The sequence below is a fragment of the Nocardioides sp. NPDC006303 genome, assembly GCF_040613175.1.
GTDB lineage: Bacteria > Actinomycetota > Actinomycetes > Propionibacteriales > Nocardioidaceae > Nocardioides.
Window position 1 is genome coordinate 57672 of the sequence record NZ_JBEXRR010000023.1, and the last position, 40878, is coordinate 98549.

Annotated in this window: 34 protein-coding genes (1 of these 34 cut by a window edge); 9 read left to right on the forward strand and 25 right to left on the reverse strand. The window is 69.1% G+C overall.

Annotated elements, in window-relative coordinates; all coding sequences use genetic code 11:
• Positions 1 to 319, forward strand: the end of a protein-coding gene (locus ABZY89_RS18035; protein ID WP_355229376.1) for an ABC transporter ATP-binding protein. The gene continues 1403 nt to the left of window position 1, outside the view; 319 of the gene's 1722 nt are visible here — the last part of the coding sequence; its start codon lies beyond the left edge, outside the window; it ends in the stop codon at positions 317 to 319.
• A gap of 107 nt (positions 320 to 426) precedes the next feature.
• Complete coding sequence (locus ABZY89_RS18040; RefSeq protein ID WP_355229378.1) at positions 427 to 864, forward strand: hypothetical protein; 438 nt, start codon at positions 427 to 429, stop codon at positions 862 to 864.
• A 43-nt stretch (positions 865 to 907) separates the two neighbouring features.
• Here the strand turns inward: ABZY89_RS18040 and ABZY89_RS18045 are convergent, their stop codons facing one another.
• From ABZY89_RS18045 to ABZY89_RS18095, 11 genes are all read right to left on the reverse strand, one after another.
• Positions 908 to 1990: a sulfite oxidase gene (locus ABZY89_RS18045; protein WP_355229380.1), complete on the reverse strand. Its 1083-nt coding sequence runs from the start codon at positions 1988 to 1990 to the stop codon at positions 908 to 910.
• A gap of 36 nt (positions 1991 to 2026) precedes the next feature.
• Entirely contained in the window at positions 2027 to 2887 is an 861-nt protein-coding gene (locus tag ABZY89_RS18050; protein WP_355229382.1) for an enoyl-CoA hydratase/isomerase family protein, read from the reverse strand.
• Entirely contained in the window at positions 2884 to 4245 is a 1362-nt protein-coding gene (locus ABZY89_RS18055; protein WP_355229384.1) for a Dyp-type peroxidase, read from the reverse strand. The genes ABZY89_RS18050 and ABZY89_RS18055 overlap by 4 nt, the downstream gene beginning before the upstream one ends.
• Before the next feature lies 1 nt (position 4246).
• Positions 4247 to 5395, reverse strand: coding sequence for a DUF4331 family protein (locus ABZY89_RS18060; RefSeq protein WP_355229386.1), 1149 nt, complete (start codon positions 5393 to 5395; stop codon positions 4247 to 4249).
• Between the two features lie 27 nt (positions 5396 to 5422).
• Positions 5423 to 5971: a hypothetical protein gene (locus ABZY89_RS18065; protein ID WP_355229387.1), complete on the reverse strand. Its 549-nt coding sequence runs from the start codon at positions 5969 to 5971 to the stop codon at positions 5423 to 5425.
• Positions 5972 to 6082: 111 nt separating this feature from the next.
• Positions 6083 to 8725 carry a LuxR C-terminal-related transcriptional regulator gene (locus ABZY89_RS18070; protein WP_355229389.1) on the reverse strand — a complete coding sequence of 881 codons (2643 nt, stop codon included), beginning with the start codon at positions 8723 to 8725 and terminating at the stop codon, positions 6083 to 6085.
• A gap of 143 nt (positions 8726 to 8868) precedes the next feature.
• Positions 8869 to 9399 carry a hypothetical protein gene (locus tag ABZY89_RS18075; protein WP_355229391.1) on the reverse strand — a complete coding sequence of 177 codons (531 nt, stop codon included), beginning with the start codon at positions 9397 to 9399 and terminating at the stop codon, positions 8869 to 8871.
• The gene (locus tag ABZY89_RS18080; RefSeq protein ID WP_355229393.1) at positions 9396 to 9620 is read right to left on the reverse strand and encodes a hypothetical protein; all 225 of its coding nucleotides are present in this window, start codon (positions 9618 to 9620) and stop codon (positions 9396 to 9398) included. The genes ABZY89_RS18075 and ABZY89_RS18080 overlap by 4 nt, the downstream gene beginning before the upstream one ends.
• The gene (locus ABZY89_RS18085) at positions 9617 to 9898 is read right to left on the reverse strand and encodes a hypothetical protein (protein WP_355229395.1); all 282 of its coding nucleotides are present in this window, start codon (positions 9896 to 9898) and stop codon (positions 9617 to 9619) included. The genes ABZY89_RS18080 and ABZY89_RS18085 overlap by 4 nt, the downstream gene beginning before the upstream one ends.
• A 119-nt stretch (positions 9899 to 10017) precedes the next feature.
• Positions 10018 to 10788 carry a hypothetical protein gene (locus ABZY89_RS18090; protein ID WP_355229397.1) on the reverse strand — a complete coding sequence of 257 codons (771 nt, stop codon included), beginning with the start codon at positions 10786 to 10788 and terminating at the stop codon, positions 10018 to 10020.
• A 99-nt stretch (positions 10789 to 10887) separates the two neighbouring features.
• Entirely contained in the window at positions 10888 to 11265 is a 378-nt protein-coding gene (locus tag ABZY89_RS18095) for an SHOCT domain-containing protein (RefSeq protein ID WP_355229399.1), read from the reverse strand.
• Between the two features lie 212 nt (positions 11266 to 11477).
• Between ABZY89_RS18095 and ABZY89_RS18100 the strand changes: the two genes are divergently transcribed.
• From ABZY89_RS18100 to ABZY89_RS18110, 3 genes are all read left to right on the forward strand, one after another.
• Positions 11478 to 13250, forward strand: a complete 1773-nt coding sequence (locus ABZY89_RS18100) for a SulP family inorganic anion transporter (protein WP_355229401.1) — start codon at positions 11478 to 11480, stop codon at positions 13248 to 13250.
• 79 nt (positions 13251 to 13329) lie between these two features.
• Complete coding sequence (locus ABZY89_RS18105; RefSeq protein ID WP_355229403.1) at positions 13330 to 13971, forward strand: hypothetical protein; 642 nt, start codon at positions 13330 to 13332, stop codon at positions 13969 to 13971.
• Between the two features lie 335 nt (positions 13972 to 14306).
• The gene (locus ABZY89_RS18110; RefSeq protein ID WP_355229405.1) at positions 14307 to 16838 is read left to right on the forward strand and encodes a LuxR C-terminal-related transcriptional regulator; all 2532 of its coding nucleotides are present in this window, start codon (positions 14307 to 14309) and stop codon (positions 16836 to 16838) included.
• A gap of 57 nt (positions 16839 to 16895) precedes the next feature.
• Here ABZY89_RS18110 and ABZY89_RS18115 read toward each other — a convergent pair whose 3' ends face one another.
• From ABZY89_RS18115 to ABZY89_RS18140, 6 genes are all read right to left on the reverse strand, one after another.
• On the reverse strand, positions 16896 to 17570 hold the full coding sequence (locus ABZY89_RS18115) for an HdeD family acid-resistance protein (RefSeq protein ID WP_355229406.1): 675 nt from the start codon (positions 17568 to 17570) through the stop codon (positions 16896 to 16898).
• A gap of 1 nt (position 17571) precedes the next feature.
• Positions 17572 to 18000, reverse strand: a complete 429-nt coding sequence (locus ABZY89_RS18120) for a hypothetical protein (protein WP_355229407.1) — start codon at positions 17998 to 18000, stop codon at positions 17572 to 17574.
• A 60-nt stretch (positions 18001 to 18060) separates the two neighbouring features.
• The gene (locus ABZY89_RS18125; RefSeq protein WP_355229409.1) at positions 18061 to 18606 is read right to left on the reverse strand and encodes a DUF1269 domain-containing protein; all 546 of its coding nucleotides are present in this window, start codon (positions 18604 to 18606) and stop codon (positions 18061 to 18063) included.
• A gap of 23 nt (positions 18607 to 18629) precedes the next feature.
• Positions 18630 to 18953, reverse strand: coding sequence for an SHOCT domain-containing protein (locus ABZY89_RS18130; protein ID WP_355229411.1), 324 nt, complete (start codon positions 18951 to 18953; stop codon positions 18630 to 18632).
• Positions 18954 to 18967: 14 nt separating this feature from the next.
• On the reverse strand, positions 18968 to 19387 hold the full coding sequence (locus tag ABZY89_RS18135; protein WP_355229413.1) for a DUF6325 family protein: 420 nt from the start codon (positions 19385 to 19387) through the stop codon (positions 18968 to 18970).
• Between the two features lie 103 nt (positions 19388 to 19490).
• A complete protein-coding gene (locus ABZY89_RS18140; protein WP_355229415.1) occupies positions 19491 to 21284 on the reverse strand; it encodes a SulP family inorganic anion transporter in 1794 nt (597 codons plus the stop codon).
• A 140-nt stretch (positions 21285 to 21424) separates the two neighbouring features.
• Between ABZY89_RS18140 and ABZY89_RS18145 the strand changes: the two genes are divergently transcribed.
• Complete coding sequence (locus ABZY89_RS18145; RefSeq protein WP_355229417.1) at positions 21425 to 23161, forward strand: SulP family inorganic anion transporter; 1737 nt, start codon at positions 21425 to 21427, stop codon at positions 23159 to 23161.
• On the opposite strand, the gene cls is transcribed toward ABZY89_RS18145, so the two are convergent.
• Genes cls through ABZY89_RS18160 form a run of 3 tightly spaced genes read right to left on the reverse strand, consistent with a single transcriptional unit; the run spans position 23133 to position 26154 of the window.
• A complete protein-coding gene (cls, locus tag ABZY89_RS18150; RefSeq protein WP_355229419.1) occupies positions 23133 to 24611 on the reverse strand; it encodes a cardiolipin synthase in 1479 nt (492 codons plus the stop codon). The genes ABZY89_RS18145 and cls overlap by 29 nt on opposite strands.
• Positions 24611 to 25279, reverse strand: a complete 669-nt coding sequence (locus tag ABZY89_RS18155; protein ID WP_355229421.1) for a GAP family protein — start codon at positions 25277 to 25279, stop codon at positions 24611 to 24613. The genes cls and ABZY89_RS18155 overlap by 1 nt, the downstream gene beginning before the upstream one ends.
• Before the next feature lie 35 nt (positions 25280 to 25314).
• Complete coding sequence (locus ABZY89_RS18160) at positions 25315 to 26154, reverse strand: YhjD/YihY/BrkB family envelope integrity protein (RefSeq protein WP_355229423.1); 840 nt, start codon at positions 26152 to 26154, stop codon at positions 25315 to 25317.
• Between the two features lie 150 nt (positions 26155 to 26304).
• Between ABZY89_RS18160 and ABZY89_RS18165 the strand changes: the two genes are divergently transcribed.
• Entirely contained in the window at positions 26305 to 26505 is a 201-nt protein-coding gene (locus tag ABZY89_RS18165; RefSeq protein WP_091047354.1) for a hypothetical protein, read from the forward strand.
• Here ABZY89_RS18165 and ABZY89_RS18170 read toward each other — a convergent pair.
• Complete coding sequence (locus ABZY89_RS18170) at positions 26452 to 27576, reverse strand: AI-2E family transporter (RefSeq protein ID WP_355229425.1); 1125 nt, start codon at positions 27574 to 27576, stop codon at positions 26452 to 26454. The genes ABZY89_RS18165 and ABZY89_RS18170 overlap by 54 nt on opposite strands.
• A 182-nt stretch (positions 27577 to 27758) precedes the next feature.
• Here ABZY89_RS18170 and ABZY89_RS18175 point away from each other — a divergent pair, with 182 nt between their 5' ends.
• Entirely contained in the window at positions 27759 to 30389 is a 2631-nt protein-coding gene (locus ABZY89_RS18175) for a LuxR C-terminal-related transcriptional regulator (protein ID WP_355229427.1), read from the forward strand.
• Between the two features lie 10 nt (positions 30390 to 30399).
• Here the strand turns inward: ABZY89_RS18175 and ABZY89_RS18180 are convergent, their stop codons facing one another.
• From ABZY89_RS18180 to ABZY89_RS18195, 4 genes are read right to left on the reverse strand one after another with little or no spacing between them, the layout of a single operon-like run.
• A complete protein-coding gene (locus ABZY89_RS18180) occupies positions 30400 to 39018 on the reverse strand; it encodes a DUF5979 domain-containing protein (protein WP_355229429.1) in 8619 nt (2872 codons plus the stop codon).
• Between the two features lie 12 nt (positions 39019 to 39030).
• Positions 39031 to 39492 carry a DUF6069 family protein gene (locus ABZY89_RS18185; protein WP_355229431.1) on the reverse strand — a complete coding sequence of 154 codons (462 nt, stop codon included), beginning with the start codon at positions 39490 to 39492 and terminating at the stop codon, positions 39031 to 39033.
• 2 nt (positions 39493 to 39494) lie between these two features.
• A complete protein-coding gene (locus ABZY89_RS18190) occupies positions 39495 to 40010 on the reverse strand; it encodes a DUF1269 domain-containing protein (RefSeq protein WP_355229433.1) in 516 nt (171 codons plus the stop codon).
• Between the two features lie 4 nt (positions 40011 to 40014).
• On the reverse strand, positions 40015 to 40500 hold the full coding sequence (locus ABZY89_RS18195) for a DUF1269 domain-containing protein (protein WP_355229435.1): 486 nt from the start codon (positions 40498 to 40500) through the stop codon (positions 40015 to 40017).
• 137 nt (positions 40501 to 40637) lie between these two features.
• Here ABZY89_RS18195 and ABZY89_RS18200 point away from each other — a divergent pair, with 137 nt between their 5' ends.
• Entirely contained in the window at positions 40638 to 40838 is a 201-nt protein-coding gene (locus ABZY89_RS18200; protein WP_355017092.1) for a hypothetical protein, read from the forward strand.
• Positions 40839 to 40878: the final 40 nt, after the last annotated feature.

Genomic DNA, 40878 nt, shown 5'->3' on the forward strand with positions numbered 1-40878 from the left:
CGCCCACCAGCTGACCCCCGCGCTCGTCCAGAAGCTCGCCCTGGCGCGCGTGCTCCTCTCCGACCCGGTCGCCGTCGTCCTCGACGAGGCGACCGCCGAAGCGGGCTCGAGCGGCGCGCGCGACCTCGAGCGGGCCGCCCTGGCGGTCACCTCCGGGCGTACGTCGCTGGTGATCGCCCACCGCCTCACCCAGGCCGAGTCCGCCGACCGGATCGTCGTCATGGAGCACGGCCGGATCGTCGAGACCGGCACCCACGACGAGCTCGTCGCAGGCGACGGCCGCTACGCCCAGCTGTGGTCGGCCTGGCGCGGGCTCTGAAAGCTCGACCGACAACGGCCGCAAGGGACTGGCCGGCGACGTACAATCGCGCTTTGGTGCGAGGCGCCAGGCCGAGGTTCCGGCCCCAGTGTGAGGGAGAGGTCAGGATGTTCGGTTCGAAGAAGAAATTCAACGATCTGATGGCGCAACTCAGGCCCGACCTGAGTGGGGAATCGCTCGGCGTCGGGCCCGACTTCCCGGGCGTCGCCCCGAACCCGCTCCTGAGCAGTGACGCGCGGAAGCGCAATGCGGAACTGCGTGCCGGGGCGCTTGCGCTCGGCGTTCTGGTCGACTGGCGGGAGGTCAACAGCAACCCACGCGTGGTGCTGATGTTCGACGTGGAGACCGCCGACGGCATCTCGTTCCGCGGTGTCGCAGACGAGAGCCTCACCATCACCGAGCTCACCCGACTCGCCCCAGGACAGACGTTGCCCGTGCGCTATCGACCGGCTGTCATGGACCACTACGTCGCCCTTGCCCGGGACGCGGACCCCGCCCACGTGCAGCAACTCTCTGACCAGATCACGAGCCGCAAGCGGACCTGATCAGGAAGCCATTGGCCGGATCCCAAGTGGCGCGCCCTGGAAGCTAACGCCGGTCGACGTAGATGACCTCGATGGCGTTGTTCCCGTAGCCCAGCCGGTTCCACGGCGGTACGTCGGGCTGCACGTTCCCGGCAGCGTCGGTCGCTCTGGCTCGAAGGGTGTGCCGGCCGACGCCGATCCCGTCCCAGGTGAACCTCCAGTCCTGCCAGCCGAAGTCGCCCGGGGCGGCCGGGTCCAGCTTCGCCGGCTGCCACTCGCCCTCTCCCGTGAGGCTGACCTCGACCTTGGTGACCGGACCGGTGCCTGACCAGGCCTTCCCGCGGACGACGCAGGTCTCCTGGGTGAGGACCGAGCCGGGTGTGGGCTCGGTGATCCGGGCGCGGACCCGCATGAGGGTGACGGGCTCGTGGGGCCGGTCAAGCCATTCGTAGATGTAGTGGCCGGTCTGGAACTCTCCGGTGTACGGCTCGGTGAGGACGTCGAGGCGCTCGAGCCACTTCACGGACGCAACGGCGTACCAGTGCGGGACGATCAGCCGAAACGGGGCGCCGTGGTCGCGCCCGAGGGGCTGGCCGTTCATCTCGTACGCGATGAGGATCCCCGAGTCGGGGTCGGTGGCCTGCGACAGGGGCAGCGCCCGGGTGAAGGTCAGGTTGTCCTGGTCGGTCTCGGGGAGGATCGCCTGCAGGTGGTACGGCCCGTGGTCGGCGCCGGTGGCGAGGAGCTCGACCCCGTCGGTCGCCGGCTCGACCTGCGCGAGAACATCGTGGAGCAGGGCTCCGGTCCACCGTGCGGTGGAGACGGCGAAGTCTCCCCAGGGCTCCCCGGTCGGTAGCGGCCTCATCTCCAGGCGGCCGTTGCCGGCGCACTCGAGGGTGACCGTGCGGTCGTGCGCGGGCATCGCCCGCAGGTCCTCGAGCGTCAGGGTCGTGGGCTTGCTGACCGCGCCGCCGATCTCCAGCGTGCCGTCGTGGTCGGGCACCGCGAAGTTGCTGCGTACGTAGTGGAGCTCGGTCGGAGTGACGTCGGCAGCCAGGGCGGCCGGTGGTGCTTCGGCGTTGTACGGCGCTGGGTTGATCATCACCAGGGCGGCGCGGGCTGCCTCGAGCTCATCGGCAACGGTCATGTTGGTTCAGCCTCCTTGGGGCGGATCACGTGTCGGTCAGAAGTCGGAGTCGGCGAAGGTGGGTTCGCGGCCGTCGTTGAAGGCGCCGATGCCCTCGACGCGGTCGGGGTGGACCGCGGAGCGCCAGTGGGCGTCCATCATGATCGCGACGGCCTCCTCGATCGGCTGCCCCTCCCCCAGGTGCACGGCCCGCTTCACCGCCTGGACCGCGGTCGGCGAGTTGCTGGCGATCTTGTCCGCGATCCCCAGTGCCGCTGACGAGAGGTCGCCGGGTTCGTGCAGCTCGTTGACCATGCCCAGCCGGTACGCCTCCGCCGAAGGAATCGGGTCGCCGGTCATCAGCATCTGCAGCGCCTTGCCACGCGGCAGCAGGCGGGGCAGCAGCGCCGGCGAGCCGCCGCCGGCAGCCAGGCCGAGCATCGCCTCGGGCTGACCGAACGTCGCGGCGGTCGAGGCGATGATGAAGTCGGTGCTCTGAGCCAGCTCGCAACCGCCGCCGTACGCGATCCCGTTGACGGCGGCGAAGATCGGCTTGCGCAGCTGGCGCACCGTGTACAGGGTGCGGTCGAATGCCTGGCGCTGGCGCAGCCAGTCCTCCTTGGTCATCGCCTTGCGCTGTCGCAGGTCGCTTCCGACCGAGAACGCCCGCTCCCCGGCACCCGTCAGGATGACGACTCGTACGCGGGTTCGTACCGCGATCTCCTCGACGGCCTCCGTCAGCAGCGCGCCCATCTCGGTCGAGATCGCATTGTCGGCGTGGGGGCGGTTGAGCGTGATCCGGGCGACGCTGCCGTCGGACAGGTAGTCGAGGAGGATCGACGGTTCGGTCTCCTCGACGTCGGGGGCCGGTGGGGCGAAGTCGAGTGCGGACCAGCGGTCGGTGCTCGAGGTGCTCATCTGCTTCCTCTCTGGGTGGCGGGGTCGTCGGGTTCCGGGTCCGCGAGCCAGCGCAGCGCGCTCAGGCTCGGGGCGAAGCAGTACTCGCCACCGCGGGTGACCACGAACGGCGGCAGGTCCTGGAGTCGGCGCCGGATCGGTCGTTGCGGGATCGTGAACGTGCCGGCCTCGCCGTGGGGGCCGACGAGCGGGTCGGACTCGTCTGGGGCGCCGATGAAGATGCCGTCGTTGAGCCACTGGGTCTTCACGAACTCGAACTGCCGTTTGAGGTGCGCGCCGGCGAACACGAACATGATGCCGCGCTCGGCCCCGTCGTCCTCGAGCACGCCGTCGGGCAGGGCCGGGCCGTAGCTGGTGCCGCGCCGGATCATTCGGTGCAACCGCACGTCGACGCTTCCTTCGTGGTCCAGGGCGTCGCGAGGGTTGGCGCGGCGCGCGTGGGCACCGACGGGGCACTTGAAGCCGCGCGGGTCGTCACCGTAGGCGAAGTCGTTGTTGCGGACCGGGTCGCTCCCGAGCTCCGGGTCGTCGCGTTCCGGCGCGAGCGCGAGCGGGGCGCCGCTCTGCCAGCGGCCGACCATCTTCGCCCCGAGAAGCTCCTCCTCAGCGCGCGACTTCGCCCTCGCCCGCAGATAGGACCGGTACGCCGCCACCTTGGTGTGCAGCTTGCGGAACACGACGTACGTGCCGTTGCGCCCCAGCACTTCAGGGGACGGCATCGGAGCGAGCTCGCCCGTCTCGTCCGGGTAGCCGAGGATGATCTCCCCGGCTTTGAGCGGGGGTTCGCGCGAGTCGGTGGCAGGTCGGCCGCTTCCTGCGACAGCCGGTTGGCCGATGCCGTCCTTGAAGCCGAACGACGTCCGTCCCGTCGCGAGCTGGTAGCAGTCCTGGCGCCAGATGAGCTCGATCCCGGGCAGCTCGGCATGGGCTCGGCGGGCCTGGTCGGCGACAGCACGGAGCCGGCCCTCGTCCGGGGCGAGCACCGAGATGGCGACGTGAACGTCGGTGCTGCCCAGGGGCTTCTCCCAATGGTCGGGACCACTCTCGCCGACGTCCCCCAGGATCTCGGCCCGAGCCGCCATGCCCTCCCGAAACTCGGGGGCGAAGCTGTCGAGGGACGCCTGCGGCACGCCGAGCGCCGTCAACCCCTGGTAGGTAAACGCGACCGTCAGCGAGGTCTCGCCGGCCTCGCTGGCCTCGCCGGCGGTGGTGAGGAGCCGGTGCAGCCGCCGGACCAGCTCGCGGCCGTCGCGGCGATCGCGGATGGTGAGCAGCAGGTAGACACCCACGTACGGCGAGGGGCGCTCGAACAGCGCACCGGACTGGATGTCGTCCAGCTCGAGGGTCACGTCGTCCATGTCAGTGATGCTCCGGAGGTTCAGGTGGGTCCGGGTTCGCCGCGACCAGATACGGGAACGTGCTGGTGGCCGGGCGGCTGGCGGAGTCGACGCCGTCGCGGATCGTGGGGCCGTGACCTGCGTTGACGAGCTGGGTGAAGAGCGCGTCCATCACGTCGTCGTTCAGGGCCCGGCCTCCGCAGGTCTGATGCGGCTCGCCACGCCGGGCGGCGAGCTCGATCTCGAGGAAGGACCCCTGCTCGGCGTACGGGAGGGTGGGGTCGACGACCAGGTAGTCGGCGAGGACGAGGTCGGTGAGCGGGTGGCTCCCGTCCTCTCCAAGAGGCCAGTCCCGCTTGCCGTCGAGGCAGTCCCAGAACGCGAGGTTGGCATCCAGGCGTGCCCGGAATGCCCCGTAGTACGACTCCCCGAGGTGGAACGCGTCCTCCATGTTGTAGAGGTCGCGGATCTCCAGATCGCGGTTGACCTGGTCGAAGTCCTTCGGGGCCAGCATCATGTTCTTCACCTCGGGCCGGCCGACCCGTTCGATGCGGACGTTGAACTCGCCCCGGGTCAAGGTCTCGGCGACCACACCCACGAGCATCCCGCCTGGCAGAAGACCGGAGTCGATCTCGACCACGATGCTCAGCACGTTCTTGCCGTCCAGGAAGATCGACCCGTCCTCGGTGAACGCGAGCTTCCGCGTGGCGATCGTGGCCAGCGCGGCGCGGGCATCCATGATGAACGGGTCCCACCGCGCTCCGGCGAAGACACGTACTCCCCCGCCGGCGCCTCCGGACTCGTCGTTGACGCGGAAGGTGACCTCCTCGCCGCCCGGCGCCATGCAGCTGCCGTGCTGCTCGTGGTCCGGCCGACCAGCGGCTGGATCCGTCACATGCTCAGGTGATTCGAAGACGCAGTCGATGACCGTTTCGTCGTCCCCAGGGACGAACACCCCGCTGGTCGAGCCGGCGACAGGCGCGCTCAGCGGCCGCAGCCGGAAGCGGTAGAGCAACCCTGCCGAGAACAGGTCGGTGGGGTTGGCCATCGGCAGGGTGTTCATCACGAGAACGAGGCGCCCCGGGGAGTCGGGGCTCGGGAACGCGTAGAAGTCGGTGATGTCCGCGATCGGATCGGCCAGGGCGCGCGGTCCTGAGATGTGATCAGACACTGCTGCTCCTCGCCCCGCTCGCGCGGGCTAGTCGCCGGCCTCGTCGAGCAAGGGCCGCATCGCGGGATGCTCGAGGATCTCGGCGGCCTGCGGGTGGTCGAGGACCTGCTGGAAGGCGCTGTTCACACGCTGCGCCTTGCGGATCTCCTTGACCGTCCCGCCGTAGTTGCGGGCGTACGCCGCGGCGCTCTGCTCGGCTCCCAGGACGAACGAGCGCACGGCCGCCACGTCCGGCAGCCCGTCGTACCCCTCGACGTGTCTGAAGATCACGTCGAAGAGGGCCAGCGTCGGACCCGAGGTGAAGAAGTCCTCCATGTAGGCGTCCCACGGACCGTCGAAGCTGGTGATGAACGCCAGCCGGGTGTCATCGTCGAACAGCACGAACCGCGCCTCGTGAATGGTCTGGATCGCCATCCCGTAGTCGCCCGGCCGGTAGCCGGGGGTGTCCTGGAGCGCCAACAGTGCACTGCGCAGGGACGCCGCCTCACCGGGTTTGACCCGGAAGAACAGGCTGAACTCGCTCGTCGGCCCGACACTCAGCCCGGGCTGTGGGGCGCTCACGTCTGGTGCGGTCACGGCTTCCTCCGGGTGTCCGGCTGGCGGGACTCCAGCCGTCTGACCGTAGAACGATGTCCGCGCCGATGACTTCATCCCCTGCGGATGAACCGAAGCGGCTCGAAGCATTGCTCACTGCGGTAGGAGCCCCAGCTCGCGCGCACGCCTGACGGCAGCGTTGCGGCGACCCACACCCAGCTTTCGAAGGATGTTGCGCACGTGGGTGCGGATCGTGTTGACGGAGATGTACATGACGCCTGCGATCTCCTCGGTGGTGAGGAGGTTCGCCAGGTGACCCAGGACCTCCATCTCCTTCTCCGTGAGCTCCTCGAACACGGGCGCGGGAGGGCCCGCCGGGGGCGAAGTCAGCGCACCCTTCTGAGCGGACAACCTCCGTGAAGGCGCCGTCGAGATCTCGAAGAGCCATTCGTGCTCAGCGCTCAGCTGCTTGTCCCGCACGAGCAGCTGGCGCACCACCGAGGGCGCCTCGTGGAAGGGACGTCGCACTCGTTCCGGCGAGGCCAGTGTGAGGGCCCGTTGGAGCGCCGCGTGTGCCCGCACTGATGGTCCGTCGTGAAGCCGACGCGCACACTCCACCAGCCAGCCGGAGACCTGGATCGGCACAGCAGCCCGCTTGGAAAGGACCGTTGACATCGCGGCGTCGGCGGCATCCGGATCACCCAGCTGCAGCTGTGCAAGCCCGACGACGAGGGCACCCTCGGGCTGGCCGTCAAGGAACTCGACGTCGGCCACGGCTGCCGCCGGCTCACCAGCAGCGACTCGAACGTGGGCGAGCTCGATGCGTAGCTGCTGACCGAGCCAACCCTGCTCGTCTTTCACTCCGGCGGCCGCCTGCTCGAGCCTGCTGGCTGCGCCCAGCCGGTCACCGTGCGCCACCTGGAGGCGCGCCCTGATCAGGGCCAGGAAGGCATGCGGAATCGGATCACGCAACGGCAGGTCCAGTCGCTCGACCGACAGAACGTGATCGGCTGCCGCACGCAGGTCGTACCGCTCCATCTCCACCCAACCACGTGCTATCCGGGCGGCAGCCGACCGGTCTGCTGCGCTGACACCGATGCGCTCGGCCTCCCCGATCGCTCGATCCCCGAGCCTCGCGGCCCTGGAGAGCTTGCCCCGGCAGCAGGCGATGACGGCCTGGTAGCCCAGACACTCGACGAGTACGGCCTCGGATCCGGCACTCACGGCCGCGGCGACGCCCGACTTGAACATCGCATCAGCCGTCGCCAGCCTTCCCTGGCGCAGGGTCGCGATGCCCTTGCTGACAAGGACGAGAGAGATCAGCTCGGGGCGTGAGTTCCCCTTCGGGCCGCGGCCTGGCGCCTCCAGAACCTGTTCGGCCGCCGTCGCGAGGGACATCGCTTCGCTCGGGTCCTCTGACGCCTGCGCGCCCACGGCTTCCAGCACCCGGACCGCGACGTTCGTGGCCCAGGGATGAGACCCTGATGGCTCCCCGGGCTCCGTCCGCACCTGAGCCAGTTCGTTCGTGAACCCGGTGGTGTCCCCTGCGCCCAACGCGAGCGTCGCTCTCACGACAGTGGACGCGGGGTCCTCCAGCTCGGACGGGATAGACCGCAGCGACCGGGTCAAGGCGCTCGTGCTGTCGTCGAGCAGCAACTGGCCGACTGCCAGGTCGTCGACCACCTCTGCGGCCGCCTCTTCCCAGGCCTCGATCGCCACGAAGTGACCGACGGACGCAGTGACCTGACCGTCGTGGGCGTACCACTCAGCCGCCGTTCGCTGCAGGTGCCTCATCTCCTCAGGCGATTCGTAGGCAAGTACAGCGCGGAGGAGATCCCGGAAGAGCGGGTTGTAGCGGTAGCACCCAGCGCGACCTGATACGGGCTCGATGAGCACATTGTCCCGGGTCAGAAGGTTCAGCATACGTTCGGCCGTGGGACCGGCGAGCGCCTCGGCCAGTCCCGGTTGGATCGTGTCGGGAACGCTCGTCGCCAGGAGCAGGGCCCGTACGTCTGGGCTCTGGGCGGCCAGCACTTCGCCCACGAGGTACTCCGCGATGTTCCCGGTGTCGCCGACGATCTCCGCGACGGCGTGATCCGGATCCGGCCGCAGCCGCAGGAGCTGTGTGCCGAACCGCAGCCCGGCCGCCCATCCCTTCGTCCGAAGGTTGAGCGCGTGCACGGAATCCGGCGTCAGGGTCAGTTCCGCCCGCAGGGTCAGCTCACCGGCTTCCTCGTCGGTGAAGGCCAGATCCGACATCCGCACCTCGACGACCGTGTCATCGAGCCGGTACCGGTAGAGCGGAAGCATCGGATCGGCCCGCGTCGCCATCACCAGCCGGAGACGGTCGCCGGTGTGTCGCAACAGGAAGTCCAGATCTTCGGCCACGTCCGCAGAGAGCAGGTCGTATCCGTCCACCACGACTGTCAGTCGGGCCGGGTGGCCGCAGACCGCCTCCGCGACCGTCCGGCGAACCTGGCGGTCGAGCGCGCCCTCGTCCCTGCGGACCGTATCGGGTGAAACCGCTACGCCCAGGCTCTCGAGGCACCCGAAGAGACCGGGCCAGAATGCGGCATCCATCCCCTCGAAGGTGATCCACGCTGTGCTGTCCTGCTCCCCGCCCGCCGCGACCCATTCCGCCACCAGGGCCGTCTTCCCGGTTCCAGCCGGCGCGCTGACCAGCACGAACGAGCAGTCGTCACTGCGATCGAGCAGCTGCAGGAGGCGGGGCCGCGGCACATATCCCGAGGGAACCGTCGGGATGCCGAACCAGCCATCGCCGGGGTGAGGTCCCATCTCGTCGACGTGCCTCCTAGATCGAACCAAAGCGCACGTGCGCCCAACGGATTGAACAGGGGGAACGTCAGTCCCGAGCGACTCTTTACGCTAGTACGACGTCCGGAAGCCGTATATAGCCCGTATGCGTCAGCTCGCGTGGGTCAGTGCAGCAGGACCTTCATCCAGGTCAGCCCCAGGCCGAGCAGCCCACACGCCCCGGACGCGACCAAGGACCCAACCCACGAGCGGCCCGTCCGACGGAGCCAGAACAGCGGGATGAGAACCAGGAGCACGACGCCGGACCACATGGACCAGGCGATGGCACGTCCGTCATCGACCCACCCGATCGCTCCGAGGAACAGGATGAGCAGCGGGATGAACACACCCTCCACGATTCCGATCTCGTGACGCACGCCCGCGATGAGGACGCTGCGCCACGGCGCGAGCTCCGACCCCGATTCGGCCAGGATCGACGCATAGACGTGCACGGTCCAGATCACGAAGCTGGAGACCACGGCGAAGGCGAAGACTCGGCCGGCAGAGTCGTCGAAGTGTGAGGCTCCGGCGATGATGGCGATGATCGAGACGAGGCCGTAGACGGCGCCGGCCACCGCGCCGGGCCCGCGACCGAACCGCGTGTCCTGTCCACCGTGCGGCTCGCTGACCTCGCGACCCAGACCCTCGCTGTTCATCTGAGGCCGGCCACCCGGATGCTCTCCACCGTCAGCCCCTCCGCATCCAGCATTCCCACGAGGTCGGCGACGCCGAGACCCGCGCCGGCAGTGGCTCGGAAGACGGTGCACGGCTGCCGCTCCACGGCATCCGGTTGCAACGCACAACGGAGCACCGGACCCAGCTCGCCTTCGACGGTCAGCTCGAACACGACCTCTTCGTCGGGCCCAGCCTCACTCATGCGTCGCCCCCGCTCGACTCCTCGTCCGCCGCCCCGGTGATGAGCCGTCGGACCTCCACGACCTCGAGACCGAAAGTCCGAAGTCTCGCGAGGAACCCGTGGAGCTCGGCTTGGTCCCGACACCGGCGGATCAACACGGTTCTCGTCTCTCGCGACGAGGTCTCGACGTCGACGAGCTGCACCAGGACCTGCTGCGGGACCAGCCCGGCAACCCGAATCTCGAAGGCCTGGGCATCGGCGGCATCGGCGGCTACCGGCTCCCGCGGGTTCTGATCCATGGTCTCAACTCGACTTCCCGCGCTCGGTGCCTGGCCGCTACAGCTGAAGCAATCCTGCTGCGGAACCAGCGACGAGGCGTCGTCCGTGGCGGATGAGGACCACGGACTCGCCGGTGCGGCTACGCGGCCAGCTCGCTTGCGAAGTACGCGAGCGCTGTAGTGGTCTTGGTCTGCTGGTCGCCCGAGATCCCCAGCCCGCGCTTGACCAGGAACGCCTTGAGCTCGGCGGCGACCTGGAAGGCGTTCATGGGCGCGCACCTGGAAGAGAGCTCGAGGATTCGCGAGCCATCCGGATAGAGCCACAGCTCGGCGACCAGCCGGCCGGCGTACTCCTCTGGACTCAGCTTCTGCTTCAGGACGGTGATCGGACCGAGGAGCACCAGATCATCGAGATCGAGGCCCGAGGGGGCGTTGGCCCGGAAGAAGCTCTGCTGCTCCTTCGTGTAGACCTTGTGGATCGCGCGCGTGCCCGCGGCGACCTCCTTGACGTCGGTGCGGCCGAAGGTCGCCTTCATCGAGGCCGAGCAGACGAAGCCTCCTGGCATCGCGTCGACCTCTACGGACAGGTTCTTGGACTTGCGCGCCGTCGAGACCTCTGTCGGGTTGACGGGCCGCACCTTCACGACGGAGTCGTCGTTCCGTCCTTTGATCCGACGCGCACGGACGACGACCCCGCGTCGGTTGAGTGCCAGGTCAGCGGTGTCGAAGAAGTACACCTGCCGGATCTGGGCATCCAGCGGATCCAGCCCCAGGGCTGCCACCGCCAGAGGCCGTTCGGCGTTCGGCACGGTCATCTTGAGCTCGACGCTGTCGGCCTGCTTGGTCAGCTCGAGCAGCTCACCGAGCTGTTCGGCGGAGAGCAGTCCCGGTGGCTGGGTGCTTGTGGACATGGTCGGTCACGTTGCCACCCCGAGAAGGCCGGGGCATCACCCCGGCCGGACGACTGGCTCCGGGCAGCGCGATGACGAGCCCGCTGGCGCGGAGGCCGGTCAGGTGGCCACGGCCTTCGCCTTGAGGGCCGCGAACTCCTCCGGGGTGATCGTCCCGGCATCGAGCAGCTGCTGGGCCTTGGCGATCTCCTCGGCGGGAGATGCGCTGGCGACCGAGCGGATGTACTCGTCCTGTGCCGCCCGGACGTTCTGGACGACCTCGTTCTGGCGCTCCGCCATCCCCTTACCCCGGACGATCAGGTAGATCACGGCGATGAGGAACGGCAAGAAGACGAGACCGATCATCCAGACGGCCTTCATTCCACCGGAGACCGATTTGTCCCGGAAGAGGTCGGTGACGATGTTGAACAGGATCATCAGGTACGCCACGAAGGCGAAGGACACGATGATGAACCAGATGATGTCCCAGAAGCTCATGTGAGAAGTTCTCCTTCATTCGGGATGACGCAGAGAATGCTGGCCGGCACCCGAGGTCAGCTCAGCAACATGGACCCATGGTTGGCCCTCCAGCACGAGTTCCCTTCACCCGCAACGGGTGATAGCCCGCTCAGACCAAGAGCGGGAGCGAGGCAATCGCCTCACCCGAGTCAGGTGAGGCGGCCTCGCGCCGGTGGCGCTGCGATGGTGCGGTGCTGACCTGGCTGCGCGAGCGGATCTCTCTGCCTCGCCACCTCTTCGATCGGCGTACGGCCCGGCGCGATGCCGCTGCCGGCGCCGTCCTCGGCATCGAGTCGGTCCCGGACGGGCTCGCCAGCGGCCTCCTCGCCGGAGTGAACCCGGTCGCGGGGCTCTACGGCTACCTGTTCGGGCTCGCCGGAGGGGCGCTGTTCACCGGGACCGCCGCGATGGCGATCCAGGGCACCGGGGCGATGGCGATCATCGTCGCCGACGTCGACCTCGACGCCTACGACGACCCGGTGCGAGCGCTCGCGACCCTCTCGATCCTCACCGGCGTCGTCATGATCGTCGCCGGCGCGCTCCGCCTGGGCCGGATGCTGCGGTTCGTGTCCAAGTCGGTGATGACGGGGTTCATCTCCGCGGTCGGGATCAGCATCGTGCTCGGCCAGCTCGACAACTTCACCGGCTACGACTCCCAGGGAAGCAACCGCGTGACCGCGGCGCTGGATCTGCTCCTGCACCTTCGCGGGATCGACCTCGCGTCCCTGGTCGTCGGCCTGACCACCGTCGCCGGCATCCTCGTCCTGCAGCGCACCCGCCTGGGCGCCACCGGACTGGTGGTGGCGGTCGCCGCGGGCTCCGCGCTGGCTGCCCTCCTCAACGCGATGGGAAGCGACACCGTGGCGCTGGTCGCAGACGTCGCCGAGGTCCCCGGCTCGCTGCCTCTTCCGGTGTTCCCCGACCTGTCGGCCACGATCGATCTCCTCCTCCCCGCCGCCGCGCTCGCGTTCGTCGGGCTGGTCCAGGGTGCCGGGGTCTCGGCGGGCTTCCCGAACCCGGACGGCACCACCCGTCCCTCGCGCGACTTCATCGGCCAGGGAGCGGGCAACATCGCCTCCGGCCTCTTCCGCGGCGTACCCGTGGGCGGGTCGATGTCGGCCACCTCGCTGGTCGTCGGCGCGGGTGCCCGGAACCGGTTCGCACTCCTGGTCGCGGCCGCTGTCATGGCCGCCGTCATCGTCCTGTTCTCCGCCGTCGTCGAGCTGGTCGCCATGCCGGCCCTCGCCGGGCTGCTGATCGTGGTCGGTGTCAGCACCGTCAAGCCGGCCAAGCTGATCGCGGTCGGCAAGACCGGGCCGGTGCCGCTGACGGTGATGCTGACGACGCTGGTGCTCACCCTGCTGATGCCGTTGCAGTACGCCGTGCTCGTCGGGGTCGGACTCTCGGTGCTGCTCTTCGTGATCGGCCAGTCCTCACGCCTAGTGACGCGCAGGCTGGTGATGGGTGCGGACGACCGGGTCATCGAGACCAACCCTCCGGGGAGCCTCGGCGAACGCGAGGTCGTGGTGCTCCAACCGTACGGGCCGATCTTCTTCGCCACCGCCAGCTCGCTTCGCTCGCAGATGCCGGACCTGACCCCGGCCTCCCGCAGGTCCGTGGTGATCCTGCGGCTGCGTGGCGCCGACGACGCCGGCGCCACGCTCCTCGAGGTGCTGGGGACGTACGCCGCCGGGCTCGGCGACCTCGGCAGCAGGCTGGTGATCGTCACCGACAACGAGCGGCTGGTGCGCCAGCTGCAGACCGACGACACGCTCGGCTCGGCCGGCTCCGTCTACCAGGGCACCGCGGTGATCTGGGAGGCCACCCGGGAGGCCTACGAGGATGCCGTCACCTGGGTGGCGCAGGACGACGAGGAGCCCATCGACCAGGAACAGTCGTCGTCCGGACGTACCTACCGCGACCCGCACGAGGGCGACTGGCCACCGGACCAGATGGCCCTGTAGCCGAGCTGTTCGCAAGAATCCACTCGTTCACCCCTTTCCGGCGATCACCGACACCCCCCGGCGTACGCACCCTGGGATCGTGACGACCACTGTGGCCCCTGAGCACTCGCACACGGACTGGCGCGAGCTGATCGCGATCGTGCTGCTCTCCGTGACGGCGATCCTGACCGCCTGGACCGGCTTCCAGGCCAGCAAGTGGAGCGGCGCGATGTCGATCTCCTTCTCCCAGGCATCGACGAACCGGATCGAGGCCGCCCGGTTGGAGTCCACTGCGAACCGCAAGCTGTCGGTCCAGGTCGCCCTGTTCACGCAGTGGCTCGAGGCCTACCAGAGCGGTGACACCGAGCTCACCGAGTTCCTCCAGGCGCGCTTCCCGGAGCCGCTGGCAACGGTCTTCCCGGCCTGGCTCGACACCCGGCCGCTCAAGGACCCCGACGCCCCCGCCACACCGTTCGACATGAAGGAGTACGTCATCCCCGAGTCCGTGGATGCGAGAGCCGCGGACGCAACCGCCGACCGCAAGTTCCGCCAGGCGCTCCGCAACAACCAGCGCGGCGACAACTACACCGTGCTGACCATCGGCTTCGCCTGCGTGCTCTTCTTCGCAGCCCTCTCCGAGCGCATGCGTCGCCGTAACGCACAGTGGGCGCTGCTCTGTATCGGCGGCGTGGGTTTCGTGATCCTGGCGGTCATCCTGATGACGTTCCCCAAGATGATCTGACCCCGGTCACCTGAAATAGGTGATCCTTCGCCATTTTTTGCCGTTTACTTTGAGTAGCATCGCAAGATGACCGGACGGGTATTTCCGCTCATCTACGGCGCGGTGACGCTCATCAGCACTCTCCCCCCAAACGAGCGCACGACGCCGACGTGGCATCTGAGCTCTGACTGAGGGGAGGGGTTGTGCAGCGCAGCAGGCCGGCGCCCGCTACAGACCCGACGACAGAAGGATCCGCACCGATGCCACGCCGTGAGGCGGCGACGGTGGTGATACCCACAACGAGGGACGGTGATGGCGCGGCCAGCGCCCCGTGGCCTCGCCTCCCGAGGGTCTACGTGCCACGCCGCTCGCTGTGGGCCGATCTCGACCGCTCCGCCGATGCCGCGATCACCCTGCTGATCGCGCCCGCCGGCGCCGGCAAGACCCTGGGGGTCGCCGGATGGCTGCGGCAACAGACCGGCGACGGGCCTCCACGCGCACAGCGCTGGGTGGACGCCGACGGCACGATGACTCCTGACCAGCTCTCCGCGATTCTCGACGAGGCGGCTGAGGGCACGCCCTCGCGCATCGTCATCGACGACGCACACCTGCTTCGCGCGGCCACGCACCGGATGCTCAACGAGCGGCTCAACGACGATCCCGACTCCATGCGTCTGGTGATGATCAGCCGTTGGGACCTGCCCTTCACCAGGCTGGTGCCGGAGCTGCTGGGCAACTTCTCGGTCGTACGAGGCAATGTGCTGCAGCTGAGCGACGTCGAGGCCGAGGCACTCATCGTCGAGCACGCCCGCACCGATTCCAGGCCCGTCATCGACGCCATCGTCCAGCAGGCCCGCGGCTGGTGCGCCGCGGTCGTCCTCGCGGCCCGGTCAGTTCACGCGAGCCCTCCGGGCAGGGCGGGCGAGACCGCTTTCGAGGACGGAACCGTCGGTCTCGGTGACCGGGTGGCGAGCGAGGTGTTCGCGTCGCTGTCCGCACGCGCGAGGCATCTGCTGCTGTGCACATCTGCCGAGACGGTCGTGACCGCCAGGACCGCCGCCCATCTCTCCCAGGACCCGAGCGCCGGAGAGACGCTGACCGATCTGGAGAGCACCGGGCTGCTGGTGACCCGCGCGGTCCCGCTCGTCCCCGACGCCCATGGTGAGGAGGCCTACCGGATCCACCCGCTCCTCGCCGAGGTCGTACGCCGCCGGCTGGTCGCCGGCGGGGTCGACGTCGCCCGGGCGCAGGCGACCGTGGTGCGTGCTGTCCGGATCGACCGGACGCGCGGCGAGGCACGGGGCGCGCTGGGACGGCTCGAAGCCGTCGGCGCCCACGAGGAGATGGCGGTCGTGCTCGCCGACGACGGCGTCAAGACGGCGATGCGCGGTGACGGCGACCGCCTCGGTCCCTTCGCACGCAACCTCGCCGAGCACGTCGAGACGACCCCGAGGGCCTGGTTCGCACTCGCGGTCGAGGCCTGGCTCGACGGCGACGTACCCGAGGCCGAGCACTGGCTCGACAGGTGCCTGGCTGAGCCGACGGCGATGTCGGAGGAAGAGCTCGCCTGCATCGGGCTGATGCGGGCACGACTCGGCCTCGAGCCGCTGCGTACCGCGGCTGACCGGGCCGCCGAGGTGGTCCGGGGCAGGCACGGCGCCGGCGGCGAGGCCGACGTCCTGCCTCAGCTGCTCACCGAGCTCGGCATCACCCAGAGCTGGCTCGGTCAGCTGTTGGAGGCGGAGCAGAGCCTCACCTCCGCCATCGGGCTGGCCCGCACCTGGGACATGCCGGCGGTCGGGGCCGACGCCTCCAGCCATCTGGCGATGACCGAATACATGCTGGGTCGCGAGGCGGCCTGCGGAGAGATCGCCGACGAGGCCGCCACCCTGCTCGAGCGGGCCGACAGAGGCCGACCGCACGGCGCCCGCAGCGACTTCACCCGCACCCGGACGGCGCTGGCCGCAGCCCTGGCATGCGCCGCACGGCTCCCCTGGCTCGAGCTGGCGCCCATCCCGGACGCGAAGCTCCATCCCGCGGACCTGTGCACCCGGTTCTGGATGAGACTCCGGGAGGCACACCTCACGCTGTCCGACCACTCGGTCGTACGCGCTCGCCAGATCCTCGGCGAGCCGTTGGACCTGCCCGGGGCCTTCCGGCTTCCGGACCACCTGCAGGTCACTCTGCTGCTCAACCGGGCCGAGCTGGCCGCACTGGCCACCGACCGGCGTTCGCTGAAGTCCGTGGAGGCCGAGCTCACCGAGCGCGGGATGAACGGCGAGGCGGCCCTTGCCGGAGCGCTGCTCGCCGACCTCGACGGTAACCGGCGACTCGCCGCGGACCACTTCGCCACAGCCGCCCAGCAGGCGACCTGGTCCCAGCCGATGACCCGCGGGGTCGCGCTCGTCGGGCGCGCGGAGCTGCTCCACGAGCTCGGGGACGTGGACGCGGCGGCCGAACATCTCCAGCAGGTCGCGATCGAGACCGAGGTGCGTCAGAACGCGATCCCGTTCCTCGGCTGGACCCGACAGGGGACGCCCGTGCAGACCATGCTGGGACGGTTTCCCACGCTCCGGCCGCATCGTTGGGTCAGCCGGATCTCGGCCGGCATCGCGGACATGCCCAGCCTGACGACGTTCTTCGACCAGGGCACGCCCCGTCCGACCGAGGCGGTCGACGAGGCCGCCGGGCCCCTCCCGGGCCTGAGCGCCCGCGAGCGGGACGTCCTTCGTGAGCTCGCTCGCGGATCGACGTACGCCGACATCAGCGCCGCGCTCTACGTCTCCGAGAACACGGTGAAGACCCACGTCAGCAGCCTGTACGCCAAGCTCGGCGCCTCACGGCGCAGTCAGGCGCTTGCCGTGGCGCGGAGCCTGAACCTCATCTGACGATCTGCGCGCGGACCCGGCCGAGGCGATCGAGCTCGCTCTCGGCCGGGTTCGACCTCAGCTCTTGGCCTCGGAACGGAGCCGGAAGGCCATCGCGATGGCGATGATGCCGACGACGATCAGCCAGATACAGGAGACCAGCAGGAGCGCACCCAGCGACAGCTCCGGGTTGATGAGAAGCACAGCACCGGCGAGGACCGTGATGGCTCCCGCGGTGATGTCCCACATACGTCGCCCAGGGGCCGGCCGGAGAACGGCGCCGATGATGTCGACGATGCCTCCGATGACCCACCAGACCCCGAGCAGGATGGTGACGATGAGCAGCGTCTGGACCGGGTCACGCAGGAAGAGCAGGCCGACGACGATCGCCAGCGCCCCCGAGAAGCCGACGACCGCTCGCAGGCCGCCCTCCATGGAGCTGCCGGCCACCGCGGCGATGAGGCGGAACACTCCCGACACGATGATCTGGATCGCGACGATCACCGCGACGACGACGAGCGTCTGCTTCGGCCAGACCGCCAGGATGACGCCGAGTGCCGTGGTGACCAGCCCGTAGGCCAGAACCAGGCCCCAGTAGTCCCCGAGGCCCTCGAACACGGAGCCGGAGCCGACGGGACGGTCCTGAGCCGGCGTGGCCGAGCTCGGATCCGGCCCGGGACCCGAGCCCCGTACGCCGGGGCCCGGATCCACCGAGCCGGTGACGTCGTGGCCCGGGATGTCGGAGCTGGCCATGTCAGAGCTCGGCACGGCTCGACATCAGCTGCGCGAGCGACCAGATGACGAAGATGTAGAGCGCCAGCATCGCGAGCGCCCACCACGGGTAGTAGGGCATGAACGCGAACGCGGAGACCGAGCCGATGACCGCGATCACGATGCCGGAGATGCGTGCCCACGTCTGTCCGAGGAGCAAGCCGATGCCGACGGCTATCGCGATCGCGCCGAGGACGATGTGGATCCAGCCCCAGGCGGTGAGGTCGAACTTGTAGACGTAGTCGACGCCCTTGACGTAGACCGTGTCCTCGAACAGGGCAGCGATGCCGGAGAGGACCTGGAAGATGCCTACTGTCGTGAGGATGGTGCCAGCGAAGATCGCGCCGGAGAAGGCGAAGGCGGTCTTGACCGGAGTGTCGTAGCCTCCGCCTCGTGGTGTGGTGGTGCTCATGATGGGGTACTCCCTGTGGTCGTGAGCGGTTTCTCGTCGACCGCTTCAATGGACGAGAAGTTAGGCCGCTTCGGCCCCGGCGGGCTCACCCGCAACGGGCGATCCTCCGGCACCGAAGACGTCGCGCAGTGCTGCTTCCTGGCCATCGGTCAGGTCGGTGAAGATCGGGTCGGACGGCAGTCGCCCTCCGAGCGCGTCCCTGACCGAGTCGACGACGCTGTCCGTGGTCAGCACGAACAGGGCCGAGGTCCCGGGGGTGACCCGGTCCCGGACCCTGTTGATGAAGCCGTCGTCGATCCCGACGGCGCTCAGCGCGTCCGAGACCAGCCCGGTGGCGGTGCCCAGGGCGGCGCCGAGCAGCGGCACGAAGAAGATGAACCCGAGCAGAAGCCCCCAGAAGGACCCGCCCAACGCTCCCCCGCCCACACCCGTCGCCGGATGCAGCTCGATCGTCCTGAGCTTCGTGGTGCTCGACGGCCAAGAGAGCGCCGCGGCGTCGTGGAGGTCGATGAGGCCCTCATCAGCCAGCTCCTCCAGCGCGTGCATGGTCTCCTCGGCGCCGTCAGGAGTGTCGAACCTCCACACCGTCAGAGTTCCTGTCGACATGTCCTCCCCCCTCCTGGTATCCCTCAGCTGAGCAGTCGCTGCTTGGCGGCTGCGAACTCCTCGTCGCTGAGGATCCCCTGGCTGTGCAGCTCGCCCAGCTTGGCGAGCTGCCCGGTCAGATCGCTCTGCGCCGGTGCCGCCGGAGCGGGCGGCGCAGCGGGCTGCGGGGGCGGCTGGGCAGGGGCGTACTGCTGTTGCTCGTACGCCTGCGCCTCGGCCTGTTCCTGGGCTTTGGCCGCCTGTCGGCGGTTGACGGCGTTCGAGGTGGCGGTGGCGGTGCCGGCGATGACTGCCGTACGTGCGACGGCGCCGACGAGACCGGGCCGGCCCATGCGTCTGCGCAACATAGCGTTTCTCCTCTCTATCGGGCGGCGGATGCGAAGGCGACGTCGACGTCCTCGGGCGGCACGCGCAGGAACAGCTCGACCTCGGCACCGACGCTCCGGATCTGTCTGACGGCCTCCCGCGCCCAGATCTGCTCGTAGACCACCGCGAGGCCGGCCTGGCCGGGCTCGAGGGCGGTGGCGAACGTCTCGATGTCGGCGTCGCTGAGCAGGTCGTTGGGGTCGATCTGAAGCCCCGACAGCTCCGCAGGCAGACCTTCGGCCTCTTCCAGGTCAAGGGCCCGGAAGCTGCCGCCGGCGTCCTTGGACATCAGCACGCAGTCGATGATCCGGATCACTCCGCTCTCGACCGGTTGTCGTAGCACCGCCGCGAGGTCGCCGAGCTCGACGTCCTCCGACATCGACAGGAACAGGATCTCGACCGGGCCGCGTTCCATCGTGCCTCCCACGTATCGCACGCCTGCCGGGCGGCAGGACGATTCCGACGCTATGTCGCGCTGAGGCCGTGCTGCTCACCCGCATCGGGTGACTTGGGCCGGTTCATTCCGGCCGGTCCGGGGGCGGTTCCCGGGAAGCGACGACCGCGGCGTGCGTGGACTCCCCCAGGATCTGGGTGGCCGGCTCGATGTGGACCCCGCTGAGCCGTCGGAGCGTGCCGTCCGCCGACCAGCGCCCGACCAGGTCCGGGTCGACCCCGGACAGGTACAGACGCGCGCCCGCTGCGTCGAGGTCCCGGGCGTAGTCCCCCACGACCTTCAAGAACGTGGCGCCCAGCGTCGTACGCCCCCGTAGCCGCAGCACCACCGCGGTCGCCGCCTGCTCGCCCTGGTCCGGCTCCGGCCCGTCCGGAGGGAGCGGTAGCCGGCGCTGCAGCGTCCTCGCCCCGGCATAGAACAGCGAGCCGTACGCCTCGAGCACGACGAGCTCGCCACGCGTCAGCGTCCGCGGCACCGGGCTCTCGATGAAGCGCCCCTCCTCGTCCCGCTCGATACGTACGATCCTGAGGTCCAGGGAGTCCTGCCGCAGCTGCAGCAGGAGCGAGGCGATCACACCGATGCCGACCGCCTGCGCGACCGGCAGCAGGAGGACGGCCACGAAGGTCGCCGTCATCGCGACGGCCGGGATGACGCCGGTCCGCGCGACGCTCACCACCTCGCGTGGACGGATGGACGCCGCCCCGGCGTAGATGAGCACCGCGGCGAGGGTCGGCATCGCTACCTTGCCGACGATCCCCGAGAGCAGCACGAGGATCACCGCCATCCAGATACCAGTCCAGATCGCACCCCATCGCGAGGCAGCACCCGCCGTCGCATTGAGGGCCGTCTGGCCCACGGATCCGCCGACCGGCTGCCCGCCGAAGAATCCGGAGGCGACGTTGGCGAGACCTTGGGCGGTGAAGTCCCGGCGGGTCGACGACCTGCTGCCGTCGGGGTTCGGGACGGCCTCGGACACTCCTGCCCCTTGGATGAGCACGAGCGCGGCGATGGCGATCGCACCTGTGACCATGTCCATGTCGAGCAGGCTCAGGTCGGGCAGGTGCGGGACGGGCAGCCCCTGCGGGATCTTGCCGGAGTCCTCGACGCTGACCACATCGGCCCCCGTCACCAGAACGGTGACGGTCGGCACGACGAGGGCGACCAACGGCGAGGCCACCGCCAGCCGGGTCGGCGCCAGCACGAGCAGCAGGAACAGCGCCCCCAGGCCGGTCGCGACGGTGGGCAGACTGCTCTCGTCGAGCCGGGTGAGGAGGTCCCACGCCTTGGCTGCGGCGAAGGGTCCCTCGGCGTCGACGCCGGCGATGTCCGGGAGCTGGCCGAGCACGATGTTGACCGAGACCCCGGTGAGGAAACCGAGCATCACCGAGTAGGACACGAACCTGATGTAGCGGCTCAGTCTGAACAGCGCAGCCAGGAGCATCACCCCGCCCGCGACGATCGTCAGCAGAAGCATCGCCGCCGACCGGTCGTCGGGGTCGTGACCGGCCAGGACCGAGCCGGCGGCCAGCGCCGAGGCGCTGGTGGTCGTGACCACCATCATCCGGGTCGAGGAGCTCAGTCCCCCGGCGATGGGACCGGCGAAGGAGGCGTAGAGCCCGTGGGTCGGGTTGACCCCGGCGAGCACGCTCGATGCCATCCCGTCCGGCACGCTGGCGATGGCCCCGGGCAGCCCGGCGACGAAGTCGCGGCGCCAGTGGCGCTTCTGCGGGGTGATCTCCCGGACCTCTCTCCGCAGCACCCGTTCCGCACGTGCCTGGGTGCGACGCAGCGACCCCGCGTAGAGCCGCCGCAGCGACGTACGACCGTCCGGGTCGGGATCCATGTCGCCCTTGGCCACCGGCGCTCCAATCCAGGGAGGAGGAAGGCGTACGGACGTCGGGCCCACGCCGTCAACGCATCCTCCCCGGGACGGGTGACCCGAGGCTCACCCCTTCCGGGCGATCCCGGAACAGGCCCGTCGTAGCAGCCTCACCGATCGTGGCCAGACTCATCGCTCCGTCGTTCAGCGGCTACTCGCCGTCCTGGATCAGGTCCGACATCCTCGCCGGGCTCACCGTATGGGCCGTGCTCGTGCCCGAGTCGTTGGCGTACGCCACCATCGCCGGCGTGCCACCGGTCGTGGGCCTCTACGCGGCCGTGCCCGCCCTGGTGCTCTACAGCCTGCTCGGCTCCTCGCGCCACCTGATCGTCGCGCCGATGTCGGCCACGGCCGCGCTCTCGGCCGGGATCGTGGCGGACTTCGCGTCCGGTGGGGCCGACGTCGTCGCGCTCACCGTCGGCCTGGCCATCGCGACCGGGATCGTCGCGCTCATCGCCGGGCTGATGCGCCTGGGCTTCCTGGCCGCCTTCATCAGCGAGCCGGTCCTGCGAGGCTTCATCATCGGGCTCGCGCTGACGATCATCATCGGGCAGCTTCCGTCGCTGGTGGGTGTCGAGAAGGGCTCGGGCAACTTCTTCGAGAAGACCTGGGACCTGCTGCGCCAGCTGGGCGACGTCGATGCCCTGACCATCGCCATCGGGGCGGGCAGCCTCGCCGTCCTGCTCGTGCTGCGGCGGCTGGTGCCGCTCCTTCCCGCCTCCCTGATCGTGGCGCTGGTCTGCATCGGGCTCACCGCCCTGCTCGGCCTCGACGAGCGCGGGCTCGCCATCGTGGGCCACATCGACGCCGGTCTGCCCGCCATCGGGCTTCCGGACGTGTCGGCTCCCGAGTTCCGCGACCTCCTCGCGGCCGCCGTCGGCGTGATGCTCGTCGGGTTCGCCGAGGGCCTGGGCGCCGCGAAGACGTACGCCGCCAAGAGCGGCTACGACATCGACCCGAACCGCGAGCTGCTCGGCCTGGGCGTCTCCAACCTGGGTGCCGGCCTGGCCAGCGGCATGGTGGTCAACGGCTCGCTGTCCAAGACCGCCGTCAACGGCTCGGCCGGGGCGAAGTCGCAGCTCTCGGCGGTGACCGCCGCGGTGCTCACTCTGCTCACGCTGCTGTTCATGACCAAGCTCTTCGCCGACCTTCCCGAGGCCACCCTCGCGGCGATCGTGATCGCCGCGGTGATCGAGCTCGTCGACATCTCCGCCCTGCGCCGGCTGTGGCGGGTCCGAGCCGGACAGGTCACCAAGATCTACCAGATCAGCGCCCGCGCCGACTTCGTCGGCGCCGTCGCGGCGCTGATCGGCGTGCTCGTCTTCGACACCCTGCCCGGCCTCGTGATCGGCATCGCCGCCTCTGTCGTCCTGCTCATCGCGCGGACTTCGCGGCCGCACATCGCGCCGCTGGCCCCGGTCGAGGGCACCGATGACGAGAGTCCGTCCGCGCACCCGGGGCTGTGGGTCGACCAGAGCCGCAATCCGGCGTACGCAGGGGTCCCGGGTGTCCTGGTGGTCAGGGTCGAAGCGCCCCTGCTGTTCGTCAACGCCGACTTCGTACGCGAGCAGGTCCGTGACCTCGCCACGGACGTGCCGGACCTTCGACTGGTCGTGCTGGACGGCCGGGCGACGCCGTCGATCGACGTCACCGCCACCGAGATGCTGACTCAGCTGCGTGCCGATCTACAGCGCCTCGGCGCCGACCTGGCGCTCGCCGGCGACGTGGGCCAGGTGCGCGATGTCCTGACCGAGGCCGCCGAGGAGGGTCCGCCGATGGTCTACCCGACCGTCGAGGCCGCCCTCGCGGCGGCTACCCAACAGGCGGCTACTGAAGAGCCGCCGTCAGGCGCATGACGTTGTCGACGTACGCAGCCCCGCGCCCGCGCCGCGACCACGCCTCGATGCTGAGCTCGCTCGACCTCTCCCGGTAGTCGTCGAGCACGCTCTGCAGGTCGTCGACCACCTGCTCGCTCTCGAGCAGCACGATGACCTCGTAGTTGAGCGCGAAGGAGCGGTAGTCCATGTTCGAGGAGCCGACGACGGCGATCGTGTCGTCGACCGTGAAGAACTTGGTGTGGAGGACGTACGGCGCCGGGTAGAGCCGGATCCGGACGCCGGCGGCGAGGAGGTCGGCGTAGTAGGAGCGCTGAGCGTGGAAGACCATGAACTGGTCGGCGCCCTCGTTCACGAACAGCTCGACCTGGACACCCCGCTGCGCGGCGGTCGTGACGGCGTAGAGAAGCGACTCGTCCGGCACGAAGTAGGGGCTGACCAGGCAGATCCGCGACTGCGCGCCGTAGATCAGGGTGTTGAACAGGCGCAGGTTGTTCTCGGTCACGAAACCGGGACCGCTCGGCACGACCTGGCAGGCCACGTTCTCAGCGGCTCGTTCCGTCCGCCGGACCTCCAGCGGCTCGCGCGGAAGGAGCATGTCCCGGATGCTCTCGGCGGTCTCGGCGTACCAGTCGGTCGCGAAGACGACCGCCAGGTCCCGCACCGCCGGCCCCTCGATCCGGATCATCAGATCGACCCACTCGCGCCCCGCCTTGTGGTTCTTCGGCTTGTTGTAGCCCGGCTCGATGAGGTTCTGCGAGCCCGCGAACGCCACCACGCCGTCGACGACGAGGATCTTGCGGTGGTTGCGGAGGTCCGGGCGGCGGAGCTCGCCGCGCAGCGGCCGGACCGGCAGCATCGGCGCCCACTTGATGCCGGAGCCCTCGAGCCGCGACAGCATGTCCTGGTGGCCGGGAATGCCACGCGAGCCGAGATGGTCGAAGAGGAAGCGCACCTCCACCCCACGGGCGACGGCGTCGACGAGTGCGTCGAAGAAGTCGCTGGTGTCCTCGTCCCAGGCCGAGATGTAGAACTCGACGTGCACGAACCACTTGGCACTGCGTACGACCTCGGTCATCGCCGCGAACGTCCGCGCGTAGTCGGGATGGACCTCGACCCGGTTGTCCCCGGTCAACGGCAGGGATCCCAGGCGCTCGTTGAGCCGCACGGCGCCGACCACGGGGCCCGCCGGAGACGTCTGTGCCGCCGGGTCGTACCTGATCTCGGCGCTGACCAGCTCGTTGACCTGCCGCTGCCATGCCCGGCGCTTGCGGCCGACGCTGGTGCTCCCGAAGAGCAGGAACGCGAGCAGTCCGAACGCCGGCAGGGCCAGGATGAGGAACAGCCAGGCCAGGCCCGTCGACGGCTTCCGGCCGCCGGGGATCACGCCCAAGGCCACCACACAGACGGTGACGTGGGCGACGACGAGAGCTGCGCTGACGAGGCTCGCGACCCAGGTGGAGGCGTCCATCAGAGCGACCCCACTCCGTCGCCGACCATCTTGACCCCGAGCACGACGAGGAGAACCGTCATGATGGCCGCGTTGTGGGCGATCATCCAGGCCTTGATGCCCTCCAGCAGGCGGGCCGCGCGCTCACCGGCCATCAGGTAGATGCCGAACGGCACCAGCACGCCCAGGCTGGCGACGAAGGTGAAGACGGCCATCGCCACGATCCGCTCGCTGGTCACCGCTGTCGCCGTCGCGATCGTGCTGGCGGCGGAGACCACGAGCAGCAGGTTCTTGGGGTTGACGGATCCCAGGAGTACGCCCGTGCCGAACGCCTTGAACGCGTTGAACTCGTCCAGCGCCGCCATCCACGACGGGGTCGGCGCGGGCTCTCCCTCCTCCGGCCTGCCCCGCCAGCTGCGCACGGCGAGCAGAAGGAGCAACGCTCCGAGGACGATCTTCAGCAGGGCCGCCCAGGTCGGGGTCTCCGCGTCTCCCGATCCGGCCGCGCCGACGAGCAGCGCGACGATCGTACCGAGCACGAAGATGCCCGCCAGCCACCCGGCGACGAAGGCCGTTCCGTTGGAGCTGGCATGGCGGCTGACCAGCATGAGTACCAGCGCGACGATCGGCATGGGGCTGATGAGCACACCCACGGCGATCGGCAGAGACTCGCCTATTGCTTCGCCCATGGCCAGACTTCAGCGTAGGCCGGTCTCCGCCGGCCTCACCTACTCCGGGTGAGAAACGTACGCACCTGCTGCACGAACCAGGCGATGACCGGGTCCTCGACGAGCAGCCGGCCGAGCAGCGCACCGCCGACGATGATGCCGCCGAAGCCGATCAGCCAGGTCGAGAGCGCGAGGATCACGCCCAGCATGCCGAACTGCTCGGCGTTCGACTCGACGTAGGCAGGCATCAGCCACGCCGAGCCTCGGCTGTAGAGGACCTGTACGACGCCGGTCAGCACCGCGCCCGGGAGCAGCAGCAGTCCCCGGGTGCGTCCGAACAGCAGAACCCAGCTGCTCCCCCACCAGACGGCGCACGCGCCCAGGATCTGGAGCAACGGACGGAGCAGGTCCCCGGGATCGGTGAGCAGGCTGACCACCGTGTTGACCACCCCGAGGCAGCCCAGCCAGGCGACGACCCAGAACAGACAGCGACCGGCTCCGCGCAGGCCTCCGATGTGCTCCCGCTCCCAGACCCGCTCGAGCATCCGCTGCACGGCACGGCCGAAGGACGTCGCCGACACGATCGTGATCGCCAGGCCCACCGCGCCGGTCTCGGAACGTACCTGGTCCAGGTTGACCTCTCCCGACACCTGGCGTACCGCCTCGTCACCGATGCCGGTGACCTGCGAGACCTGTTCCAGGGCTTGCCCGGTGAGGTGAGGCAGGAAGGCCGCGAGCACGACCAGCATCGGCACCATGGCCAGGAGCGCCTGGGCGGCGATCAGCATGCACCGGTCGATGAACTCGATCCGAATGACCTCGGTGGCGAGCTTCCGCAGCAGGGGGACGTGGGCGACCAAGGCGTTCACCCGGCCCCGCAGGGCAGCCACATCCACGTGAGCAGTGTTCCCCCGGGCTCGCCTGCTCACCCTCGCCCGTTTCCGGTGACCGCTCCTGGCGCCGGGCCGCTTACGTTGGTCAGACCAACGTCCAGGCCACTCATCTGGAGCCAACGTGAACGGACATCTGATCGGCGTGATGCGCTCATGACCCGGATCCTCATCCGGGTGGGCTCGTCGGTGTCGGACGACGTGATCGAGACGTTCCCCCACCTGACCCGGGCCACGCAGCGGGCGACGACGACCCTCGTCGGCGACCTCGCGGACGCCAAGGAGCTGCAGGGTGTGCTGGACCTACTCAGCTCTCTGGGGGTCGACGTCATCGAGATCGTCACCATCCCCGAGTAGCTCCGCCGGGGCGCTTCCCGCGATGAGCGGCATCAGCCAGCGCTTCGTCGGGTCGGCCTCCACGAAGACCGCGCGTACGAACAGGGTGAACGGGACCGCCATCACCGCACCGATCGGTCCCATGATCCAGGACCAGAAGATCAGTGACAGGAACGTCAGCGTCACCGAGAGGCCGACGGCCTCACCGACGACCTTCGGTTGGATCACCGACTGGATCACCACGTTCAAGAGGCAGTAGACGGCGATGACCGCGAGCATCAGCGCGAGGTCGTCGTCCAGCAGCGCGAGGATCGCCGGTGGTATCAGCCCGATCACGAAGCCGATGTTCGGGATGTAGTTGGTCAGGAACGCGAGCAGGCCCCACACCAACGGCGCCGGCACGCCCAGCAGGTAGAGAGCCAGGGTGTCGAGAGCGGCGACGATCAGTCCGAACACCGTCGAGACCAGCAGGTAGCGACGCGTTCCGACCGAGAACGACGACAGGGCGTCTACAAGGCCCGGGCGCCGGCGGCTGACCGAGGCCAGCTGGCGCGGCAGCGCCGTCGCGTCGATGGCCATGAACAGGCACAAGGCCAGGATGAAGACCACTGTGGACAGCACCCCGAACATCCCGTTCAGAGCACCGGAGACCACGGACAGCAGGTTCGAGAGGTCGAATGATTCGACGATCTTGAGCACCTCGTCCGTACCGATGCCGACCCTGGTGAGCCAGTCGGTCAGGTCCTGGACGCGCTCCTTGGCGACGCCGCTGTAGGTGCTCAGCAAGGTGGCGAAGCGAGCCACCGCGAGCACCACGCACACGCCGAGACCGATGATCCCGGCGACGACCGCGATGATGGAGAGGGCGGTGGCGACACCGGCCCGGAGGCGCTGCGCCAGCCAGTTCCGCGCCGGATGGACGACGATGGTCAGCACCATCGCGAGGAACAGCGGTCCGAGGATGCCGCTGGCCGCCTGCAGACCGGCCACGAGGATCACCACCGCCGCGGATCCCAGCAGGACCGCCAGGACCCTGACCTGCGGTTGCCAGCTCGTGGCCGGCTCTTCCGGGCTCTCTGACCTGAGGCTCACGGCCCCATGGTCTAGCCCGTACGGACCGTCTGTCTCACCCGATTGGGGTGAGCGCGACCACCCGACTGTGCGTATCCCGGGCCCGTATACGGGCCCTTTGACTCCTTACTCTATCGACGAGTCGCTGATTGGATGATTGCCGTTAGAGTCTTCTCGGAGATGGGAAAAGCGAAAGTTTGCGGATGTTAAACACCGGTTCTCGCGCCTACGTGGCGCCGACAAGGCTGCGCGTACCGCGGATACTGCCCACGTTCGTCAGCCGGGACCGGTTGGTCGAGGACGCCGTCGGCCGGTGTCGGTTCACCCTGGTCTGCGCCCCCGCGGGCTATGGGAAGAGCATGCTCGTGGCCGACTGGGCCACCCGCGCCGCCGCCCGGGAGGAACCGGTGGCCTGGTTGTCGCTGCACAAGCAGGACGACAAGCCGTACGAGTTCTGGTCGGCGCTGATCGAGGCCCTTGTCCTGGCCGGCCTTCCCGGGAGGACCGAGCAGCTCGACGGGTTGACCCCGCCCGCGCAGGGGACCGAGCCGGGGTTCGTCACGAAGGTCGTCGAGTCGCTCCTGGTCGCCGGGGTGCGCTGGATCGTGCTGGACGACGTCCATCTGCTCCACGACGACGAGGTCCTGCACGGGCTCGACATCCTTCTCGCCGAGCTGCCGCCCGAGGTGGGGCTGGTGATGATGTGCCGGTCCGAGCCGTCGCTCACGCTCCACCGGCTGCGGCTCGACGGGTCGCTCTCGGACGTACGCGGCAAGGACCTCGCCTTCACCGACGTCGAGGCGCTGGAGCTGTTCGCGGCCAGTGGCCTACCGATGACGGCTGACGCGATCTCCAACCTCGTCGGCCTGACCGAGGGCTGGCCCGCCGTGCTGCGGATGGCGGTGCTCGCGGCCATGGTCGGTGGCGACGACCCTGCCGAGGTCGTCGCGTCCTTCGACGGCGATGTCCGCACGGTGATCGAGTACGTCCTGACCGAGGTCGTCCACCGGCTCGACCCGGAGCTGGTCGAGTTCCTCTACGCGACCTGCGCGCCCCACCATCTGTCCATCGACCTCGCTGCGCAGCTCTCCGGCAGACCTGACGCCGGCGCCCTGCTCGACCGGCTGTGCACGGCGAACGCGCTCGTCAGCCAGTCGGGCGACTCGTCGTGGTACCGCTACCACGCCTTGCTGCGCAGCTGTCTGCTCGCCGCTCTGGCGCGACGCGACGTCGAGGCTCCGGCACGCCAGCACCGGGCCACCGCGGTCTGGCTCGACGCACACGGCGAACCCGCGACCGCGCTGCGGCATGCGGCGCGGAGCAGAGACCAGGACCTGCTCGACACCCTGCTCCGCGCGAACGGACTCCAGATGGTCCTCTCCGGCCGCGGTGATCTCGTCCGCGCGACTCTTGCGTCCCGCGATGGGATCGCCACCGACCATCGGGTCGGTGTCATCGCCGCTCTGGCGGCGCTTGATGTCAACGACCTCCCTGCCGCCGACGATGCGCTGAGCGTCGTGCCGGCCGGCGATCCACGATCCGAACCGACGTACGCAGCGATGGTCGCCGCGGCCCTCGTCCAGCGTGCCCTCGCCGGGGGCGACGTCGTCGCGGCCCTGCAGGACAGCGCGATCCTCGATGTCGCCATGACGGGTGACAGCGACGTCAACCTGGTCCTCCTCACGCAGCGCGGGCCCGCCCGGATGCGCGCCGGCGATTACCTCGGAGCCATCGACGACCTCGAGCAGGCGCTGGTGCTGGCCCGCAGCCGTCGGTACGACCAGGTCGTGCTCGAGACCATGTCCCAGCTGTCCGGGATGACCGGCGCCAGGTGCGACTTCAACGCGTCCCTCGACTGGGCTGAGCGCGCGATCGCGTTCGCCACCCGGCACGGGTGGCGAGAATCGCCGCGGCTCGCGTACTCCTACGTCGTCGCCGCATGGATCGCCTTCCAGACCGGCGACGCCCGGGTGCAGAGGGAGTACGCCGAGCTCGGCTTGCGATCGTTGGACGGCGTGACCAATGCCGAGGTCGAGATCGGCGTACGCAGCATGCACGCGCTGGCGACCTTCGAGACGACGACGGGACGGGCACGGACCACGGCCGCCGAGACGTTCCGGAGGGTCTGGCAGATCGACGCCGCCGACCACCTCTCTCCGGCGGCGATCAGCTCGGTCACGCCCCAGAAGGTCAGGATGGCGCTCGCAGTCGGCCGCGACGACTGGGCGGCGGAGACGGCGGCCCGAGTCCGCGGCCAGATGCCGGGCAGCGCCGAGTGCGGAGTCCTGGACGCGCAGATCCTCGCCTCCGCCGGCCGGGCGCGCGACGCGCTGGCCGTCCTGGAGCCGGTACTCGACGGGTCGCTCCCGGCGCACCTACCGACGACCGTCGTCTACGCGCAGGTGCTGGCCGCGGTCCTGGAGTGTTCCCTGGGCAACGACGTCCGCGCGTTCGACGTGCTCAGGCAAGCGCTCATCTGGGCGGTCCCCAACGTGTACCGGCGGCCGTTCATCGACATGTGGCCGCATCTGGAGTCGCTGCTCTCGAGGAACCTGTCCCGGTTCGGACCCGCCGAGGACTTCGTCAGGGCCCTCCTCGCCGATGAGGCTCGGCACGACGACCCCGTCGTCAGGGTCGTCGACACGCTGTTGAGCGCACGCGAGGTGGATGTGCTCCACGACCTTCCCTCGCGGCTGACGATCCCCGAGATCGCGGAGGCCGAAGGGGTCAGCGAGAACACCGTGAAGACACACCTACGCTCGATCTATCAGAAGCTCGGGGTCAACTCGCGCTCGGCCGCGGTGCGAACTGCGCGCGAGCGCGGACTGATCTGACGTCGGGTCATCAGCTCTCGTCACGGCCCCGCTTGCGTCCCGCGACGAGGGCCACGCCTCCCGCCAGCACCAGGGCCAGGCCGATCAGAGCCAGGACGGCGAGCCACTGGTTCGAGCCGGTGTCCGGCAGGTAGCCGGTACTCGGACCACCCTCGTCACCGTCACCCTCGCCCGAGGCCGGTGGGAAGTCGTTGACCACGTCGAGCGTGACCCGGTCGCCGTTCCCGACCGTCGCTGCGCCGACCGTCGGGTCGCCGGCGTTCGGGGTGATGGTGGTGGACCGTGCCCCGCCGTCGTCGGTCTCCTCGAGGGTGCACTCGGCACCCGTGGGGAGATCCTCGTACGTCGTGGTCATCGACCCCTTCTCCAAGGTGCGGGTCGCGCCGCCCGGGATGTCGACATCGGTGGCGGTGCCGTCGACGTCATAGGTGCAGGCCAGCTCGACCTCGAACGGGCCATCACCCGGGCCGTTCACCGTCTTCTCCACCAACACCTCGCCGGTGTCGAACGTGTTGGTGACCTCGAACTCCATCGGCTCGACGGTGAGCTCCTCCCGGTTCGGGACCGGCTTCACGGTGAACTCGCTGACCTCGTTGCCGTCGGCATCGGTGATCACCGAGCTGTTGGCGCCACCGGTCCCGGTCTCCTTGATGGTGCAGTTCGACCCGATCAGCAGCGGGTAGTAGCTCGCCGTGTAGTCGTTGTCGGCGGACAGCTCGCGGGTCTCACCACCAGGGGTGTTGAGCGGCTTCTCCTCACCGTCGGCGCCGGTGTAGGTGCACTTCACCGTGACCTCGAACGGACCGGCTCCGTACGCCTCGGCACCCGGACCCTCCATCGCCTTGGTCACGGTGAGCTTGCCCGCACCGAAGAAGTTGGTCACCACGACACGCTTCGTCTCCGGCTCGTGGGTCTTCTCGTCCGCGGAGATGGTCACCGTCTTCGGAGTGACGAGGTGAGCGTTGGCAGCGCCGTCGTCGGTCTCCTCGACGGAGCACTCCGCGCCAGCGGCGATGTTGTCGATCCGATAGTCGATCAGGTCGTTGTCGACGTTGTCCTCGTCAGGCAGCACGATCTCGTCGTCGGCGTAGACGACCTCGCCGTCGGGATGAGAGGCGTCGGTCAGGGTGCAGGTCACCGAGAAGGTGAACGGGCCCTGGCTGATCGGGTAGTCCCGCACCTGCTCCGGTACGAACTTGCGCAGGTGCAGGGAGCCGACGTCGTACTGGTTGTCGACCGAGACCTCGACCACGTCGCCGTCACCGACGGTCACCGGCTGGTCAGGGGCGATCGTCACGCCGGCGGCGTCGGCCGAGTCCGGCTCGGTGACGGTGCACCTCGCTTCGGTCGGCAGGCCGGTGAACTCGACGGTCTCGCCGTCCTCGATCGTGGCCGTCATCGGATTCTCCTGGTAGCCATCGGCTACGACGGGACGCCCGTTGAAGGTGCAGGAGGCCGCGACCTCGAACGGGCCGTACGCGATCGGCTCGCCCTCCTGGTCGACGGCGTCCGTGGTGACCGACTTGGTGACGGCGAGGTCGCCTTCGGCGAACGTGTTGGTCGCGGTCACGGTCACCGGCTCGGCGTTGTCATCGCCGATGGTGGCCGGGCTGCCCTCGATGGTGTGACTGGTGGCCCCACCGTCGCCGGGCTCGGTCACCTCGCACGTCGCACCGGTCGGCAGGTTCTCGATGACGTAGTCGAGCTGGTCGTTGTCGACGTTGTCATCGCGTGGCAGCAGGATCTGGTTGTCGTAGACCTGCTCACCGTCGGGGTGCGACGTGTCGGTCAGGTCGCAGGTGATCCGGAACCGGAACGGCCCGTCGGCCAGCTGCGGATTGTCCTCCAACGCGCCACCGGTGGACTCCTTGACCAGCTCGAGCGAGCCGGCGTCGTAGGAGTTGGTCACCGTGACGACCTGGGTCGGCTCCTCGTCCTCGCCGATGATGATCGGCTCCTGCGGCGAGATGCTGGTCTCGACCGCGCCCGCGGTGCCGGTCTCCTCCGTGATGCACTCGGCACCGACCGGAAGCCCACTGATCACCCAGGTCTCTCCCGCGTTGATCGTCTGTGTCATCGGGCTCGAATCGAAGCCGTCGCCCCACACCTCTCGGCCCTCGAAGGTGCAGGTCACCTGCATCTCGAAGGGCCCGACGTAGGTGATCGGGTTGCCGTCCTGGTCGACCGCGTCGGTGTCGACCTGCTTGGTGACCGCCATCCCGCCGGCACCGAACGTGTTGGTGGCGGTCACCTCGGCGGGCTCGGCCGGGTCGGTGCCGATGGTGACCCGGTTGGGGTCGACCGTGTGGCCGGTGGCCCCACCGTTGTCCGTCTCCACGATCACGCAGTTGGCGCCACTGGGGAGGTCGTCGACCTGGTAGTCCATCTGCTCGTTGTCGACGTTGTCGTCCTCGGGCAAGGTGATGCTCTGGTCGTAGACGACCTCGCCGTCGGGGCGGGTGGCGTCGGTGAGACGGCAGGTGACCCGGAACGTGAACGGCCCGTTCGCCAGGTCGGGGTCGTTCTCCAGAGCGTCGCCGGTGACCTCCTTGAGGAGGTGCAGCGATCCGGTCTCGTAGACGTTCTCGACCTCGACCTGGACCGGGTTGGCCGGGTCGCCGTCCGGGTCTTCCCGCGATCCGATGGTGACCTGTGCGCCAGGCGCGTCCGGGTTCTCGTCAGGAGTGATGTTCACCTCGGCCGCACCAGCGTCGTCGGTCTCGACGATGGTGCACACAGCTCCGGTGGGGAGGCCCTCGATCGGGATGGCCTGGCCCTCCCGGATCTGGACAGGTACGGCGCGGACCACCCGGCCGTCGTACCGGCAGATCACCTCGACGCTGAACGGGCCGTAGGTGAGTGGGTCGCCGTTGCCGTCGACCGCGTCGGAGGTGACCTCCTTGGTGACCTCGAGGTCGCCGAGGGTGAACACGTTCTCCACCGTGATCAGGCCGATCTCGTCCTCCGGGCCGCCGACGGTGGCGGTGCCGATGGTCTGGTCGTACTGTCCCTGGTCTGGCTCGGTGGCGGTGCACTCCGCGCCCCAGGGCAGGCCGTCCACCTGGGTGGGGTCGGCCCCGGGCGTCAGCGTGATCGGGTTGACGCCGGACAGATCCATCGGTTCGGTCTGGCCGGGAAGGGTGCAGGTCAGGTTGACCGTGAACGATTCCGGCGCGTACTCGGCGCCCTCGCCCGAGACGATCTTCTCCAGCTGGATCGATCCGGTTGGATAGGTGACACCGACCTTGCGGCCCTCGGTGGGCAGCACGGTGTCGCGGGTGCCGTTGTCGTTGGAGACACCACCGGTGGCGACGGTGTTCCACGCCACCGGGTAGCCGACCTGGGCCGGGTTCTGCGGGGTCGTGCGGGTCTTGTACTGCAGCGTCACCGTCTCGCCGGGATCGAAGAGGTTCGGGTCCTCGAACGTGACGACGGTCTTGATGCTCTTGACCTGGTTCGGGTCGACTCCGTCGTCGTACGGCAGCCACGCACCCTCGGGGCAGGGGTCGCCGTCCTGCGGGCTCAGGTCCGCGGTGCACGGCTCGTAGGTGTTCGCGTAGAACACCTCCAGCGTGGCGGAGTTGCCGTTGTCGTCGACCAGCTCGACCTCGTTGGCCCAGGTCGGGGTCCACTCCGAGTTGCGGGGCAGCTCCACGATCACGCCGTTGTCGCCGACGTGCGGGAGCACGTCGACCGAGACCAGCTCGTCCAGCGGCAGGGTGCCGGAGTTGGTGATCGTGTAGCGCCAGGTCTCGGTGTCACCCGGATAGGTCACCGGGACGCAGGCGCCGCGGTAGAAACCGTCCTCGTCGGCCTGGTCGTCGCAATAGTCGTCCGGGAGGTCGGAGCCCTCGGGAAGCGCCCGACGATCGAGGTAGATCTCCGGGATCCCGGCCTCCTCGACCGGCACGTCGGCCTTGACCTTCTTCATCGTGCTCAACGCGGCCACACGGACCGGCGAGACACTGGTCTCGTCCCAGCACTCGCCCGTCTCGGCGTCGTAGTTGGGGGCGCAGCTGTCCGGGTCGAACGGCTCGTCCGCGATGATCTTGTCGGTGTTGGTGACCACGTCGTCGGGCGTCAACCCCGGTCGCAGCATCAGCTCGATGGTGATCGTGTACGTCTGACCGGGCTCCAGCACGGTGCCCTCGGGCATCGCGAAGGTGATCGTGTCACCGTCCTCGGTGATGGTGATCTGATCCTGGTCGGTCGGCAGCGGATCACCGTTCGGCGGCTCCGGCGCGGCACCGGTCAGCTCGAAGCCGTAGGGCGAAGAGCCCGGGGCGGCGTCCGGGTCGAAGATCAACTGGTTGCCGTCGGCGTCGGAGGGCAGCACATCGGTGAAGACCGGGTTGGTCAGCGCGTGCTCGCCGGTGTTGGTGTAGGTCAGCTCGAACGGGATGACCTCACCGGGCTGCACCTGCCCCGTCGGGGTCTTGTCGACCTCGACCCCCACCGTGAGGTGCTCGTAGGTGTAGGTCGCATCGGCGCTGTCGTCGGCCTCGAGCCGGTCGTCGAGCCCGATCAGCACCGTGGTGCCGTTCACGTCGACGGTGTCGGTGAAGACACCGGCCTCGTCCTCCCCCGGCGCGGCGTCCTGGTCGGACCGGGTGGTCGGCACCGGGCCACCGCTGCGCAGCTCGTCGCGGCGTACGACCTGGAAGGGCACCTGGATGTTCGGGTGGGTCGGGTTGACCCAGCCGTCCTCGTTGCCCGCCATGAACGCGAACCTGAGGCCGTGGATCTCACCGGCCGGGGCGGCGGCGAGGAAGTCCTTCGCCTGCTGCAGGGTGAGATCGTCGTCGTCGAACGGCGGACCGCCGCCGGGGAGCTCCTGACAGGTCCAGGTGCCGCCGACACCGCCCTCCTCACCGGCCAGGCCGGTCTCGACGGTTGCCGCGGTGAAGGTGCCGCCGGTCAGATAGCAGGCCTGGACGTGCTCGACCGGGGTGGGCAGCTCCCATGAGGGGTCCATCTGGACGAAGTCCATCGCGTTCCAGAAGGTCGGATCATCGTCCTGCTGCTGCTCGATGTAGGGCCGGGCCGAGCCGCTGCTCTGGCTTCCGATGGTGACCTTCACCGGAGAGTTGTCGCCCTCCTGCTGCAGGGCGGGCTCGATCTTCTTGGTGGCCTCGATGTCGTACGTCGCGTCCGCGATCTCGATCGTCGCAGTGCCCTGGTCGCAGGCGAACCGATCGCCCTCGGCCGGCGGGCACGGCTGGATCGGGTCGACGTCGGCGACGATGCCCTGCGCGGTGTTCGCGACCGGTGAGTCCTCCGGGGTGACCGGCTCGCCGGTGCTGCGGTTCTCCCGCCGGATCTGCATGTCCAGGGCGAGCACGCCGGTGCCTGCGCTGGCGATCCGGCCGTCGAAGAGCACCTGCACCCCGGCGACGTCACACGGCATCGTGTCGAGAGTGAGCGCGAGCGCTTCGTCCCGGGTGTAGTCGCTGGTGCTGCCGTCCGGGCAGGTCAGGATGACCGTGGTGTTCTCGGTGCCCTCCGGCTCGGTGATCGCGCTGATCTTGTAGAGCCGGAAGTAGTCGAACGGGTCCTGTTCGGTCGTCGTTCCCGGAGCGGGGTCGGTGATCTGCAGCTGGTCGACCTTCGCCGGCGTGGTGTTCTCCGTGGTCACGGTCATCCGGCTGAGCGGGTAGTCCTCCTCCGGGGTGTCGGGACCGGGGACGGAGATCGGGCCGCCCGCCCAGGTCTTGTCGGTCGTGGTGGTCATCGGCGCGTCGTTGATCACCACGTCGTCGAAGTCGGTGTCGGAGACCGGGTCGCCGTCGGCCGGGAAGCCGGTGGCGTTGGCGGTGTTGCGCACCACGCCGGCATCCGGGCGGTTGTACTGGTCGACCGCGAGCGCGGGCGACCCGTCTGAGCGCTTGGTGTCACGGACCTGCCAGACCAGGGTGAGCGCTCGGTCGTTGTCGATCGAGCGGGCCACGCCCGAGCCGACCGGCGGGGCGTCGAGATCGCCCTCGATCCTGTCGGCGCGGTTGGGGCTCTCGGCGTAGATCAGCTTGACCGCGAGAGTGGACTCCTGCTCGTCGGCGGTGAGGTCCATGCCCGGGAAGGTGCCGTCGCAGGCGTCCGGACACGGGTTGTTGGCCGCCGAGGTCCAGGCGGACCCGTCCCACAGCTGCACGTCGGTGATCTGGTCGTAGACCAGGTAGGGATCGGTCTCCGGTGTGATCGGCTGGATCCGGATCAGGTTGAACGCGTCGTAGACGCTGTCGGCGACCGCGGTCCCTTCCGGGTCGTCAATGTCGGTCAGTTCGACGGTCTCGAAGCCGGAGTAGCCACCGGTCGACCAGTTCAGGGTCGAGGGGATGGTGTCACCGGAGCGCTCGAAGACGGTCTTGTCGCCACCCGAGCTGGACTGGCCGAACGCCTTGTTCATCAGGTCCGCGGTGCCGGGATCGGTCGGGATCAGCTCGACCTCGGGGCAGTCCTCCGGATCCATCTTCGCCTCGCCGCCAGGCACGCCGTCGGTCGACGCGGTGGCGCTGGACTGGGCGCAGTTCGGGACGAAGGTGTGGTTGGCGTCGGTGGGCTCGGCGTAGGCCGGATCGGTGTAGCGACCGTCGCCCTGGGGACGCAGGGTGGCGGTGAAGTTCGGCTCCACGTCGGTGCCGGGAGCGAAGCCGTCGCCGTCCCCGGTGTAGTCATAGACGAACCGAACCCCACCGGCGACCTCGGAGACGTCGTCGGGGACGTCGGAGGAGTAGATGGTCGGACCGGCGATCGGACCGTCCAGGACCACCCATTCACCGGTGGTGGTGTCGTAGTACTCCACGGTCAGGGTCGCGTCGGCGGGGACCGGGGTCTGCGCGATCGTGTCCAGGTCGAAGGCGTTCCACCACACGTTGCCCTCGACCGGGTCCATCGGGTCCTGGACCACGATCTGGCTGGCGTCACCCGTGGTGCCGGTCGGGGTCTCCGGCGGGTTCGGACGCTCGGTCGTGCCGCCCTGCAGGCTGATGGTGACGACGTTGCCCGGGTAGGCCAGGATCTGGCTGGGGCGGATCTGCTTGTCGACGTACGGCTCGATGACCTCGTCGTAGATGTAGAGGTCGTCGTCGGCGGTGGCGTCGCCGGTTGCGCCGTCGTTCTCGCCCTCGACGGCGACCTCGTTGTTCACGGTCTTCGGCAGACCGCTGGCGTCCGGGTCGGTGTCGACGTCGAACGGCGCCGAGGTCTCGGCACCCGGCTCGATGTCACCCTCGAAGACGATCTGGAAGGACGTCACCGACTCCGCGCCCCCGGCCGGCGGCGCGGGGGTGCCCCCGTCGGTGAACGGGACCTCTTCGCCCGAGGGCTCATAGACGACCGTGCCGGAGGTGGCGCTGGCCGGGTACGCGATGCCGCCGGTGAAGCCACCGAACGTGTAGTCCTCCGGGAAGGAGCCGGACGACGGCTCGGTGATGGTCAGGGTGTCGATCGGGATGGCGGAGTCGTTGCTGCCGCCGATGGTTACGGTGCTGGACTCGCCGGCGACGACGATGTCGGGGTCGAACGCCTTGGTCGCGCCGACGTTGATGGTGTTGGCGCGCAGGGTGAAGTCGGCCTCGGCGGTGGCGGTGGCGTTGTCGCCCTCGCGGGTGACCTGGGTCTGGATCTGGTTGTTGACGACCGTGTCCTCGGAGACCCCGGCGGCCTCCTCGGTGGTCTCCAGGGCCAGATCGACTGATGCGGTGGCGCCGGCGGGGATGTCGCCGGTGAAGGTGACCCGCGTCCCCCGCACTGCCGCGGGGTCGACGCCGGGGCACGTCGCGTCGGAACACTCGACCCAGGCGCCGTCGACGTACACCTCGTACGTCGTGCCGGTGGCCCCCTCGGGCGGGGCGACCGGGCCGAAGCCGGTGAAGCCGAGGTAGGTGAACGGGTTGGGCGTAGCGGTCGGGTCGGTGGGGTCCTGGATGACCAGGGTCTCGACCGCGCCGTTGGTCTCGTTGGTGCCACCTAGGTGGGCGGTCACCGGGGTGCCGGCCGCCGCCAGCGCGGAGGTCGGCTCGAAGCTCTTGGTGGCGCTGGTGGCCAGCTCCAGCGGGATCGCGAGGGTGACGTCGACCGAGTCGGTCACGTCGGTGGCGTTGGTCGCCTCGGCGGTGGCCTCGTTGCTGAGGGTGGCACCGTCCCACTGGTCGTGGTTGACGTCCTGCGGCACCTGGACGGTGATCTGCACCTCGCTGGTGGTGTTGTTGACCATGCCCTCGCCGCCGGCGTCGAGCGGCTCGGTCCAGTCGACCCGGACGTTCTGTCCGTCGACCACCGGCTCGGCATGGCTGTTCGGGCCGGACGGCGTCACCTGCTGGACCACGAGCGGCTCCGGGACCACGTCGGTGGTGATCGCATCACTACAGTCCACGCCCACGTCGATCGCGGAGCAGCCCACCTGGATCGTGTAGACGATCGTGTCGCCCGGACCGTACGGCCCGGGATCCGCCACGCTCTTGGTGATGTCCAGCTGCGCGTTCGGATTCTGGGGATTCGGTAGCTCGTCCGCCAGGGCAGGCACAGTGGCCATCCCGACGGCGAGGATCCCAGCCAGCAGGGCAGCGAGCCAGCCGCCCAGACGGACGCGCTTCCTACGGCTGCCGTTCAAATGGTCCCGAGAGATCTGCATGGCTCGCCGCGTTCACCTGACCTCGGGGAGGAGGACCGCGCTCCGTGAGACCGACGACACGAGCGAGCCGATGGCGATCCCGATCACCAGGTTGATCAGCATCGTGACGAGCTTGGTGTCCAGCCCCGCATCGGACGTGAACGGCCAGAGCGCCGCGATGACGGTGGCCAGGCCGACGATCCACCCGAAGAAGGTACGCGGCTGCGGTGTGGTCAGCAGGAGGATGTGGGCGACGGCCGTGGCCAGCACCCCGGCGATCGCTGCCCAGACGGCGTACCACCACGTCGAGGCGTCTCCCCAGACCCCGTCGCCCTCGGGGGCGAGGATGGGTACGTCGAAGATGCCTCGGGCGATCACGATGCCGGCGACCGCGAGCAGCGCGGCCACGACCGCGGCGGCGGCGCCGCCCGCCCAGAGCCGGCCGGCGTTCACCGTGGGCTGCAGTCGTCGGGTGGGAGGTTGGTTCATCGCCATGATCAGTCTCCGTCGTCAGTCGGTTCTGTGGTCTCGGCGCGGAGGATCTCCTTGAGCTCCTCGGCGACCTCGTCGTCCAGCTCGGCGTAGACGAGGGTTGGGTTTCCGTGCTTCATGGCCGCGGCGACCGCGTCCGGGTCCGCGTCGCTGCTCAGCACGACGAGTGCGGACTTGCCGGGCCCGAGGTGGCCGGCGACCTCGGTGAGCAGCTCGTCACCGATGCCGGCCCGCCTCAGACGTTGAACCGCGGCCGCGGACGCCGCCCCCACAACGGCGCCCGCGACCGGGTTGAACACGAGGATCCCGAGAAGACCACCGAGTAACGAGCCCTTGGCTGCGGCGCCCGTCGTACGGTGGCGAAGATGGCCGATCTGCGGCTCCTCCGCTCCCGGGAACCAGGTGAGCGTGATGGCGTCGTGGACGGTGAGCGCACCACGCTCCTGCAGGTCCTGGAGCCAGACCTCGGCGTCTGATGCGCCCATGATCCGGTCGTAGACCCACGCGGTCAGGCTGGCCATGACGTCACTCGGCGAAGACCTCGCGCAGCGCCTTCTCCTGCTCACTGCTGAGGTTGGTGAAGATCAGCTCGCCCTCGTGGCCCTTCATCGCCTCGTGCACCTTGTCGACCACCGCGTCGGAGGTCATCAGGAACAGTGCCGAGGTGCCGGGGGTGACCTGGTCGCGGACCTTGTTGATGAAGGCGTCGTCGATGCCCACGTCGGTCAACGATCCGGTCAGGGCGCCGGTGGCCGCGCCGACCGCCGCGCCCAACAACGGTACGAAGAAGATGAGTCCGAAGAGCATGCCCCAGAAGGTGCCGCTCATCGCTCCCATTGCCTTGGTGCTGGTCAGCTGCTTGGTCTTCGGCTTCTTCTTGCCGACCTCCCAGTGCACCGTCGCGGCATCCTCGAGGACGATCAGGTCCTGCCTGACGAGCTCCTCGAGGTTCTTCACAGCTTGGTCTGCGCCTTCGGTCGTGTCGTACTTCCATACCGTCAGGGTCGCCATCTCACGTCCTTGCTGTCGTCGACTGCGTTCGTCATCGACGATCCCGGCGCGGCCGGCGGACAGCATCACCCGAATTCGGTGAACCACGGTGCTGAAGTGATTCGTAGCGTGCAGTACGTGAGCAGTCGAGGAAGACCATGACAAGGGTCCTGATCAGGGTGAACGGTGAGCTCTCGGTCGAGCTTCAGAAAGCGTTCCCGCAGCTGGCCGTCCAGGCGCATCACGAGCAGTCGACGCTCACCGGCGAGGTCCCCGACCAGGAGGCGCTGCAGGGTGTCCTGCACGCGCTGCGGGCCGACGACATCGACGTCATCGAGGTCGTCACGATCCCCGACTGACAAGATCCCCGCCGAGTCGGCTCGTCTTGACGAGCCGACT

Bases quoted from the DNA above. Each gene is read 5' to 3' on its own strand.
- ABZY89_RS18055 (WP_355229384.1), bottom strand. From the start codon at position 4,245: ATGGACGACGTGACCCTCGAGCTGGACGACATCCAGTCCGGTGCGCTG.
- cls (WP_355229419.1), bottom strand. From the start codon at position 24,611: ATGGACGCCTCCACCTGGGTCGCGAGCCTCGTCAGCGCAGCTCTCGTC.
- ABZY89_RS18165 (WP_091047354.1), top strand. From the start codon at position 26,305: ATGACCCGGATCCTCATCCGGGTGGGCTCGTCGGTGTCGGACGACGTG.
- ABZY89_RS18070 (WP_355229389.1), bottom strand. From the start codon at position 8,725: ATGGGACCTCACCCCGGCGATGGCTGGTTCGGCATCCCGACGGTTCCC.
- ABZY89_RS18155 (WP_355229421.1), bottom strand. From the start codon at position 25,279: ATGGGCGAAGCAATAGGCGAGTCTCTGCCGATCGCCGTGGGTGTGCTC.
- ABZY89_RS18115 (WP_355229406.1), bottom strand. From the start codon at position 17,570: ATGGCCAGCTCCGACATCCCGGGCCACGACGTCACCGGCTCGGTGGAT.
- ABZY89_RS18135 (WP_355229413.1), bottom strand. From the start codon at position 19,387: ATGGAACGCGGCCCGGTCGAGATCCTGTTCCTGTCGATGTCGGAGGAC.
- ABZY89_RS18095 (WP_355229399.1), bottom strand. From the start codon at position 11,265: ATGAGCTTCTGGGACATCATCTGGTTCATCATCGTGTCCTTCGCCTTC.
- ABZY89_RS18090 (WP_355229397.1), bottom strand. From the start codon at position 10,788: ATGTCCACAAGCACCCAGCCACCGGGACTGCTCTCCGCCGAACAGCTC.
- ABZY89_RS18045 (WP_355229380.1), bottom strand. From the start codon at position 1,990: ATGACCGTTGCCGATGAGCTCGAGGCAGCCCGCGCCGCCCTGGTGATG.
- ABZY89_RS18185 (WP_355229431.1), bottom strand. From the start codon at position 39,492: ATGGCGATGAACCAACCTCCCACCCGACGACTGCAGCCCACGGTGAAC.
- ABZY89_RS18085 (WP_355229395.1), bottom strand. From the start codon at position 9,898: ATGGATCAGAACCCGCGGGAGCCGGTAGCCGCCGATGCCGCCGATGCC.
- ABZY89_RS18040 (WP_355229378.1), top strand. From the start codon at position 427: ATGTTCGGTTCGAAGAAGAAATTCAACGATCTGATGGCGCAACTCAGG.
- ABZY89_RS18080 (WP_355229393.1), bottom strand. From the start codon at position 9,620: ATGAGTGAGGCTGGGCCCGACGAAGAGGTCGTGTTCGAGCTGACCGTC.
- ABZY89_RS18190 (WP_355229433.1), bottom strand. From the start codon at position 40,010: ATGGCCAGCCTGACCGCGTGGGTCTACGACCGGATCATGGGCGCATCA.
- ABZY89_RS18125 (WP_355229409.1), bottom strand. From the start codon at position 18,606: ATGTCGACAGGAACTCTGACGGTGTGGAGGTTCGACACTCCTGACGGC.
- ABZY89_RS18130 (WP_355229411.1), bottom strand. From the start codon at position 18,953: ATGTTGCGCAGACGCATGGGCCGGCCCGGTCTCGTCGGCGCCGTCGCA.
- ABZY89_RS18180 (WP_355229429.1), bottom strand. From the start codon at position 39,018: ATGCAGATCTCTCGGGACCATTTGAACGGCAGCCGTAGGAAGCGCGTC.
- ABZY89_RS18175 (WP_355229427.1), top strand. From the start codon at position 27,759: ATGTTAAACACCGGTTCTCGCGCCTACGTGGCGCCGACAAGGCTGCGC.
- ABZY89_RS18075 (WP_355229391.1), bottom strand. From the start codon at position 9,399: ATGAACAGCGAGGGTCTGGGTCGCGAGGTCAGCGAGCCGCACGGTGGA.
- ABZY89_RS18120 (WP_355229407.1), bottom strand. From the start codon at position 18,000: ATGAGCACCACCACACCACGAGGCGGAGGCTACGACACTCCGGTCAAG.
- ABZY89_RS18050 (WP_355229382.1), bottom strand. From the start codon at position 2,887: ATGAGCACCTCGAGCACCGACCGCTGGTCCGCACTCGACTTCGCCCCA.
- ABZY89_RS18200 (WP_355017092.1), top strand. From the start codon at position 40,638: ATGACAAGGGTCCTGATCAGGGTGAACGGTGAGCTCTCGGTCGAGCTT.
- ABZY89_RS18195 (WP_355229435.1), bottom strand. From the start codon at position 40,500: ATGGCGACCCTGACGGTATGGAAGTACGACACGACCGAAGGCGCAGAC.